Origin of the sequence: Vibrio owensii CAIM 1854 = LMG 25443 (genome assembly GCF_000817815.1) — a bacterium.
Classification (GTDB): Bacteria; Pseudomonadota; Gammaproteobacteria; order Enterobacterales; family Vibrionaceae; genus Vibrio; species Vibrio owensii.
The window spans coordinates 1-57671 of sequence record NZ_JPRD01000056.1 but is presented as its reverse complement, the minus strand read 5'-3'; the positions used below and the strand labels follow the sequence as shown (position 1 = coordinate 57671).

General features: G+C 46.2%; 46 protein-coding genes (1 of these 46 running past the window's edge). 16 read left to right on the top strand and 30 right to left on the bottom strand.

The window, feature by feature from the left end; all coding sequences use genetic code 11:
• Positions 1-896, bottom strand: partial view of a biotin synthase BioB gene (gene bioB, locus H735_RS25285; protein WP_005378222.1) — the 5' portion only. The gene continues 157 nt to the left of window position 1, outside the view; only the first 896 of its 1053 coding nucleotides appear in the window; its start codon is at positions 894-896; its stop codon lies beyond the left edge, outside the window.
• Positions 897-1026: 130 nt separating this feature from the next.
• Here bioB and bioA point away from each other — a divergent pair, with 130 nt between their 5' ends.
• A complete protein-coding gene (gene bioA, locus H735_RS25280) occupies positions 1027-2307 on the top strand; it encodes an adenosylmethionine--8-amino-7-oxononanoate transaminase (protein WP_020196987.1) in 1281 nt (426 codons plus the stop codon).
• A gap of 69 nt (positions 2308-2376) precedes the next feature.
• Here the strand turns inward: bioA and H735_RS25275 are convergent, their stop codons facing one another.
• From H735_RS25275 to lrp, 8 genes are all read right to left on the bottom strand, one after another.
• A complete protein-coding gene (locus tag H735_RS25275) occupies positions 2377-2643 on the bottom strand; it encodes a DksA/TraR family C4-type zinc finger protein (RefSeq protein ID WP_005437185.1) in 267 nt (88 codons plus the stop codon).
• 137 nt (positions 2644-2780) lie between these two features.
• Entirely contained in the window at positions 2781-3221 is a 441-nt protein-coding gene (locus tag H735_RS25270; RefSeq protein ID WP_020196988.1) for a hypothetical protein, read from the bottom strand.
• Positions 3215-3787: an ATPase gene (locus H735_RS25265; RefSeq protein ID WP_238320693.1), complete on the bottom strand. Its 573-nt coding sequence runs from the start codon at positions 3785-3787 to the stop codon at positions 3215-3217. Before H735_RS25265 ends, H735_RS25270 begins: the two co-directional genes overlap by 7 nt.
• 365 nt (positions 3788-4152) lie before the next feature.
• Positions 4153-5460, bottom strand: a complete 1308-nt coding sequence (gene serS / locus H735_RS25260) for a serine--tRNA ligase (RefSeq protein WP_005437179.1) — start codon at positions 5458-5460, stop codon at positions 4153-4155.
• Between the two features lie 91 nt (positions 5461-5551).
• Positions 5552-6907 (bottom strand): replication-associated recombination protein A, encoded by a 1356-nt coding sequence (locus H735_RS25255; RefSeq protein WP_020196990.1) that lies wholly within the window; start codon positions 6905-6907, stop codon positions 5552-5554.
• Complete coding sequence (gene lolA / locus H735_RS25250; RefSeq protein WP_009705737.1) at positions 6908-7534, bottom strand: outer membrane lipoprotein periplasmic chaperone LolA; 627 nt, start codon at positions 7532-7534, stop codon at positions 6908-6910.
• Between the two features lie 61 nt (positions 7535-7595).
• Positions 7596-10865 carry a DNA translocase FtsK gene (locus H735_RS25245; protein ID WP_020196991.1) on the bottom strand — a complete coding sequence of 1090 codons (3270 nt, stop codon included), beginning with the start codon at positions 10863-10865 and terminating at the stop codon, positions 7596-7598.
• A gap of 152 nt (positions 10866-11017) precedes the next feature.
• Positions 11018-11512 carry a leucine-responsive transcriptional regulator Lrp gene (lrp, locus tag H735_RS25240; protein WP_005437169.1) on the bottom strand — a complete coding sequence of 165 codons (495 nt, stop codon included), beginning with the start codon at positions 11510-11512 and terminating at the stop codon, positions 11018-11020.
• A gap of 156 nt (positions 11513-11668) precedes the next feature.
• Between lrp and ald the strand changes: the two genes are divergently transcribed.
• Positions 11669-12793: an alanine dehydrogenase gene (ald, locus tag H735_RS25235; RefSeq protein WP_005437167.1), complete on the top strand. Its 1125-nt coding sequence runs from the start codon at positions 11669-11671 to the stop codon at positions 12791-12793.
• A 93-nt stretch (positions 12794-12886) separates the two neighbouring features.
• Here the strand turns inward: ald and H735_RS25230 are convergent, their stop codons facing one another.
• Entirely contained in the window at positions 12887-14083 is a 1197-nt protein-coding gene (locus H735_RS25230; RefSeq protein ID WP_020196992.1) for a methyltransferase, read from the bottom strand.
• Between the two features lie 53 nt (positions 14084-14136).
• Positions 14137-15111, bottom strand: coding sequence for an HTH-type transcriptional regulator CysB (gene cysB, locus H735_RS25225; protein ID WP_005437164.1), 975 nt, complete (start codon positions 15109-15111; stop codon positions 14137-14139).
• Between the two features lie 341 nt (positions 15112-15452).
• Here cysB and H735_RS25220 point away from each other — a divergent pair, with 341 nt between their 5' ends.
• The gene (locus H735_RS25220; protein ID WP_005437162.1) at positions 15453-16217 is read left to right on the top strand and encodes a hypothetical protein; all 765 of its coding nucleotides are present in this window, start codon (positions 15453-15455) and stop codon (positions 16215-16217) included.
• A 125-nt stretch (positions 16218-16342) separates the two neighbouring features.
• The gene (gene miaE / locus H735_RS25215; protein ID WP_020196993.1) at positions 16343-17128 is read left to right on the top strand and encodes a tRNA isopentenyl-2-thiomethyl-A-37 hydroxylase MiaE; all 786 of its coding nucleotides are present in this window, start codon (positions 16343-16345) and stop codon (positions 17126-17128) included.
• A 129-nt stretch (positions 17129-17257) separates the two neighbouring features.
• On the opposite strand, the gene H735_RS25210 is transcribed toward miaE, so the two are convergent.
• The 4 genes from H735_RS25210 to H735_RS25195 form a co-directional block, all read right to left on the bottom strand.
• Positions 17258-19015: a sodium:solute symporter family protein gene (locus H735_RS25210; RefSeq protein ID WP_005437156.1), complete on the bottom strand. Its 1758-nt coding sequence runs from the start codon at positions 19013-19015 to the stop codon at positions 17258-17260.
• 585 nt (positions 19016-19600) lie between these two features.
• Positions 19601-20224, bottom strand: coding sequence for a bifunctional 4-hydroxy-2-oxoglutarate aldolase/2-dehydro-3-deoxy-phosphogluconate aldolase (locus tag H735_RS25205; protein WP_005388506.1), 624 nt, complete (start codon positions 20222-20224; stop codon positions 19601-19603).
• A 78-nt stretch (positions 20225-20302) separates the two neighbouring features.
• A complete protein-coding gene (gene kdgK / locus H735_RS25200; RefSeq protein WP_005437155.1) occupies positions 20303-21235 on the bottom strand; it encodes a 2-dehydro-3-deoxygluconokinase in 933 nt (310 codons plus the stop codon).
• Positions 21236-21269: 34 nt separating this feature from the next.
• Entirely contained in the window at positions 21270-21605 is a 336-nt protein-coding gene (locus tag H735_RS25195) for a cupin domain-containing protein (protein ID WP_005450851.1), read from the bottom strand.
• A gap of 420 nt (positions 21606-22025) precedes the next feature.
• On the opposite strand from H735_RS25195, the gene H735_RS25190 reads away from it, so the two are divergent.
• The 3 genes from H735_RS25190 (at position 22026) to H735_RS25180 (ending at position 28105) form a co-directional block, all read left to right on the top strand.
• On the top strand, positions 22026-24191 hold the full coding sequence (locus tag H735_RS25190) for a heparinase II/III domain-containing protein (protein WP_020196994.1): 2166 nt from the start codon (positions 22026-22028) through the stop codon (positions 24189-24191).
• A gap of 2 nt (positions 24192-24193) precedes the next feature.
• Positions 24194-26359, top strand: a complete 2166-nt coding sequence (locus H735_RS25185) for a heparinase II/III domain-containing protein (protein ID WP_020196995.1) — start codon at positions 24194-24196, stop codon at positions 26357-26359.
• A gap of 402 nt (positions 26360-26761) precedes the next feature.
• A complete protein-coding gene (locus H735_RS25180) occupies positions 26762-28105 on the top strand; it encodes a polysaccharide lyase family 7 protein (protein ID WP_020196996.1) in 1344 nt (447 codons plus the stop codon).
• A gap of 167 nt (positions 28106-28272) precedes the next feature.
• Here the strand turns inward: H735_RS25180 and H735_RS25175 are convergent, their stop codons facing one another.
• Both H735_RS25175 and H735_RS25170 read right to left on the bottom strand, forming a co-directional pair.
• Positions 28273-29301, bottom strand: a complete 1029-nt coding sequence (locus H735_RS25175; protein WP_020196997.1) for a metal-dependent hydrolase — start codon at positions 29299-29301, stop codon at positions 28273-28275.
• A 158-nt stretch (positions 29302-29459) separates the two neighbouring features.
• Positions 29460-29717, bottom strand: a complete 258-nt coding sequence (locus tag H735_RS25170; protein ID WP_005437145.1) for a hypothetical protein — start codon at positions 29715-29717, stop codon at positions 29460-29462.
• Between the two features lie 404 nt (positions 29718-30121).
• On the opposite strand from H735_RS25170, the gene guaD reads away from it, so the two are divergent.
• Complete coding sequence (gene guaD / locus H735_RS25165; protein WP_020196998.1) at positions 30122-31522, top strand: guanine deaminase; 1401 nt, start codon at positions 30122-30124, stop codon at positions 31520-31522.
• An 88-nt stretch (positions 31523-31610) separates the two neighbouring features.
• On the opposite strand, the gene H735_RS25160 is transcribed toward guaD, so the two are convergent.
• The 3 genes from H735_RS25160 to H735_RS25150 all read right to left on the bottom strand — a co-directional run bounded on the left by H735_RS25160 (position 31611) and on the right by H735_RS25150 (position 36468).
• Positions 31611-34049 (bottom strand): M9 family metallopeptidase, encoded by a 2439-nt coding sequence (locus H735_RS25160; protein WP_020196999.1) that lies wholly within the window; start codon positions 34047-34049, stop codon positions 31611-31613.
• Positions 34050-34296: 247 nt separating this feature from the next.
• Positions 34297-34635, bottom strand: a complete 339-nt coding sequence (locus tag H735_RS25155; RefSeq protein ID WP_020197000.1) for a GFA family protein — start codon at positions 34633-34635, stop codon at positions 34297-34299.
• A 246-nt stretch (positions 34636-34881) separates the two neighbouring features.
• Positions 34882-36468 (bottom strand): DNA cytosine methyltransferase, encoded by a 1587-nt coding sequence (locus tag H735_RS25150; protein ID WP_027726776.1) that lies wholly within the window; start codon positions 36466-36468, stop codon positions 34882-34884.
• Positions 36469-36782: 314 nt separating this feature from the next.
• Between H735_RS25150 and H735_RS25145 the strand changes: the two genes are divergently transcribed.
• The 3 genes from H735_RS25145 to H735_RS25135 all read left to right on the top strand — a co-directional run bounded on the left by H735_RS25145 (position 36783) and on the right by H735_RS25135 (position 40750).
• Positions 36783-38294, top strand: coding sequence for an MvaI/BcnI family restriction endonuclease (locus tag H735_RS25145; protein ID WP_227741551.1), 1512 nt, complete (start codon positions 36783-36785; stop codon positions 38292-38294).
• Between the two features lie 171 nt (positions 38295-38465).
• The gene (locus tag H735_RS25140; protein ID WP_020197003.1) at positions 38466-39794 is read left to right on the top strand and encodes a sphingomyelin phosphodiesterase; all 1329 of its coding nucleotides are present in this window, start codon (positions 38466-38468) and stop codon (positions 39792-39794) included.
• Positions 39791-40750, top strand: coding sequence for a hypothetical protein (locus H735_RS25135; protein ID WP_020197004.1), 960 nt, complete (start codon positions 39791-39793; stop codon positions 40748-40750). The genes H735_RS25140 and H735_RS25135 overlap by 4 nt, the downstream gene beginning before the upstream one ends.
• Before the next feature lie 253 nt (positions 40751-41003).
• Here the strand turns inward: H735_RS25135 and H735_RS25130 are convergent, their stop codons facing one another.
• The 6 genes from H735_RS25130 to H735_RS25105 form a co-directional block, all read right to left on the bottom strand.
• Positions 41004-41558 (bottom strand): hypothetical protein, encoded by a 555-nt coding sequence (locus tag H735_RS25130; RefSeq protein ID WP_020197005.1) that lies wholly within the window; start codon positions 41556-41558, stop codon positions 41004-41006.
• A gap of 148 nt (positions 41559-41706) precedes the next feature.
• Entirely contained in the window at positions 41707-42174 is a 468-nt protein-coding gene (locus H735_RS25125) for an RNA polymerase sigma factor (protein ID WP_020197006.1), read from the bottom strand.
• A gap of 83 nt (positions 42175-42257) precedes the next feature.
• On the bottom strand, positions 42258-42506 hold the full coding sequence (locus H735_RS25120; protein WP_020197007.1) for a thioredoxin family protein: 249 nt from the start codon (positions 42504-42506) through the stop codon (positions 42258-42260).
• A 33-nt stretch (positions 42507-42539) separates the two neighbouring features.
• A complete protein-coding gene (locus H735_RS25115) occupies positions 42540-43526 on the bottom strand; it encodes a permease (RefSeq protein ID WP_020197008.1) in 987 nt (328 codons plus the stop codon).
• A 100-nt stretch (positions 43527-43626) separates the two neighbouring features.
• Positions 43627-44649, bottom strand: coding sequence for a tryptophan--tRNA ligase (gene trpS / locus H735_RS25110; RefSeq protein WP_020197009.1), 1023 nt, complete (start codon positions 44647-44649; stop codon positions 43627-43629).
• 625 nt (positions 44650-45274) lie between these two features.
• Complete coding sequence (locus H735_RS25105) at positions 45275-45772, bottom strand: prepilin-type N-terminal cleavage/methylation domain-containing protein (RefSeq protein ID WP_020197010.1); 498 nt, start codon at positions 45770-45772, stop codon at positions 45275-45277.
• A gap of 377 nt (positions 45773-46149) precedes the next feature.
• Between H735_RS25105 and katG the strand changes: the two genes are divergently transcribed.
• On the top strand, positions 46150-48330 hold the full coding sequence (katG, locus tag H735_RS25100) for a catalase/peroxidase HPI (protein ID WP_020197011.1): 2181 nt from the start codon (positions 46150-46152) through the stop codon (positions 48328-48330).
• Positions 48331-48452: 122 nt separating this feature from the next.
• Here the strand turns inward: katG and H735_RS25095 are convergent, their stop codons facing one another.
• The 4 genes from H735_RS25095 to H735_RS25080 form a co-directional block, all read right to left on the bottom strand.
• Positions 48453-49523 carry a polysaccharide lyase family 7 protein gene (locus tag H735_RS25095; protein WP_020197012.1) on the bottom strand — a complete coding sequence of 357 codons (1071 nt, stop codon included), beginning with the start codon at positions 49521-49523 and terminating at the stop codon, positions 48453-48455.
• A gap of 260 nt (positions 49524-49783) precedes the next feature.
• On the bottom strand, positions 49784-51073 hold the full coding sequence (locus tag H735_RS25090; RefSeq protein ID WP_020197013.1) for an MATE family efflux transporter: 1290 nt from the start codon (positions 51071-51073) through the stop codon (positions 49784-49786).
• Positions 51074-51256: 183 nt separating this feature from the next.
• On the bottom strand, positions 51257-51973 hold the full coding sequence (locus H735_RS25085) for a FadR/GntR family transcriptional regulator (protein WP_005437108.1): 717 nt from the start codon (positions 51971-51973) through the stop codon (positions 51257-51259).
• A gap of 119 nt (positions 51974-52092) precedes the next feature.
• The gene (locus H735_RS25080) at positions 52093-52869 is read right to left on the bottom strand and encodes an SDR family NAD(P)-dependent oxidoreductase (RefSeq protein WP_005437107.1); all 777 of its coding nucleotides are present in this window, start codon (positions 52867-52869) and stop codon (positions 52093-52095) included.
• Between the two features lie 368 nt (positions 52870-53237).
• Between H735_RS25080 and H735_RS25075 the strand changes: the two genes are divergently transcribed.
• From H735_RS25075 to H735_RS25060, 4 genes are all read left to right on the top strand, one after another.
• The gene (locus H735_RS25075; protein WP_020197014.1) at positions 53238-53957 is read left to right on the top strand and encodes a FadR/GntR family transcriptional regulator; all 720 of its coding nucleotides are present in this window, start codon (positions 53238-53240) and stop codon (positions 53955-53957) included.
• Between the two features lie 173 nt (positions 53958-54130).
• On the top strand, positions 54131-55993 hold the full coding sequence (locus H735_RS25070) for a putative nucleotidyltransferase substrate binding domain-containing protein (RefSeq protein ID WP_020197015.1): 1863 nt from the start codon (positions 54131-54133) through the stop codon (positions 55991-55993).
• Entirely contained in the window at positions 55993-56709 is a 717-nt protein-coding gene (locus H735_RS25065) for a 3'-5' exonuclease (protein ID WP_009705696.1), read from the top strand. The genes H735_RS25070 and H735_RS25065 overlap by 1 nt, the downstream gene beginning before the upstream one ends.
• Positions 56710-56727: 18 nt before the next feature.
• The gene (locus H735_RS25060) at positions 56728-57612 is read left to right on the top strand and encodes a DMT family transporter (RefSeq protein WP_020197016.1); all 885 of its coding nucleotides are present in this window, start codon (positions 56728-56730) and stop codon (positions 57610-57612) included.
• Positions 57613-57671: the final 59 nt, after the last annotated feature.

Below are 57671 nucleotides of genomic sequence, written 5' to 3'. Positions count from 1 at the left end.
TCTTCAGAAGGGTTTGGCGTGGTCAGCAGTTTGCAGCCATAGAAGACGGAGTTTGCACCCGCCATAAAACACAGCGCTTGCATTTGTTCGTTCATGTTTTCACGGCCAGCGGATAAACGAACGGCTGATTGAGGCATCATGATTCGTGCAATCGCAATCAGGCGAATGAAATCGAATGGCTCAACATCATCCACTTCTTCCAGTGGTGTGCCCTTCACCTTCACGAGCATGTTGATTGGAACGCTTTCAGGGTGTACCGGTAAGTTCGCCAATTCAACCAATAAACCAGCTCGGTCGTTAGCACTTTCACCCATGCCGATGATGCCACCAGAACAGATCTTCATGCCAGCATCACGCACGTGAGACAAAGTATCTAAACGGTCTTGGTAAGTACGTGTGGTAATGATGTTGCCGTAGAACTCAGGTGAGGTATCTAGGTTGTGGTTGTAGTAATCCAGACCTGCGGTTGCCAATTGCTTTGCTTGATCTGGCGTCAACATGCCTAATGTCATACACGTTTCTAAACCCATGCCCTTCACGCCTTTGATCATGTCGGTCAAATGCGGCATGTCACGCTCTTTCGGGTTTTTCCATGCTGCGCCCATACAGAATCGAGTAGAACCAGCATTTTTGGCTTTTTGCGCAGCATCGAGTACGCGTTCTACTTCCATCAGACGCTCTTTCTCGATGTCTGTGGTGTAACGAGCACTCTGAGGACAGTATTTACAATCTTCTGGACAAGCACCTGTCTTAATCGACAGAAGCGTGCTTACTTGAACATGGTTGGTTTGTTGATATTGACGATGTACAAGCTGCGCTTCGAATAGGAGATCCATGAATGGTTTTTCCATGAGATCGCGCACTTCAGCATGCGTCCAGTTATGACGAACTTCCACGTGTATTCCTTTAGTCACTTTTGTTGTTGTGTTGACAGTCTACTGAGTCTCGATAAACTGTCAACACAACACAAAAGACCAAAGTTTACATCTGTTTATTTTTTAATCTCAATTATTATTGGAATCACACATGGATCTCGCCTTCGACCGCCAGCATATCTGGCATCCTTACACTTCGACATTGACACCTCTGACCTGCTACCCAGTGGCATCGGCAAATGGTGTTCACATTAAATTGGAAGACGGTACTGAGCTTGTCGATGGCATGTCTTCTTGGTGGTCGACGATCCACGGCTACAACCATCCACACTTAAATCAAGCCGCGCACAAACAAATCGATCAGGTCTCTCACGTGATGTTTGGCGGGATTACCCACCAGCCAGCAATCAGTTTGTGTAAGAAGTTGCTATCCCTAGCACCAAGTAATCTTGAACATGTATTCCTTGCCGATTCAGGCTCCGTTGCCGTAGAAGTCAGCTTAAAAATGGCGCTGCAATATTGGCATGCAAAAGGCGAACGTCGACCGAAGTTTCTTACTTTGCGACACGGTTATCACGGCGACACCTTTGCGGCCATGTCGGTTACCGATCCTGATAACTCAATGCACTCTCTTTACAAAGGCTTTTTGCCTGAGCATATCTTTGCGGAGTCACCAACTTGTGGTTATTGGGATGAATGGGATCCAGAAGATCTTACTGACTTCGAGCACAAGATTGAGACGCACCATAAAGAACTTGCTGCGGTGATCCTAGAGCCTATCGTTCAAGGCGCAGGCGGCATGCGTATCTACCATCCAGAGTTTCTCAAAGGCGTGCGTAGGCTTTGCGACAAATTCGGCTTGTTATTGATTGCAGATGAGATCGCTACCGGTTTTGGACGCACAGGTAAATTGTTTGCCTGCGAACATGCAGATATTCAACCAGACATTCTGTGTGTCGGGAAAGCACTTACTGGCGGCTACATGACCCTCTCTGCAACCCTCGCGAGCAAACACGTAGCAGACACTGTTTGTGGTGGTGATGCTGGTTGTTTTATGCACGGTCCAACCTTTATGGGGAATCCACTCGCTTGTGCTGTAGCTACTGCAAGTTTGGAATTGATCGAGCAAGGTGATTGGAAGCAACAAACCCAACAAATTGAAACGCTGTTTTCTGAGTTACTACCAAAACTTGAAGAATACGAGTTGGTGAAGAACACCCGTTGGTTAGGTGCCATTGGCGTAGTGGAGACGCATCGCCCTGTGAATATGGAAACCATCCAAGCCTTGTTTGTTGAACACGGAGTGTGGATTCGCCCATTTGGCAAACTGATTTATATGATGCCGCCGTTCATCAGCAAGCCGGAAGATATTGAGAAGCTAGTTAACGCGATTGATGCGGCGTTGCAACGTAGAGACAGCTTCGCTTCATAGTTCAATTAAATACGAAAACGGTTTGAGTATGAGACTCAAACCGTCTCGTTATTTATTTGAGCAGTAAAGCTATCGAAGTTGACTGTCTTTACTCGCTCGTCGATTGAACAATGCTTGGCGTTGAGATACCAATTCGATTGTTGACTGACATTCGATACACAAACGAACGCCTTTCATTGCAAGACGACGCGCTTCCGGAATCTCATCACCACACTCATCGCAGTAATGGGCGCTCTCACCCTTTGTGATACTGCCACGAACACGGGAAATCTCGTCGTCTATTGTGTTTTGAATTTGTTGGCTGACGCTATCGTCGTTTGCCCACCCTACGGCCATAAGCCCTCCTCGTTACTTGAATGAGAAAATCTACTTACCGTGGTAAGGTGGATGATTATATCGATTACAAATAACAAGATAATTAGGGTAAATTCGAAAACACTATTACGTTTTGGTAATAATTAATCTGCAATCGATTATTTGGCACTCTCATGGAAAAGCAATGCAAGGTTACTCATACTCCCTTCCTCACATTCAAAGTACAGCGTTTGCTCAAGCTCTCTCAAAGTAACACTGAGTATCTTCTCTGCCTCACCAAACTCCTCGCTAAAGTACTCACTGACTAATATGACGAGCTCACCAATACTAAATTCCAGTGACTTCTCATCTACCAACGCTCGATGGTAATGTTTGATACGATAATCTTGAGGTTTAATGCGCAGTAAAACTGGGCTTTGATTCACAATGAACTTATTAAAGATAAGCCCACCTTTGCCTTGCTTTATCGAAATACTAAAATTCATAGTTTGGTTTACTGAACATTCAAAGACTTTTCTAGGCGAGGTGCTAGCAACGGCAAACGTGCTCATCATGGCAACACTTAACCCCCAAGTGGCCACCAATCGTTTCATTACCATTCAGCCAACACTTTAAATAGCGCTTGTTCAGACATACGGGTTAATACATAACCGTGTGAAGAAGAATACGAGCCACTGAGTACACTATTCTCTTTCTCAATAACGATATCCTCGATGCCGTCAGCGTTGTAATCACCTTTTGCTACAATCGTAATGACTTGAAAGCCATCGGTCGCGTCGAAGTACTCTGCTCTCACTTCACTGGAGACAAGAGTTCTTTGGATATGGTCTGCTTCATCCCACGTTGATAGTGTCTTTGCTTTCTCAGCACTTTCGTTAGAAATAACAAAAGCAATCGCACTTGGAGCCAAACTAGGAAAGCTATCATCTAACTTAAATTTCGATATATATGAGCGCTTAGAGGCGGTTAACTTTGCCATCTCACTCCATGTTTGGCACTGAGTTAAATACGCCTTATACGCGCCGTATTCATACGCTTTAGCAGCAGTAAAGCCCGCAGAGCTTGCAGTAGCTAAGTCTTTGCAATTAAACACCGATTCCGTGTCACCAGACGCACTTGCCAACTCAAGCCCGTATCCCCAGCCGAGTGAATTACGAAGCTGCATATTTTCTTTGGAAGGTTGCGCTACTTGGCGTGCAAAAAAGCGGTCGGTTCGCTCACTATCTAAGTATTGAGGCTGGATAAATTTACTTGCGATAGCACTCTCACTAACAAGTAAGGTAAGCGCAAAAGTTACGAGAAATGAAAGATGATTTACTGGCATAACGTTTAACAACAAGGGCAAATGAAGCCATTAGCTTGTCACGTGAGAAACTGCTTAGAAAAATATCATTTGTCTCGTACTGCCAGATTCTGGGCGAGCTCTTCACTATTGCGTGTGCTAATTACATAACAACGTATTTTCACTCGACGCAGATAACAAAAAACCCAGCACTAAGGCTGGGTTTTGGTGTTCTAGTGGCTAATGAATTAACCGATGTGCGTTGCGCCCGCCATGTACTTCTGAAGTACTGTAGGGATTGCAATGCGGCCGTCTGCTTCTTGGTTGTTTTCTAGGATAGCAACCATTGTACGACCTACAGCAAGACCAGAACCGTTTAGCGTGTGTACAAGCTCAGGTTTCTTCTCGCCTTTACGACGGAAACGCGCTTGCATACGACGAGCTTGGAAATCCCACATGTTAGAACATGAAGAGATTTCACGGTAAGTTTCTTGAGCAGGAACCCAAACTTCTAGGTCGTAAGTCTTACGAGCGCCAAAGCCCATGTCACCTGTACATAGAACCACTTTACGGTAAGGAAGCTCTAGAAGTTGTAGAACTTTCTCAGCGTGACCAGTTAGCTCTTCTAGTGCGTTCATTGAATCTTCTGGCTTAGTGATTTGTACTAGCTCAACTTTGTCGAACTGGTGCATACGAATCAAACCACGAGTATCACGACCGTAAGAACCTGCTTCTGAACGGAAACATGGCGTGTGAGCTGTCATCTTAATTGGTAGATCCGCTTCGTCAGAAATCGTGTCACGAACTAGGTTCGTTACAGGTACTTCTGCAGTAGGGATTAGAGACAGTTTACGTGGCTCTTCGTCGTTTACTTTTTCTACTAGCGGCTCAGTGTGGAAAAGATCTTTACCAAACTTAGGAAGCTGACCAGTACCGAATAGGCTGTCAGAGTTTACTAGGTAAGGTACGTACATTTCTGTGTAGCCGTGCTCTTCAGTGTGAAGATCCAGCATGAACTGAGCGATTGCGCGGTGTAGACGAGCAAATTGGCCTTTCATCACGATGAAACGTGCGCCGGTGATCTTAACTGCGCTTGCGAAGTCTAGACCGTCGCCCATTTCGCCTAGGTCAACGTGATCTTTCAGCTCGAAGTCGTAAGACTTTGGCTCACCCCAACGAGAGATTTCAACGTTGTCGTTTTCATCTTTGCCATCTGGCACTTCATCTGCTGGGATGTTTGGTACAGAAAGCGTGAATTCGTCTAGTTGAGCCATTACTTGCTCAAGTTCAACTTTCTTCGCATCAAGATCGCTACCTAGAGTACCGATTTGTTTCTTGATCTCTTCTGCGCCTTCTTTGTCGCCAGCCGCCATTTTTTGGCCGATTTGCTTGGAGATGGAGTTACGCGTGGATTGTAAATTTTCTACTTCTACTTGAATGGACTTACGTTGTTCTTCAAGTTTACGAATAGTATCTACGTCTAGCTTAAAGCCACGACGCGCCAGTTTAGCAGCTGTTTCATCCAGCTCTGTACGAAGTAATTTAGAATCCAGCATTGTTAATCCTATGCTTTTTGTTGTGAAATCACGCGCACTTTCCAAGCGTACGCGTTAAAAAAATTTACTGAACAAATGTATCCAAAAACGCCTACTTTTCATAGCGCTTTTGTGGGCTATTTGCGTCTAAAGTAGCCAAGTAATCTAACTTTTCGCCGATTTTGGTCTCTAGACCACGATTTGTCGGCTGATAGTACCTACGATCGCCCATTTCAGGTGGCAAATATTGCTCACCTGCAGCGTAAGCGCCAGGCTCATCGTGAGCATAACGATACTCTGCCCCATAACCCATGTCTTTCATCAAGCTGGTTGGCGCATTTCGAAGGTGATGCGGCACTTCATATTCAGGTAAGTTATGAGCGTCTGTGAGCGCTTGTTTCCACGCCACGTAAACAGCATTACTTTTCGGCGCACACGCTAAGTACACGATCGCTTGTGCAATCGCACGTTCACCTTCTGCTGGACCAACTCTGGTAAAGCAATCCCAAGCAGACAGTGCCACTTGCATTGCGCGAGGGTCAGCATTACCTACATCTTCAGAAGCGATCGCCAATAAGCGTCGAGCAATATACAAAGGGTCACAACCAGCAGCAATCATACGCGCAGACCAATACAGCGCAGCATCCGGGTTTGAGCCACGAATTGATTTGTGAACCGCAGAGATTAAGTCGTACCAAATGTCACCTTTGTTATCGAAGCGAGAGACCTTCTCCCCTGCTACTTCCGCAAGCAACTTAAGCGTGATCTCTTTTTCACCTTGCGCATTGTCTTCTGCCATGTCGTAAAGCAGCTCAAGATAATTGAGAGACATACGAGCATCACCGTTTACCAGTTCTGCTAGGCGGTCTAATACGTTATCAGCGAAGTGTGCTGGCGTATTACCCAGCCCACGTTCTTTATCGCTAATGGCTTGGTTCAACGCCAACGAGATTTCATCTTTGTCGAGAGACGTTAGCTTGTACACGCGTGCACGTGACAGCAATGCGTTGTTTAGCTCAAACGATGGGTTTTCTGTCGTCGCTCCAATAAAGGTAACTGTGCCATCTTCAATATGCGGCAAAAACGCGTCTTGCTGAGATTTGTTGAAGCGATGCACCTCATCCACAAATAAGATGGTGCGGCGACCCGCCATTTTGTTCTCACGTGCTTTCTCGATTGCTGCACGGATTTCTTTCACACCAGACGTCACGGCAGACACGCGCTCAACTTCAGCATTGGCATAGTTTGCAGCCACTTCTGCTAGTGTCGTTTTGCCTGTGCCCGGTGGTCCCCAAAGGATCATCGAGTGAATGTGACCCGCCTCTAGCGCACGGCGCAGTGGCTTACCGGGACCTAAAATGTGCTGCTGTCCGATGTATTGTTCGATCGTTTCCGGTCTCATACGAGCAGCAAGGGGACGAAAATCTTCGTCCCCCGAGAAATCTAATGTGTAATTGCTCACTACCAATTAATTCCTTTGGTCATCCACTTCCACACCTTTTGGAATTGTGAATGTGAATCTGTCTGCTTTTGGTTTACCCAGCTTCACGTTATTAAAGGTGAACAAACCTTTTTGACCGTCTTGCTCAACCACATTGAAGCCTTTCACCACACCTTTAGCATCAATATTAATCTGGAATTGACCTTGTGTGGAGTCTACTGCAGTAGGAATGAGGATGAACTCATCACCTTTTTGGGAAATCTTGTAGTTATCCCAATCACTTGCACGATTACGCGTTAGCAAAACAAATGGCGTTTGCTCTGTTGCTTGTTCTTGCCAGTAGATACTCACTTGCTCGATGAATGGGCTGTAGTACCACAATGTTTTACCGTCAGAAACCAGAAGGTTTTCATCTGGGAATGTTGTGCTCCAACGGAACAGGCTTGGGCGAGCGATTTCGACCGTACCTTCTCCTTCCATCACCGTTTCGCCTTCTGGGCTGATAACTTGCTGAGAGAAATCCGCACTGAAGCCATCATTCATAGAAAGGCGTTTGTTTAGTTCATCTTTAGGAGACGCGGCGTGTGCAGTAGAGAAGAGAGAAAAGCTTAAAACAAGCGCAGAGAAAAGTTTCGCTGAAAATAGTTTTTTCATTCAGATACCTATTGTTAGAACCACTCACCTCAGTTGGACTGAGGTGAGTAACACAAGTTCATTAATCTTTTGGTGGCGCAGGAGCCAGTACTTCACGGTTACCGTTATGGCCCGGAGCACTTACGATGCCTTGCGCTTCAAGCTGCTCAACAATACGAGCCGCTCGGTTATAGCCAATCTTGAATCGACGCTGTACACCAGAAACCGAACCACGACGCGATTGCACTACGTGCTCTACGACTTGATCGAACAGTGGATCCACTTCTTCATCCGATTCCATCTGTTCACCCGGAAGCAAACTTTCTGGGCCTTGATCACCGCTGATAATCTCATCGATGTAGTTTGGCTTACCACGTGCTTTCCAGTTGTTCACAACAGCGTGAACATCATCATCCGATGCAAACGCACCGTGAACACGGGTCGTATGGCTTGAACCTGGTGGTAAGTAAAGCATATCACCCATGCCCAACAGCGATTCTGCACCGCCTTGGTCAAGGATAGTACGTGAGTCAGTCTTAGTTGATACGGTGAACGCCACACGTGTTGGGATGTTCGCTTTGATCAGACCGGTAATAACGTCAACCGATGGGCGCTGTGTCGCAAGGATCAAGTGAATACCTGCCGCACGCGCTTTTTGCGCCAAGCGAGCAATCAGTTCTTCAACCTTCTTACCTACCACCATCATCAGGTCGGCAAATTCATCGACAACCACAACGATGTAAGGCAGTTTCTCTAGCAACGGCGGCTCAGTGTCCATGCTGTCGCCTTCTTGCCAGAATGGGTCGTGAATTGGGTGACCGGCATCTGCTGCCATCTTCAACTTCTCGTTAAAGCCTTTCACGTTACGTACGCCCAATGCAGACATCAGTTTGTAACGACGTTCCATCTCGCCCACACACCAACGCAGTGCGTTAGACGCGTCTTTCATATCTGTTACTACTTCAGAAAGTAGATGAGGAATACCTTCGTAGATTGAAAGCTCCAACATTTTCGGGTCGATCATGATGAAACGCAGATCTTCTGGTGATGCTTTGTAAAGCATACTCAAGATCATCACGTTCACACCTACAGACTTACCAGAACCGGTTGTACCTGCTACCAGTACGTGAGGCATTTTCGCGATATCTGCAATCACCGCTTCACCCGCGATATCTTGACCAAGAACAACGGTCGTTGGTGACGTTGCTTGTTCAAACTGAGGGCTACTGATTACATCAGATAAGAATACCGTCTGGCGGCTCATGTTAGGCAGCTCTAAACCCACATAAGGTTTGCCCGGAATCACTTCGACTACACGTACCGCCATTGCAGAAAGTGCGCGTGCCAAGTCCATAGACAGACCAGAAATGCGGCTTACTTTAACGCCCGGCGCCAAATCAAGCTCGAATCGAGTGATAACAGGACCTGGGTAAATACCGACTACGTCTGCTTTGATCTTGTAATCCGCAAGTTTGGTTTCAACTAAACGTGCCACCTCTTCCAGTGCATCACGGTCGATAAAGTTATCGCGCTTCTCTGGGTGGTAAAGCAATTCTAGTGTTGGCAATGGCTCTTCTGGCACTGGCAAGTTTTGCTCTTGTTGTACCAAGAATGGGTTCTGCTGAGCAGCCACTTTCGCTTGAGCGTTCGATACCAAGTTTTGGAATGCAGCCACATCTTGATCGTCGTCTTGAACCTCTTCTACCTCGACTTCTTGAGGTGCAGGCGTTACCGGTTGAGGTTTAACTGCAACAGGCTGATGAACAGGTTGCTCTTGAACAGGCGATTGCTGAACTGGCTCTTGTGGCTGAATCGCTTGTTGCTGCGGCTCAGCATAAGCCGGTTGAGCTTGTTGAACTGGCTGCTGCGCCGGGTAATCATCTTCGTCATCCAATACATCGAAGTTCGAAATCGTTGGCTCGATGTGTTGGCTTGGCTCTGTTTGTTCAGCAATGCTATCCAATGCAGAAGAACTAATCACTGGTTCTTCGTGTGAAGGTTGCTCTGTGGTTGGCTGTTCGATTGGCGCGTGAACAGGCGCTGGTTCTTGTGCAACTTGGGCTTGTTGAGCCTGCTCTGCTTCAAACTGAGCATACTCATCGTAGATTGGTGCGTTATCGAACGGTTCAGAGACGGTTGGTTCAGGTGTCACAAACGGCTCTTGTGGCGCTTGTTGATGCTCGGCTTGCTGTGGAGCAAATTCCTGAGAAACAGATTGTGGAACTTCAGGCTGAGTTTGAACAGGAGCAACTTGCGCTTCTTGAACCTGTGGTTCTTCATCTGCCCAATCGTCAGCTTGTTGTGCAGCCGCTTCTAGCTCTTCAATCGTTACGTTCAATTGTTTAGTACGTTCAACGAATGGATCCACATTATCTGTGCTCACCGCACGCACTGGCTCAACAGTTTTAGCTTGATCTTCAACCTGAGACTGCATTTGAGTCTGCACAGGCGCGGCATTTACAACTGCAGGCTGTGGCGTTGGCTGAACGTTAGTTTGCGCTGCTTGCTGCTGTCTCGGTTTATCTGCAGCCGATTGTGGCATGTAGATTGGGTATTCGTGTGTTGGTGTTTCTTGTTTCGGCTCTTCGACATCATAAGCAGTAAGATGAGGCATAGGCTCGTCTTCCATGTCATCTGAACCACGTTTGCTCATGACACGATCTTCAGCAAACTCGTCTAACTGCGGCTCTAGAGTTTCATGCTCGGTACCACGTGCTTTATTTGTTAACGCTGCAACGACGCCAAGTGCACGATCACCCAACCACTCAACAATGTTAAGCCAAGAAATACCAGTAAATAGTGTGAAGCCAGCACCCCATAGGAAAAGAAGTACAAGCGTTGTGCCCAATACATTTAATGTAGGCAGAGACAAGCTCGTCAGTACGTCACCAACAACGCCACCAGACGAGAAATACCAAATGTCGTCAAAGTTGATATCAGCAAGACCACAACTGGTAAGAATAAGGATAACTAAACCAAGTAGACGAGTGCCCCACAACATAAGGTCGATAGGGTCGTCTTCAGAACGCTTGCGGCAAATTACCCATGCACCTGCGGTTAACAGGAAGGGTAATGGATACGCGAGGGAACCAAAGGTAAAGAATAACGTGTCGGCTAACCAAGCGCCGAACAGGCCACCAGCGTTATCGATCTCACCGCCCCAAGCAGTTTGGGACCAAGACGGATCGGCTGGGCTAAAGGTAAATAATGCAACGGCTAGCAATATCGAGCTAAGAACGCCAACGATAAAGCAGCACTCTTTTAAGCGTTGGAAGCCATTTAATCGTGAAGACTGAGGCTCTTCACTGGTTTTGATGATGGTTTCGACTTTCTTTGCGTTCTCTTTGAACATAAATCAACTTGAATATGGAAATGAATTAGGAATAAGCAAAACATTCCGAGCGGCACAAAGCCGCTCGGTAAATTGATTTAACCATATCAAAGAGAAAAACCCAATTACTCTATCGAGAAAGCGGAAGCATTTACCGCTTTCTTTGCAAGAATTTAACGAGTTTTAATCACAAGCTGGTTAGTTTGCTTCACTTCTTCCATAACTACGTAGGTGCGAGTGTCGTTCACGCCTGGAAGACGCAGTAACGTATCGCCTAGTAGTCGACGGTAAGCACCCATGTCTGATACACGAGTCTTTAGAAGATAGTCGAAATCACCTGATACTAGATGACACTCTTGGATGTCGTCTAGTTTTTGAACAGCCGCATTGAACTGTTCGAATACATCAGGCGCACCACGGTTAAGCGTAATTTCTACGAATACCAACAGTGATGCATCTAGGAACTGCGGGTTTAATAACGCAGTGTACCCAGTGATATAACCTTGACGCTCTAAGCGACGCACACGCTCCAAACACGGCGTTGGAGAAAGTCCTACACGTTTTGAAAGTTCAACGTTCGAAATACGACCGTCTTTCTGCAGTTCATTAAGAATGTTGCGGTCGATACGGTCTAGTTCCTTGGACGGCTTCTTATAGTTGTCTGCCATTTTTTATTCCACCTTATTACTTCCTTGCAAAAAAATATACTACAACTTTTTAATATTTGGTGCCAAATATTACAAATCAACATCTATACTAGATATTAATTCGACAATAACACCCTACAAACAGTTAATACAACCATTTTAGAAAGAGGACACAGGATGATCATTGGCGTACCTAAGGAAATCAAAAACCACGAATACCGTGTGGGTATGATCCCAGCTAGCGTGAGAGAACTTATCTCACATGGTCACCAAGTTTTGGTTGAGACCAATGCAGGTGCCGGCATTGGTTTTTCAGACGATGATTACATCGCTGTAGGCGCATCCATTCTTCCTACTGCTACAGACGTTTTTGCGAAAGCAGATATGATTGTAAAAGTAAAAGAACCCCAAGCTGTCGAGAGAGCAATGCTCCGCGAAGGGCAGATTTTATTTACTTATTTACACCTAGCACCAGATTTTCCACAAACTGAAGAGCTAATCAAGAGCAAAGCTGTCTGTATAGCGTATGAGACTGTAACAGATAATATGGGTCGTTTGCCACTGTTAGCACCAATGTCAGAAGTGGCAGGTCGGATGTCTATTCAAGCAGGTGCGCAAACGTTGGAAAAATCACACGGCGGTCGCGGTCTACTACTAGGTGGCGTACCTGGTGTTGAGCCAGCGAAAGTTGTTGTAGTCGGCGGTGGTGTCGTTGGCGCGAACGCAGCTCGTATGGCTGTAGGTCTTCGTGCGGACGTAACAATCCTTGACCGTAACGTAGATACACTGCGTAAACTAGACGAAGAATTCCAAGGTCGCGCTAAAGTGGTTTATTCTACTGAAGACGCTATCGAGAAGCATGTTCTAGAAGCAGATCTAGTGATCGGTGCGGTTCTAATCCCTGGTGCTGCAGCACCTAAATTGGTAACAAAAGAGCACATCGCTAAGATGAAGCCAGGCGCGGCGGTGGTTGACGTTGCTATCGACCAAGGTGGTTGTTTCGAAACTTCTCACGCGACAACGCACGCAGAACCAACATACATCGTTGACGAAGTGGTTCACTACTGTGTTGCCAACATGCCTGGTGCTGTTGCTCGTACTTCAACATTTGCACTGAACAACGCAACGCTTCCATACATCGTGAAGCTTGCAAACAAAGGCTACCGTGAAGCACTTCTAGAAGACAATGGCTTCCTTGAAGGTCTAAACGTTATCCACGGCAAAGTGACTTGCAAAGAAGTTGCTGAGAGCTTTGACCTAGAATACGTTGAACCTGCGCAAGCAATCGCAATGTTCAACTAATGACAAAATAACGCATAAATTGTCACGTTTTGTTTACAAAAGCCCACTCTAAAGTGGGCTTTTTTGTATAGAGCATTTAATTATAAAACAGATCTAAATCTTATAAGCACAAATTAAAATGTTTCGAGGTGTGACTGATTTAGCGCAAAACTCTGCCAATCTAACACGATATCCACGTTCTTCAAGATAAAGTGCTTTGTCTAAAGCAAGCCAAATCTCCAACGGTCGTTGAAATACCAATTGAACCAGACTCAAACGCTCCATTTGCCAAAAGCGTTCTTCGCTTAACTTTTCAAAATGGTCGAAGTCGATTTCTTGTGGAAGATCGATGCCCTTCTGCTCCGCTGCCCAGCGACATAACGATTCAAAACCATCACTCAATTGCGACTTACGGATACTCGGCACAGGCTGATACTCTGCCATCCCCAAAACTTGTCGCGTGATCAAATCAAACCCAAGACGGAACACCATTTCCTGCTGACGATGGCGTCGCACACGTTCACCACCAGTGACGGTTTGCTGCAGCGGAATACGCAGTTCTTGCTTAGACAATGAGAGAGAAGAAGCCCTGCCCTGCACCGACATCGGCTGATATTGCTCAGACTGAATCAAGTGGTAACAACAAGGCGAGATTGTCATCGCAGCAATACCGTTTTCACTGCCGTACTGCATCAAGCGAACATGAAGATCACCACAAGCATGAAGTGCAACTGCGTGTTGCGTTGGCTTAAACACGGCTTTCGCTTTGCTATCGAACGCGTCGCCTTGAATAAACGTCATCTTCCAATGATGCTCATTGGCTGCTTGTTGCCCCGAATCGCACAGTGCTTGTTGGTATTCAAAACTGGTGACAGGCAGATCGGTTTGCGTGGTCAGAATTCGCCCCAAATAACCTTTGCCTGAGCACCACTCTAACCATTCGTCACCATGATGAAGCTGAATCGCCGCTTCACCCATCGAACTAATTTGCTCTAACTTACGACCGGGAATGCCGTTATCTAAACCACGAGCGAGTTCCAAGCCTTTTAAAGCTAGCGGTTCTAAGCGAGTGAGTTCTGAAAGTTGTTCAAGTTCAGGCAAAAACGGACTAAGTGCTTTTAAGGCAAGTTCCGGTTCCGCTTTGTATTCTTCAATCTGAGAGGGAGAAAGAGACGCCAACCACTGGCACAGCTGAGGATGTTGCTCTTGCCAAGGTAATGATGCGTGAATGCTGCTTTTAAAAGGCTCGAATCGCCACAAAGATTGGTTTTCGATTAAGCAGTCATTAATAAATTGAAATTGCGTTTTCATAGCTCCCCCTACAACGAGCGCATTGTAGAGGGAATCGAAACATCAATGAAGTGTTATCTGACCGGAAGCTCGATGTCTTTAAACATCTCTTCAATTTCGGTGTTTGATTTAAGCGAGATCGCTTGCTCCACAACCGGACGAGTTAAATGCGGTGCAAAACGCTCCATAAAGTCGAACATGTAAGAGCGAAGGAAAGTACCACGACGGAAGCCAATGCTCGTTGTACTCGCGCCAAACAAGTGGCTTGCATCAATCGCAACCAAATCGCTGTCTTGGTCTTCATCAACTGCCATGCTCGCAATCACACCAACACCAATACCCATACGAACGTAAGTTTTAATCACGTCGGCATCCGTTGCAGTAAACACAACGCGCGGTGTTAAGCCTTCACGATTAAATGCGGTATCCAACTCAGAACGGCCTGTAAAGCCGAATACATAAGTCACTAGCGGGTAAGCCGCCAAATCGTGGATAGTTACGCGGTCTTTCTTCGCTAATGGGTGATCTTTTGGTACCACGATAGAACGATTCCAGTGGTAACAAGGCAGCATGATGGCATCTTGGTATAAATGCAGTGCTTCTGTCGCAATCGCGAAGTTTGCCGTACCTTTGGCAATCGCTTCAGACATTTGCGAAGGCGTCCCTTGATGCATGTGCAGCGATACTTTCGGGTAACGTGCCGTAAAGCCTTTGATCACATCAGGAAGCGCATAGCGTGCCTGGGTATGAGTGGTGGAAATGTTAAGTGTGCCCATTTCAGGGTGAGTATGTTCCCCTGCCACGGCTTTGATGCTTTCAACACGCGCTAGAATCTCTTGAGAAATTCGCACGATCTCTTCACCGGCGGGTGTCACCTGCGTTAAGTGCTTACCACTTCGTTCGAAGATCTGAATACCCAACTCATCTTCCAATAGACGGACTTGTTTACTGATGCCCGGCTGAGAAGTGTATAGGCTTTCTGCTGTCGCAGACACATTCAGATTATGGTTCACAACCTCAACAATGTACTTCAGTTGTTGCAGTTTCATCGTAATCCCTTACTCATTGATTGAGATAATAACGTCATACTTATCTAGTCTACTCGCCCGAGTAGATATAATGATTAGTTATAACGTGTTAGCAACTAAATGAACAGTAATTTCTAACTTATAGCTCAAGCTCATAGCGAATTACTCAACTTCTCTAAATATGCATGGAGTTGAACCTTCAAAATTCGCTTTTTTAAACGGCTCACCGCATTCTGTGCTTAAATCCACAGGAAAACGTGTTTGGAGCAAAATAATCAAATAAATAGGGTGCCGAGAAAGATAAGATTCATGTATTCTTGAACGCTGGATACAGAAAAGTAACAAGTAGTAGAAGCAAAGATATGAATACTGGTTTAATAATCGCTTTGGTAGTCATCCTACTGGTACTGATCCTTGGCTATAACATCATGTTGCAGTACAAGGTCAAAGTAGAGACAGCGAAAAGACAAGAGTCTGCTCGCTACGTGGCACTGATTGACGGTACAGAAGAGCTGATTGGACACGCTCATCATATTCCTTTCAGCAAGGACTTACTGCTGTGTCTTAACAATCGTATTCTTGATGCACTTGAAAGCATGCGCGACCTTGATCCAAAGAACAAGCAGCTTGTGCAGCGCATCGAAAACATGAAACAGCAAATTGCTCAATTGAATGAGAGCAGTGCAAACGGTGAAAGCACCACATTCAAGATGCCAAGCAGCGATAAACAAGCCATTGTAATGTTAAAGCTCGTGAAACGTCTTCGTGATGCGGTTCGTAACGAGCACAACAAAGGCCGTTTAGACACGCAAACTTACGTAACTGAAAACGCACGTCTTGAAACGATGCAAATTCGCATCAACATCGAGAACGTGATTAAGCGTGCGAATGACTCTATTGCTCGTGGGCAACCGGGAACGGCTCTGCAACTGCTTCGTAAAGGCATTGATGCGCTAAGCACCAAAAATGATGCTTACTCTATTCAAGCGAAACAAAAGCTCGAAGAAATGCTTGGTGACTTGGATAAGAAGCGCCAAGACAAGAATGAAGCAGAAATGCAGCAGATTGCCGACAAAGAACGCGACAGTGACATGGATGCGCTCTTCGGCGAGAAGAAAAAGTGGTAAACTCCGCTTAAGCTTTCCGCCCTATCCGATTAAAGGCTGCGTTTGCAGCCTTTTTTGTGTCTTCTTGATTTGAATAGACATTAGCCGGATAAACCAAAATTGAATGTAAAGTACTAAAAATTAAAATGATTAATCTCGACGCCTATCAGGATCTTCTTGCTCCAATTAACCAATTCTTGCAATGCAGCACCCCAGATGAATGGGTTGAGGAAGCAAAGAAGCCTGAAAACCTTCCAACCATTTTATTAGACCATCTACTGTGCGAACTCAAAGCGGGTCAGTCGGCAATGTTCCTGATCCGTAAATACGCAGTAGACCAAGCAAGCTCACATGCCCTGCTCGATTGGTTCAAACCATATGAAGACTTTGCCTACCGTAAGACAGGCTCACTAGAGACGCTTAAAGGCAAGAGCAACATTTCAAAAGCCATCATCGCTAAATCAGATTCGCCGTACAGCCAAGATCTGATCGACAAGATGGTTCTGCTGATCAAAGAAGAGTTGCACCACTTCTACCAAGTGCTAGAAATCATGGAAAGCCGTGGCGTGGAATACAAAAACATTCCTGCAAGCCGCTATGCAAAAACGCTGATTTCAAACATGAAAACACATGAGCCAGAAACCTTGATTGATAAGCTCATCATCGGTGCCTATATAGAAGCTCGCTCATGTGAACGTTTTGCGAAACTGGCTCCACACATGGACGAAGACATCGCGAAGTTCTATGTTTCTCTACTTCGCTCAGAGGCTCGTCATTACCAAGACTACCTAGTCCTTGCAGAACAAATCGCAGGTAAAGATATTAGTGAGCGCATTGCAGAGTTTGGACGCATCGAAGCTGAACTGATTTCAACACCAGATGAAGACTTCAAATTCCACAGTGGTATTCCTGCTCAAATCGAATTGCCTTAAGCAAGAAGCAAGAAGCAAGAAGCAAGACAACCTAATCACTCGTTTTTCTCTTAGTGCTTAAAGTCGAAAATAAAAAAATCCCACAGTAGCGATACTGTGGGATTTTTCATAGAGAGTCGTTAATTGTGGTTAGCTTTTCGCGTTAGCTAACTTTGGGCTTTTAGGCCCTCGTGCTGCGTTCACCAATAGAACACCCACCGAGAGAACAATCGCACCACACAAGATAAACAGTAGTCGACCTGATGGTTCGTTTGGAATCAGAGCCATCGCTAGGATACCGAAGCCCGCTACGCTAATAAGCTTACCAAGCATGCCACGCTGTTTTGTATCTAGGTTCTGCTGCTCTTCGCTGTCAGCCACAAGTGGCGTGTTCCAGTTCTCGAACAATTGAGCCACCTCTTTCTCACGTTCAGGTGATAGACCTTTGTAGAAACGTGTTGTCAGTAGGAAGAAGCCACCAGTGAAGACAACGTGTGCCGCTAAGCTCAAGCCAACTTTCAGGTCAGCCCACTCACGTCCTGTAAACGCTTGTTCTAGACCGAATAGGCGCTCTACATCTTCTGCTTGTAGTGAGATACCGAAGATGTAAGAAACAAAGCCACCAACAACCAGTGTTGCCCAACCAGCCCAATCCGGCGTCTTACGAATCCACATACCAAGTAGTACAGGAATCAACATTGGGAAGCCAATCAATGCGCCCACGTTCAGTACGATATCGAACAGGCTCAAGTGACGTAGCGAGTTAATGAATAGACCGATACCAATGATGATGAAGCCCATCACGATAGTCGTTGCTTTACTCACGATAACCAGCTCTTTTTGTGACGCTTGTGGACGTACAATCGGGCTGTAGAAGTTCATCACAAAGATACCCGCGTTGCGGTTAAGACCAGAGTCCATTGAAGACATGGTCGCCGCAAACATTGCTGACATCAGAAGACCCACCATACCTGCTGGCATTACGTTTTGTACGAATGCTAGGTAAGCTGCATCACCACCTACTGAGCCGTATTGCTCTGCGAAATCAGGCATAAATGCCGCCACGTACCAAGGTGGTAGGAACCAAATGATAGGACCAACAATCATCAGCACACATGCAAGGCCAGCAGCTTTACGTGCGTTTTCACTGTCTTTTGCACATAGGTAGCGGTAAGCATTGATGCTGTTGTTCATTACACCGAACTGTTTAACAAAGATGAACACTACCCAAAGGATAAAGATACTGACGTAGTTCAGGTTGTTACCCAGCATGAAGTCGCCGTGGAAGTTCGATACGATGTTGCCAATACCGCCACCGTGGAAGTATGCAGCCACCGCACAAGTGATCGTCACTGCCATGATAACCAACATCTGCATAAAGTCAGATGCAACAACTGCCCAAGAGCCGCCCGTTACCGCCATTAGCATTAGCACTAAACCAGTAACGATGATGGTCGCTTCCATAGGAATGTTAAAGACCGCTGCCACGAAAATCGCAAGACCATTCAACCAAATACCGGCTGAGATCAAGCTGTCTGGCATACCAGCCCAAGTGAAGAACTGCTCTGAAGTCTTACCGAAACGTTGACGAATTGCTTCAATCGCCGTCACTACACGTAACTGACGGAACTTTGGAGCAAAGTAGAGGTAGTTCATGAAGTAGCCAAATGCGTTGGCTAAGAATAGGATTACAACAACGAAACCGTCATTGAACGCGCGTCCTGCGGCACCTGTAAACGTCCATGCTGAAAATTGCGTCATGAAGGCGGTAGCACCTACCATCCACCATAACATCTTACCGCCCCCTCGGAAGTAGTCACTGGTTGAGGTAGTGAACTTACGGAACATCCAACCAATTGCAACTAAGAAGAAGAAGTAGGCAAGAACAACAAGAGTATCAATAGTCATTTTTTCAGCCTTTCAAGTTTGATCATTTTCTAACGCCTAGACTACTCTGTTCATTATTTTATTTGTACTACAATAAGCTTTAATTGTGATCTGGAACATAAGTTATTTCATTGAAAAATTGGCGAGAAATCCTTTGTTTTATTGGGCTAATGACATTCTAAGTCAGAATATCCGCCACTCAACAAGTAATTATATTGTAATACAAATAATCTATTGCAAATTCATTAAAGTATGGAATATTTTTCTTCTTCACGCTTTGTCTGAAGATCAAAAATGCGTGGTATTTCTTTGAGCGAAACGTAATGAGATGTTTCGAAGGAATTGGATAGAAAGTGGGATTTAGATGAATATAACAAGCAAGATCCCCGACTCGCTCCTTCGTCACTCTCGAGAATGACGCAGGAAAAGTCCGGCGCTTTCCACTTCCACCTCCCAAATCTCGTTTCTCGATTCTAATCTCTCGTTTGTTTTTCTCGTATCTCAACTCTCCAATCTCGCTTCTTTCAAACTTTCAAACACAAAAAAAGCGAACCCAGAGGCTCGCTTTTCATTCTTTTCGCTAGTTTTATCGGGGTGTTACGACACTTATGCTACGTGAGCTACTGCGTCGCGAACCAGTGTACCTAGTTCATCCCACTTACCTTCATCGATAAGCTTTGTTGGCACCATCCAAGTACCGCCACATGCCAGTACTGAAGGGATAGACAAATACTCGTCTACATTACCTAGGCTCACGCCACCTGTTGGCATGAATTTCACTGGGTAAACCGCCGTTAGTGCTTTAAGCATACCAACACCGCCAGATGGCTCAGCAGGGAAGAACTTAAGTGTACGCAGACCCATTTCCATCGCTTGCTCAACTAAGCTTGGGTTGTTTACACCAGGTACGATAGCCACACCTTTATCTAGGCAGTATTGAACCGTGCGAGGGTTAAAACCTGGGCTTACGATAAAGTCCACACCAGCTTCGATCGCTTGGTCAACTTGCTCGTTAGTTAGGATCGTACCTGCACCGATCAGCATTTCTGGGAACTCAGCGCGCATAGCACGAATCGCTTCTGCAGCACACTCTGTGCGGAACGTGATTTCTGCGCAAGGCATACCGTTTTCAACCAAAGTGCGACCTAGAGGGATCGCATCTTCTGCTTTGTTGATGGCAATAACAGGAATTACTTTTAGGTTTGCTAGTTGTTCGTTTAATGTCGTCATAAGAGTGTACTCGTCGTCGTTAACTTGAGTTCAATAAATCACTGCGGAGCGCCGATTACTCAACGCTCCGCAAAAGAATTACAAAGGAAGGTCTGGCATCACTTCACGTGGAATGATGGCACCTTTATGTTGAATTACCGCGCCAGCCATACAGTGGCCAGAGTAAGCCGATTCCGCTGCATTGCCGCCAGTCAAACGTTTCGCCAAGAAGCCTGCACTGAAAGAATCACCAGCCGCTGTTGTATCAATCACGTTGTCGACTTTGTTTGGCGCCACGTATTGCGCTTCGCCATTCGCCACAACCAAGCAATCTTTGCTACCACGTTTGATGATGATTTCATCCACGCCCAGTGCAGAGGTTCTCTCGATGCACTGTTCTAGATGCTCGTCACCGTAAAGCATTTGCTCATCTTCAAATGTGAGCAGTGCAATATCTGTGTGCTTAAGGATCTTAAGGTACCAAGACATGGCATTCTCGCGGCTTTCCCACAATTTAGGGCGGTAGTTGTTATCAAAAATAACCTTACCACCTTGTGCCTTGAAGCGCTCAAGGAAGCCAAACAATTGCGTCTTACCTTCTTCAGTAAGGATCGCTAATGTAATACCGCTCAAGTAAACCGCATCATACGAGTAAAGTTTGTCGACTAATAGCGGAGACTCGTTTTGTTCGAATAGGAACTTAGCGGCCGCTTCGTTACGCCAGTAGTGGAAGTAACGTTCGCCAGTTTCATCGGTTTCGATGTAGTAGATACCTGGTTGCTTTTCTTTAACGGAAAGAACCAGACTAGTATCGATGCCCTCTTCTTGCCATGCTGATAGCATTTCTTGGCTAAAAGGATCGTTACCTAGAGCCGTTACATAGCTGGTTTTGATATCGTGAGCTTTGGTCAAACGAGATAAATACAGTGCGGTATTCAACGTATCACCACCGAATGACTGCTTTAGCTGACCTTCCTTTTTCTGTAGCTCAACCATACATTCGCCAATGACCGCGATGTTTAATGATTTCATGTTGTCACCTTAGCAACTGAGGTTGCGCTATAGATTATTTTAAGAAGTCTTCACGAGCTGGGTTGAAGATGTCTAGAAGAATGCTGTCTTGCTCTAGTGCAACCGCACCGTGCATCATGTGCTTACGAGCAAAGTATGCATCGCCTTCTTTCAGTACTTTCTTCTCGCCTTCGATTTCTGCTTCAAAGCTGCCACGTACTACGTAACCGATTTGATCGTGAATTTCGTGAGTATGTGGAGCACCAATCGCGCCTTTATCAAAACATAGGTGAACCGCCATTAGGTCATCTGTGTAAGCAACAATTTTACGCTTGATACCGCCGCCTAGCTCTTCCCACGGGTTCTCATCTAATACAAAGAAAGAATTCATCGTCATACTCCTAAAAAGTCTCTATTAAAGCGAACCCTACGGCACTTCATTCTTAACCATGCTTTATTAAAAAGTCCTCTTAAAAAAGCGTCGTATTGATAAAAGTGAAACGCGCAGCGAAAGGGTCTGCTGTCGAATTGGTAACGAGCATATCCGATCTATTTTAATTGTCATACAATATATCTAAAAATATGTGATATTCATCAAACGGCGCTCGTTAAAGCATTCCACTTAACGATTGATAACGCCGAAACATCAGTCACAATAAGGATTAGCACAACAATACAAATCAATGAGTTAGCTAAATTCGCGTGATTTCACTCTCCCTTTTTGCCACAAAAACTACACCTAAACCTAATATTGTATTACTTTATAGAAAGTTTAAGAAAACAACACACTTCATCTGAGGGTGGTAAAGAAATGACTACACAACCGATTTTGTTGACTGAAGCAGAAGTCGAACTACTAAGAAAGGAAGTCGGAAAGCCGAGCTTAATGGGCAAATCCATTGAAGCGAATCGCAAGGAACTTGAAGCCTTCATGCGTCTGCCTCTAGACGTACCAGGTCACGGCGAAGCGGGTGGCTACGAGCACAACCGCCACAAACAAAACTATACCTACATGAACCTAGCGGGTCGTTTGTTCTTGATCACTCAAGAAGAAAAGTACGCGCAGTTCGTTAAAGATCTTCTCGCTATTTACGCAGAGAAGTACCTCACTTTTGATTTCCACGTACAGAAAAACACTAACCCAACAGGTCGTCTTTTCCACCAGATCCTTAATGAACACTGTTGGTTAATGTTTACTAGCCTTGCTTACTCTTGCGTGGCATCAGTGATGACAGAAGAAGAGCGCACAGCCGTTGTTGAGCGCATTTTCGAACCAATGCTAGACATGTTCACCGTGAAATACGCGCACGATTTCGACCGTATTCACAACCACGGTATCTGGGCAGTTGCGGCTGTTGGTATTTGTGGTCTAGCTATTGGTAAACCTGAATATCTAGAGATGTCGGTGTACGGTCAAGACCGAGATGATACCGGTGGCTTCCTAGCGCAAATCTCGCAACTGTTCGCCCCTTCTGGTTACTACATGGAAGGTCCGTACTACCATCGTTATGCGATTCGTCCAACTTGTGTATTTGCAGAAGTAGTACACCGTCACATGCCTGAAGTAGACATCTACAACTACAAAGACAAAGTGATTGGCAACACAGTACAAGCGATGCTGGCAACGGCTTACCCGAATGGTGAGTTCCCTGCCCTAAACGACGCATCTCGTACCATGAGCATTACCGACATGGGCGTTCAAGTTGCAGTGAGCGTTTACAGCAAACACTACGGTATGGATGACAACATCCTAGGCATGGCGAAGATTCAAAACGCCGTTTGGATGCACCCATGTGGTCTTGAGCTTTCTCAAGCTTACGATAAAGCCATCGCAGACCGTGAAATCGGCATGCCTTTCTGGCCAAGTGTGGAGCTCAACGAAGGTCCAACTGGTAACAACGGTGCACAAGGCTTTATCCGTATGCAGGATAAAACCGGTGATGTTTCACAGCTTGTGATGAACTACGGTCAACACGGCATGGGACATGGTAACTTCGATACGCTTGGCATTACCTTCTTCAACCGTGGTCAAGAAGTGCTGCGTGAATACGGCTTCTGTCGCTGGGTAAACGTAGAGCCTAAATTCGGCGGTCGTTACCTAGACGAAAACAAATCGTACGCACGTCAAACTATCGCGCATAACGCGGTAACGATTGATGAGCAATGTCAGAATGGTTTCGATGTAGACCGCGCTGATTCAGTACACGGTTTGCCTCACTTCTTCAAAGTAGAAGGCACTGAAATCAACGGTATGAGTGCGTTTGCGAACGACCATTACCCGAATACAGACATGCAGCGCAGTGTGTTCATGCTTAGCCTAGACGAGCTTGAAGCACCACTACTGCTAGACCTTTACCGCATCGAAGGTAAAGGCGAGCATCAGTACGACTACTCTCATCAATACGATGGTCAAATCGTACGCACTAACTTTGATTACCAAAGCTTTGGTGAACTGAGCACGCTTGGCGATGGCTTCGGTTACCAACACCTTTGGAAAGTAGCAAGCGGCAAAGTGCAAGATACGGCGCTGGTTAGCTGGCTACAAAACAACACCTACTACACTTGGTTAGGCACAAGCAGCAGCGCGAAACAGAACGGCGATAATGAAGTGATCTTCACTCGCACTGGCGCCAATGACCCAAGCTTTAACCTACGTAGCGAACCAGCATTCATTCTGCGCAGCAAGGGCGAATCGACGCTATTTGCTTCTGTGCTAGAAACACACGGCTACTTCAACGAAGAGTTTGAGCAATCGGTGAATGCACGTGGCCAGGTGAAAGATATCCGCGTCGTGGGTTACAACGCCGTTGGCAGCATCGTAGAAATCACAACTGAAAAATCACTGGTTACTGTGATGATCAGCAATGTGCTAGGCGCTGACGACCAAACCCCACACCAAGTAGAATTGAACGGTAAAACCTACAGCTGGAATGGCTTCTACTCTCTAGAAGTGAACGCATTCGGGCAGGAGAAATAATAATGAGCTACCAAACCCAGTCTTACCAACCGCTATTAATGAACTTTGAAGAAGCGGTAGAACTAAGCAAAGCACTTGGCACGGATAGCCTATTAGGAAATGCATTAGCACGTGACATCAAACAAACTGACGCTTACATGGCAGAGGTGGGTATTGAAGTACCAGGTCACGGCGAAGGTGGTGGTTACGAGCACAACCGCCACAAGCAAAACTACATCCACATTGATCTAGCGGGTCGCCTATTCCTTATCACTGGCGAACAGAAATACCGCGATTACATCGTGGACATGCTAACGGCTTACGCGAAGGTATACCCGACGCTAGAAAGCAACACCAGCCGTGACTCTAACCCTCCGGGTAAGATCTTCCACCAAACTCTGAACGAGAACATGTGGATGCTATACGCGTCTTGTGCGTATAGCTGCATTTACCACACGTTGGAAGAAGAGCAAAAAACACTGATTGAAAACGACCTGTTCAAACAAATGATTGAGCTGTTCGTAGTCACTTACGGTCACGACTTCGACATCGTACACAATCACGGTCTGTGGGCGGTAGCAGCAGTAGGTATCTGTGGCTACGCAATTAACGACCAAGAAGCGGTGGACAAAGCGCTTTACGGCTTGAAACTGGACAAAGTGAGCGGCGGCTTCCTAGCTCAGCTAGACCAACTGTTCTCGCCAGACGGCTACTACATGGAAGGTCCTTACTACCACCGTTTCTCGCTACGTCCAATCTACCTATTCGCAGAAGCGATTGAACGTCGTCAGCCTGAGCTTGGTATCTACGAGTTCAACGATTCAGTCATCAAGACCACGTCTTACGCAGTATTTAAGACGGCATTCCCAGATGGTACTTTGCCAGCATTGAACGATTCATCGAAGACGATTTCGATTAACGATGAAGGCGTAATCATGGCAACGTCAGTATGTTTCCACCGTTACGAGCAGTCTGAAACGCTACTTGGCATGGCAGACCACCAACAAGACGTTTGGGTTCATATCTCAGGCAAAACATTGTCTGATGCGGTTGCAGCTGCAGACAACATCAAGCCATTCAACTGGGGTAGCCTATTCGTTACTGACGGCCCTGAAGGCGAAAAAGGTGGCGTAAGCATTCTTCGTCACCGTGACGAACAAGATGACGACACAATGGCGCTTATCTGGTTTGGTCAACACGGCAGCGATCACCAGTACCACTCAGCGCTAGACCACGGTCACTACGATGGCTTACACCTGAGCGTATTTAACCGCGGTCATGAAGTGCTGCACGATTACGGCTTTGGTCGCTGGGTGAACGTTGAGCCTAAGTTTGGCGGTCGGTACATTCCAGAGAACAAGTCTTACTGTAAGCAGACGGTCGCGCACAACACAGTAACGGTTGACCAAAAGACACAAAACAACTTCGACACAGCGCTAGCAGAAACCAAGTTCGGTTCTAAGCACTTCTTCAAAGCTGATGACGAAAAACTGCAAGGCATGAGCGGTCGTATTTCTGGTTACTACAACGGCGTAGACATGCAGCGCAGCATCATTCTTGCTGAATTGCCAGAATTCGAAAAACCACTTGTGATTGATGTTTACCGCATCGAAGCAGATCAAGAGCACCAATACGACCTGCCAGTGCACTACTCTGGTCAAATCATCCGTACGGATTTTGAATACGATGTAGAAAGCACGCTGCGTCCAATGGGCGAAGACAACGGTTACCAACACTTATGGAATGTGGGTTCAGGCCAAGTTCAAGGCAGCTCGCTTGTAAGCTGGTTGCACGACAACAGCTACTACTCGCTAATCACAAGCGCAACAAACGGCGGCAAAGTGTTCTTCACTCGCACAGGCGCAAATGATCCAGACTTCAACTTGAAGAGCGAACCAGCACTGATCCTACGTCAATCTGGTCAGAACCACGTGTTTGCCTCTGTGCTAGAGACACACGGTTACTTCAACGAGTCTATCGAAGCATCAGTTGGCGCTCGTGGCCTAGTAGAGTCAGTAACCGTCGTTGGCAACAACGAAGTGGGTACCGTGATTCGTCTGCAAACTACCACAGGCAACGCTTACCACTTCGCTATCTGCAACCTAGAAGAAGACAAGCAAAACGCGGCACATCGCGTTGAGTTCGACGGTGTGACTTACACTTGGGAAGGCGCATTCGCACAAATTTAATCTTTAGCTAGTCACTAAAAATTAATGTAAAAATCGGGAACTAATTCAAAGCCGGACGTCATGTTCGGCTTTTTTTCGTCTTCATAAAATCGATCTTCGCTCACAATTATTCATATTGTATAGCTTGTAACCCTCTATTCCTGAAAGACTTTTCTTTGCTTTGACGCCTACAAAGTGCCATCGCGCTTCCAGATCAACGCAGCATGCTAAAGAATTACGTTGCAAATAGTTGCGTAAGATCGCTAGTTAGCCGCAACCAAAATACAGAAGTTCGCTTTTCATCTTCATCTTTGTTCTCCAGAGAAAGAGCTAACACTTATTTGTGTTATTAAAATACATGAAGCACAACTTACTTCTACAGGATTAGAAGATAAGCCATCGTTGAAAACCGTGGAGAACAACATGAAAAGCAAGTTAGTCAATATTGTCGGCAGTGCCGTTTTACTGAGCTCTTTTGCCGCACACAGTGCCGAAGTCAATCTCGTTAACCCAAGTTTTGAACAAGATTTTTCTGGATGGACAGAGGTGGATCCAACCGCTGTCTCCGGTGTTGCCTATGACGGCGCAAAGTCAGCAAAATTCTCTGGCAGTGGTGCACGTCTAGAACAGTTGGTTCCGGTCACAAGCAATACAGAATACACATTGAGCGCGTACGTGCTAGCAGATGCAAACATCGGCGTGAATGTTGGCAGCGACACCTTTAGCAAAACGGCCTCAAACTCAGATTGGGCGCAAACCACCATTACCTTCAACTCAGGAGATGCAACGGAAATCACTGTCTTTGGTGAATACAGTGGCGCTGAGGGTCGTGTAGATCTCTTCAAACTCACATCTTCTGAAATCATTGACCCGCCGACCACTTCATTGCCTGTCTTCGATCTCGACCCTGCCCTGCCACCATCAGGCAACTTCGACTTATTAGATTGGAAACTCGACCTGCCAGTTGATGATAACGGTAACGCGTCTGGCGATGCTCAAGAAGTGAAAGAAGGCGAACTCTCTAGCGGCTTTGAGAACAGCGAGTTCTTCTACACTGGTGATGACGGCGGTTTGGTGTTTATCTCACCCGTCGAAGGCGCAACCACATCTGCAAATACCAAATACACACGTTCAGAAATGCGTGAAATGCTCCGTCGTGGCGACGCCAGCATCTCCACCACAGGCATCACCAAAAACAACTGGGTATTTGCGAGCGCACCAAGCGATGATCAAAACAATTCTGGCGGTGTGGATGGCGTCCTAGAAGCGACATTGGCCGTCAACGCAGTAACGACAACGGGTGATTCCAGCCAAGTGGGCCGCGTGATCGTCGGCCAAATCCACGCAAATAACGATGAACCAATCCGCCTCTACTATCGTTTATTACCTGGTCACACCAAAGGTTCGCTTTACTTTGCGCATGAACCTAACGAAGACGCGTCATCAGATCCAGAGCAGTTCATTAATCTTATTGGTAGTTCAGCATCCAACGCTTCAGAACCTGAAGATGGCATCGCACTAAACGAGTTGTTCTTCTACCGAATCGAAGTGCAAGGCAACCAACTTATCGTCACCATCAAACGTGATGACCACGAAGACGTCACTGAAACGGTAGATATGACCACCAGCGGCTATGATGTTGGCGGCCAATACATGTACTTCAAAGCGGGCGTGTACAACCAAAACAACTCAGGTGATCCAACTGACTATGTTCAAGCTACGTTCTACTACCTGACCAACTCGCACGACGGGTATGAATTCCCGTAGTGAGTTCGACCGATAGTTGATTAAAGCAAATACGAAAAAGCCGGACATCACGTCCGGCTTTCTTTATTCAGTTTGGTGTCAGTATTCATTTTGATGAAGAGATTCCCGACAACACGCTCTCGTCTCATCATCTTCAAGAGCGAGGTGGGGATCACTATACACCTAAACTAGGAACGCGCGCTTAACTCCACACGTTCCAAATTCGCATCAATACTCTGGTCGCCTTTCAACCTTTCCCAAAGTTGGCCTAACAAATCCAAGCTACGCTCACTTGGGTAGCGTTGTGTTGATTCCAACAACTGCCAATCGCCATCTTTGCCCTTCTCCGCAAAGATAAATTCAAAGGAAAGGTTGTTCGACATTCCCAAACGCAAGTCAGACACAATCAGTGCATCATCTTCCACTCGATAGTTCAGATAGTCATGGGAGAAAGCCTTGAGCCCTTTCAAAGTCTCCGGCTTGTCTGCCAAAGGCCAACTGCCTAGCGGGTGTGAGACAAAATCAATACGCTCATCGCTATCGAGTACCGATGCCAAGCCCTCGTAATATTGACCATCATCCATCACCACCACTCGCCACAGGAAGGTATTAAACGGTGTTGGCGTGATCAGCACTTGTTGATTCGGTAAGTTCTGCGCTGCTAAGTTTTGCTCCACGCGAGACGCGATCATTTGCTGCGATGCGTATCCCCAACCGAGATAAAGCGTGGAGACAAGCACTACACTCTGACACCAACGTCCGCCGTGAGTTTTGGAAAACAGAGCAACACCAATCGCAAGTAACAAAGGCAGAGTATAAAGCGGATCGATAATGAACACGTTCCGCAGCTCAAAATAGCCCTCAAATGGCCAAATCAACTGCGTGCCATACGTTGTCATCGCATCCAACAAAGTGTGGGTGACGAACACGCTCACGGTTAAAAAGAACACACGAGAAAGCGTCCAAAACGCATCTGGTCGCCAGCGGCAATAAAGCCAAGAAATCAGCAAAGCAAAAGGAGGTAACACCAAGAGAGAATGCGTAAAGCCACGATGCTTGATTGTGTTTTGTACTGCGTCACCATAATCCAGAATCACATCCAGATCCGGCAAAGTGCCGAGCGCAGCACCCATCAGTAATACCTTCGCGTTACAGCGCTTACCGGCAATCGCACCGGCGACGGTCGCGCCTAATGCAGCTTGTGTGATTGAATCCATATCCTGCTATCTAAACCCATTCATGACAAAGATTGATTGAATCGAAAACTAAAACGCATTTCCATAAGTGTCAAACCACTCACTAACTTTGACTCTCTTCTTTACTTACTTTTACACATTAAGGGTCGATCAAATGTCTTGGATAGTTTGAGGACAAGTTACTTAAAAACAGCAGTCTCTGGGCGGGATATTTTCTTGATCAATGCTTCACGTCTAAGCTCTAAAATCTCATCAATCAATTTCTCTTTTGCATTGATGCCAAAGTGTTGATCGTAGTTTTTCACTTTTTCGATTTCGTGTGGGTGTAAACGGTACACTTCTTCTTTCAAGCGGGCCTCAGCTTCGCTTTTAATAAAGCCTTGGTTTTGTAGCAACTTAATGATCACTTCATCGGCTGCGTTTACTACTCTTGCCATGATTCTCCAATCTACTGGTTACGTTGTTCGCCACATGGTTTACGTGTTTCATCTGGCTTGGGCTTCTCATCTGGCATAGCCATTTAAGTCGCACAACTTATAACCCAAACATGACAGCTTTATTGCAGCCCGAGGTCATTTATTAGCAAAACATGAAATGCACCACATCGGTTCAACTGTCTGTTTTTCCTCACCATCATGGTTAGCGAATATCTACTTATTGTCTCGTGGATTCGCCCTCAAGCCTTGTCCTGCTTACTATTAACCGCTCTGTCGTTGATTGGCATACATCTCGCAACGGTCAGTTCGCTTTTAATGGTTTTCGGTTGTTACACTCTATTGACAAGGGCTTGCTCGAATAAGTCAAAAACCATGGATTTTCGAACGATTCAATGGAGTGACTTATGAACAAAAACGCGATCCTTCTATCTTTACTCGGTACGGCTTTCTTCTCATCTCATGCGGCGGCAGACGTCACCGCCATCCGCTCTAGCCTATTACATTTCATCAATGATCCAGCCAAGGTTGAACACCTGCCTGACGCCTACCAGTACTTCGAAGACGGTTTATTAGTGATTGAAGATGGACGCATCAAAGCCATCAAAGCGTTCAGTGAAAGCGATTCGACACAGTACCAAGAGATTGTCGATCACAGGGGAAAACTCATCGTGCCGGGCTTTATTGACACGCACATCCACTACCCACAAACACAAATGATCGCCGCCTATGGTGAGCAGCTGTTGGAATGGCTAGAAACCTACACCTTCCCTACAGAAAAGCAGTTTGAAGACAAAGCCCACGCCAAAGCCATCTCTCAGTTCTTTATCAATGAACTGCTGAAGAACGGCACCACCAGCGCGTTAGTGTTTGGCACGGTGCACCCTCAATCCGTAGAAGCGCTATTTGAAGAAGCGCTGGACAAGAACATGCGCATCATCGCGGGGAAAGTCATGATGGATCGCAACGCGCCAGACTACCTACTCGACACGCCTGAGACGGGTTATCAAGAAAGCAAAAACCTGATCAACAAGTGGCACAACCAAGGGCGATTGCAATACGCCATTACGCCTCGCTTTGCGCCAACCTCAACGCCCGAACAGTTAGCGGCGGCCGGTAAGCTCAAAGCCGAGTATCCCGATGTGTATGTGCACACACACTTGTCAGAAAACAAAAACGAAATCGAATGGGTGAAATCACTCTTCCCGGATCGTGAGGGCTACTTCGATGTTTACGAGCACTACGGCTTGGCTGGCAAGCGTTCCATCTTCGCCCACGCGGTTCACCTTACAGATAAAGAGTGGAATGCATTTCAGCGTACCGATTCCGTGATTTCATTTTGCCCTACCTCCAACCTATTTCTCGGTAGTGGTCTGTTTGATTTAGAAAAAGCAGAACAAAAAGATGTACGTGTCGGTTTGGGGACAGATGTTGGCGCAGGCACCAGTTTTTCTCAGTTAGAATCTTTAAATGAGGCGTATAAAATCATGCAGTTACAAGGAAAGAAACTCTCTGCGTTTAAAGGCTTGTACTTAGCGACATTGGGCGGCGCGAAATCGCTGAGTCTCGATGACAAAATAGGTAATTTCGAAGCAGGTAAAGAGGCCGATTTTGTTGTCCTTAACTGGGCGGCAACAGATTTGCAGAAGTTGCGTTACCAGCATTCCAAGAGCTTAGAAGACAAGTTGTTTGCCTTGATGATGTTGGGTGACGAAAGAAACGTCGAAGCCACTTACATTGCAGGTGAGCTTGCGTATTCTACCGATGGCAAAGTCGCGACAAAGAGTAAAGTGAACGAGCCAATCTAAGCAGGTTCAGTCCTGCGCACAAATAGCAAAAAGCCGGACTCTGATGTCCGGCTTTGGTTTTATGAGGGTTTGATTTCGATACAGCGAGTTAGTAGAAGTAAACCAACATCTCGACCTCATCCCCTTGCTGATCAGCATTCAATGAGAAGTGGACATAGCCTTCTTCTGTCACTGGGATTTGCAGGTATTCATTGCTGCCCCAGTAGTTTGATGCGTATTCGTGTTGCCCTGCTGTTGGCCAATAAGCTTTGCTCGCAAACAGATCAACGTTGCCATTGTCTGCATTACCATTTTTGTCGGTTAGCCACACTCGCACCTCTTGTACGCCTTGCGGAACATAAACCGCTGCGTAACGCTGTTGGTGCACCGTTAAGGTTTGCGCTTGGCCAGATTCCAATACCACTGGGGTTAAGTCATCTTGCTCTTGTGCTGGCGGTGTTGGGGTTTCAGTCACTAATGACGCCTGCAACGTCACGTCATTAAAGTCCGAACGGCCTGCAATGCTGATGTAGTAACGACCCGGCTTGATGTAACCCGATTGCTCCGGCTCAAACGTCACCATCTCGTTGCTGCCATCACCATATTGGCTGAACTCAAAGTCATAGTAATGGGCTTCTTTCTCAAAGCTCATGTACAAATCGGCATCGCCTTGGCTATTGCCATGAATCGCTACGTCAAAGTGAGTTGTGTTCTCTGGCACATCCACATAGAACAGTTGTTCGCTGTATGCTGCGCCACTGAGCACCACACTTTGATTTGCTACAAGCTGCGTTACTTGATCAGAAGGCTCAGTCGGCTCACCCGGATTTGGGTCTGGGTTTGGATCAGGTTGCTGAGGTTCACTAGAGACTGAATCTAACCAACGGTCAAACTCGCCATTGTATTGTTCACCCAATAATTGAACCTGTTTTGCCCACTCAGCAAACTGACCAGAACGAGAAAGCGCCAGTAAGCTATCTACCTCTTGCGGATGCTCTTCCAACATAAAGCGAACCGCTAAGTAGCCCCAACGATAAACTCGATTGGTATCGTGAAAGTAAGTGGTCGCCAACACGTCCGATAGGCTCATCTTGCCGTCAGCAATCAGCCCAATCGCCGCATCGTAACCTTGCTTGTAATGCATGTACTCAGCAAAGCCCTCTAGCCACCAAACAATGTAACCATGTGCCAAGTTATCGCTGAATGAGCCATATTGGTTGAATCGCGCATCTAGGTAATGGGTGTATTCATGCTCTAGGTTGAGAATAGAAAGCGCCTCACCATTGTCGTAACGGTAAGCGACAAAGCGCGCCACGTTGCCTGCTTGTGCTGGATTACCCTCAAGGTACTGACCGCCGTTATCCGTCGTGTTACCAAACAAGAAAGACGAGTAATCCACGTAGCTGCCGTTGTTCGCAAACACTGCGACTTCCACTCGCTCGTTGTTGTCGTCCGCAACAGGTTGATGCCCTGTGTTCGCCACTTGGTGGAAGTCGGCCTCTTTTGCGGCTAAAACCTCGCAAGCTTCAACAGATTGGGCTTGGGTTAAATCTTGAGAACGAATGATAGCCGGACCATCACACTCATGACGATTCGTTAGCACGCGAGCCGCCAAATCACGCTTCGCTTGGTCTAAATCCAAACCATTCAGACCCTCTGGCGCGAAGTAGCTCATCATCTCGACTGCCGCTAACCAAAGCTTATCGTGTTCACTACCAAGCGGGTTTTGCTCCATCACTTGTTGCATCACACGCAGCGATTTCTCTTTGGTTGCTTGGTTTGGGCTCGCTAATAAACGTCCGGTTTCGCGAACGGCGTTGTAAACCAAGAAGCTCGCATCCGTATCCAATGCCCAAGCATTATCACGAGCAAATGCTGCTAACGTATCGATGTGTTGAGTATGGTTCGCCATGTACTGGTAAAAATCATCTCGCGAAGCATGGCCAGCCATTGCACGGAAAAGGTTATTCAACCCATCGACCCACTGTGTGTCTTGCGCCGTTTCGCGATCGAAGTGACGCAGTGCCGCAAGTTGTGCTTCCATCGTTAGAGGAAGTTGCTTCACATTGTCGACCATCAACGTCAGGCTTTTCATCGCCCCTACTTGCTCGCGTCCTTGGTCTAACGCGTGTGGATTCGCTAAAAACGCATTAATCGACTGAGCAAAACGTTGGCCTAATGCCTGAGAAAAGTCCGGCTGTTGCGCGTTGTAACGAACGTAATAAGCCGCGCGGACAAACTCACCAAGGTTTTCGAGTTTGCGCGCTTGTTCTGTCTCACCGCGGTAACTTGCAATGGCTTGGTTTAACGCGATTTGAATACGGCTTAAGCTCGCTTCACTGTAGATATCGTTCAGTGAATCAGCAGGTGCAGAGAACCAAGCACCATAACAATGATGAGTCGCTTCAGAAACGGCTAAAGCAAGATCAGGCGCCTGTTGAAGATCAGGAATATCACACTGTTCTTGAGCGAATGAGAAACTGGAAACACTGGCAAGCATACAAGCTAGCGCCAAGCGATGACGTGGGAATAGACGGGTATGAGACATAACAACACTCATTAATTAGTTATATGTTTGAGGGCGCTGTTATATTCCTTACAACAAACAATGTGAATTGAGTTGCATAGTATTTATGAAGTTAGTTCAGAAATTAGACATTTAACTCTAATTTATAAACCAATTGCCAGATTTGCAGATTGTCTCTCGCCGAAAACGTTACACAACTGATTGAAATATCAAAGATAAAGTCCGTTAATTAGAAAGATAAAAGCCAGACATGTGTCTGGCTTTTTGGTTAGTAGCGCTTACCATCTATGAGTCTCAACGGGATATCTTTCAAGACTTCCTCTTCTGCCATTCTCATATTGATGGCGACGATATCAGCGTCGCATTTCTCTGTCGTTACGTAGTGTGTCAAACACCCACACAGATTGCAGCGGTGAAACTCGACTTCTTTATCACCCCAGATATAAAAGACAGAAGGCTCTTTCAAATAGCGAACTGATACTTGCTCTGGTGGGTAGTAAGCCCAATAAGCTGCATACCGACGGCAGATAGAGCAATTACATGACGCTATCTCTTTCGGTACGTCAGCTTGAACAACGATGTTCCCGCAATGGCATGTGATTTCCATATCTTCCACCTATTAAATAATTTTATTTGCTTACGCCTTTATGAGCTAAAGCGGTTGCAACTATCTTATCCACCAATACTGAGCTACGAATATTAGAAACTCTTTCTATTAAGAAGAATGCTACCACTGGTGTTACATTTTTCTTATTTCTCCCCAATAGAAATCCATTGCCAGATTATCTCTCCGAAAGCATAACACTACGGATTGAATAATTAAAAAAGCCGACAATAAAGTCGGCTTCTTCTGTTAACTCAAAAGCTTGGAGATACATAGACCAAGCTTTAGGCCTAGTATTGGAGGTACTGCATTACCAACCTGAGTATACTGTGGCACTTCGAATTTTCTCATCTGTCCCCCAGTTGTAATCTTTGATCTGAAAACAAAGTTATCCGGGAAAGATTGTATACGAGCCATTTCTCTGACAGTCAAAACTCTAAGTTCTTTCTTATCGTAATGGCATGCATCATCAGGTATAGACAACGCCGCTGGGGCTGGACTATCTGACACTAAGGCCTTTTGAGTTTGTTTTTTAGTAGGGTGAGCTTTCAGGTACAGCTCAAACTGCTCTTTGGTATCAAACTGATACAACTCGCCATTTTCATGAAGATATTCAAAAGGCTTTAACGCTTCCCATGAAGTCATAGTCAATGAATCAGTCTCACCTTTTAGAACGGCGAACACACTCTTAGTAACTGAGCGGTCATCAACTTGCTGCAACACCTGATAAAGTCGAAAGCGACGCTGCACCAACGGACTGTTATTTCTTAACGCATGATTTAGACCTTTAGGGTGCTTCTTAAGAATCTTAAATGTTGCATTTAGTGCATTAACAAATTCAGATGGCTCAGAAGGATCGTTGATTTTTAGATCGTCTAAGGCTTCTTTTACTGATACTTCCTTTTCACAATCAACCAACGATTGTAGAAAACTATTTTTGAAAAGGGTCATTCCGCTAGTTTTTGTAGCATCAACATAATCTAGTCGACCAAACGGCATCTTACTCAGTTCAGCCTCTTCTAGACCTCGAACTTCATTATAAAACGCTAAAGGTTGCTCAAACAGAGATAGAGAAACACTATCAAGAGACGCTTGAATACTCTCAAAGTGCTCTAAATGTACTGCGATAAGAATAAAGCGAGGTCGATTTTGAGCAACTCCAGCCAATCGGGCATTCACGTGCAAACACAATGGAACATAACCAATTGATGCAAAAACCTTTGCAACCTCATACCAAGCATGAAACTGTTGCCCTTCAGAGTCCTTAAATGGTCGCAATATGCCTGTGACGTTTTCAAGCAATGCAATCTTGGGTTTTGTTAATTTCACAAATTTAGCAAACTCCCAAGGAAGCGTATTCTTGTCATTATCCTTTTCTCGCTTACCTGCCATACTAAAGCTTTGGCAAGGGGGACCTCCTGAAACTAAATCTAACCCGCCACTGCGACCAAAAGCAGTCTGCAACATTTTAGTGAACTTATCATTACTCTCTAGCAGGCGGTTTAGCTCGACAATGCTTCCAACAACCAGCTTGCCATCTAGAGGCAAGTTTTTTGCGCCCAAATCTGTAGTTCCCTCTTCTCCATAAGGAGGAAACTCAAAAGGGTTTTCACGTAAACGAGGCTTTAATTCGTCGTATTTGCTATTCAACCAAAAGGTATGAGACGGCATTTTTTCTTGATTTGCTAGCTCGTGCAAATCTTCATTAAAGAAATTATATGCAAATGTTTCTGCCGCCATCGGAGACAACTCATTAGCTAAAACCAATTCAAACCCGGCTTGATCTAGGCCTAGAGACAACCCTCCACACCCAGCAAACAACTCAATATGATTCACGAAAAAACCCATCAATAAAAAACGAATGCTGGGGATTCTAAGCAAAGCTAGACAGAATGTCCAGGCTTAATTTTGCCTAAGCCTTTCGTTGATTCTCACTTTTATTGTAATATGCTGTTATCAAAGGCTTATTAGAGCAGCCTCACCTCACATAAAGACCCCTCTTGGTCAGCTCTGTAAATCTATCGGCGGATGTCGGTGTTTGCAGATCTGGTTATCACAAGCACCACAACTTTACGCACATAGATAGCTTAAAAGGTTGTGAGTCATGCTACGTATCACCACCTTTTGGCCCTTCAGGTTTAGGGGAACCTTTGAAAAAAGCGCCAACGCGCTCCCAGTTACTTCAATATTACGTAGCGCCAAAAGGCAATCAAACCATGTCAAAAGACAAAAAATCTCTACCTACGATCTCCAGATTAAAACAAAGAGCGAAAGCCCTTAAGAAAGCACAAAACATCTCTCACTCAGAGGCGCTAAATAAGCTGAGTCATGAATACGGATTTCAATCTTGGAGTGACCTGAATGAGTTCTTGATAAAACAAGAACAAACGTCAATTCCTACACCTACTCCATCAACAACATTTGTTGAATATGAAGATGTTTCGATGAGTGAAAAAGACTTTGCAGTTCTGGAGAAAGAGCGCTCAACCGAGTTAGAGCTGTCACACAAAAAAAAGGTAAACGAGAATAAAAAAGTTTTAACTCGACTCGGCTTAGAATTTTCTATTTTTGAGCCCACAATAACGGGGTTAAAGAAATCAATTCTCGATGCTACGCAAACAGTTCGATCTCACTTTGAACTTGAGAATTTCCATTTTTATTGGGAGCAAAAACAAGGGCCTGATTACAAGGTAGTCAAAGAGGCAATTCTTGTTAGTGAGTTTTCTCAAGTTAAATCAAAAGTCAGCCTTTATCGACCGATGACAAAACAAGGCGATCCAAGGATGTGGTTCCGCGGATTAACAAAATTCGCAAACGCCGGAGATCAAATTGCAATTGTTATCGATGAGCAACGAGCTCTTCTATTTAATTTGTCTGATGTTTGTCTAGAAGAACAATTAAAACGAGAAAGTTCAGAAATAGGTAAAGTCCTAACACTTCAAGTGAAAGAGAGCAATGAAGTTGCAACTGAACTTCTTGATAAGCTCAGAGCCTTAGCAGCTTCTCAATTCTCTGCTCTTAGAAAAGGGGATACAGCTATCGGCTATACGCTTGAGACGATGCTTGGTATAGAAGCTAACTCTAGCAAAAAGCCTGATTACAAAGGAATAGAACTAAAGTCCGGTCGAGGCTCAACTAATAGAACAACTCTGTTTGCTCAAGTCGCTGATTGGTCACTCAGCCCTTGTAAGAAAAGTGCTGAAATTCTCAATAAGTATGGATATCAAAGAGAAGAAGACTTTAAGCTCTATTGTACTGTGAGCACTCAAAAGGAAAACTCACAAGGGCTAAGCTTTATTTATAACCAATCAAAAGATCAGTTGGAAGAGTGGTCAAATAAGAGCGAATTGGTCGCTGTCTGGCCTGGTGATTTGCTTAGGAATCGACTGAAGGAAAAGCACGCAGAAACATTCTGGGTGGAAGCCAAGAGCGAGATGGTAGAAGGTGTTGAGCAATTTCAGTTGCTTAGCGTTACACACACAAAAGCACCAATTGTTAGCCAACTACTTCCCTTAATAGAAGCAGGTGTGATCACAATGGACCATTTGATTAAGAGAAGCGGGAAAACTGGCCGCGTCAGTGAAAAAGGCCCACTTTTCAAAATGGATAAGAAAAACCTTAGCTTACTATTCCCTGAACCATCCAAATACGATCTTATCTAAACTCACGAAAGGCTTACACATTGTAAGCCTTTTTGTTCCTTTCCAAATCCGAACAAAGATCACAACTCGCTAACTATTTCTGCTGAGTGCCTTTCTGTCATCCATATTTAACGTGCTAGTCATATTTATAAATAAGAATTATTGCTCTAACACAACTTATGGATAAACAAGATGAGATTTTCGCAGTGGAGTCTTTTGCTAAGCGGTTTAGTGGCATTACCGAGCTTGGCAGATACGGACGTATACCTCACCAATAACTCAGACCAACCGTTAACCATTCAGGTGAAACACGAAGGCAGTGATTTACTGAAATACGGAGAAGAATGGCAGCAGCATGTACAAGTGCTTGGCCCTTGGGAAACCAAATCCGTATTGAGCTTTAATCGCTGGGAAGGCGTGAAATCTGGTCAGAACTATCGCTTTGAAACCGTGGTGTCTAACCCACAAGGTGAGAGCATCACGCTTAACCAAGTGATGGAAGGCCATTGGTATAACTCTACGATTGAATATGGCTTGTCTGCGGCGGATGTGGGCTTAGCACTCAAAGACGATCGTAATATTCACCGCTCTAGTACCGATGCATTTGGCGACCGCACGTCAGAACTGGCGTTTAAATCTGCTAGCACAGCTCGTTATGATGATTTGTATTACACCATCACACCGAACAAGGTGGATGAAGTCGTCGATACCGATGAGCAGAACCTGAAGCTGATGACTTATAACATCTGGGCACTGCCAGCGATTGCTTCTCACATTGGCGATCGTTATGAGCTCATTCCTGATTACGTCAAAGGTTACGATGTGCTGGCACTTCAAGAGGTGTTTGCCAGCGGCCGTGATGCTTTCTTGCGTGAGCTTGCAAAAGAGTACCCTTACCAGACTAAGATGTTGGATAAAGATGGCTTCAATATTTACGACGGTGGCGTGATCATTGTGAGCCGTTATCCTATCGTCAATCAGGCTCAATACGTCTTCCCAGATTGCTCGGGCACGGATTGCTTTGCCGATAAAGGCGTGAATTATGCGGAGATCATCAAAGGCGGTCAGGCTTATCATGTGTTCGCGACTCATACTGCGTCTTTTGATACGGATACGGCGCGCGAATATCGTCAGCGCCAGTTCAAGCAGATGCGCACAATGGCTCAATCTCTAAATATCCCTACCAACGAGACTGTGGTTTACAGCGGCGACTTTAACGTGAACAAGTTGAAGTTCCCTGGTGACTACCAGCAGATGATTGCGAACTTAAGTGCGATCGAGCCGCAGTACTCAGGTTATACCGCTTCGACTTTCGATCCTCGAATCAATAACTTTGCCGGAGAGGCTTTATCTGGTGGCGAGAATGTGGAGTACCTCGACTACGTGATGGTGAGTAATGAATATGGCGTGAAGTCATTTAACGATAACCGTGTCGACGTTCCGCGCTCTACCGCAGAGAGTTTGTGGAAGCATTACAATCTGTCGGATCACTTCCCTGTTAGCGCTGTGATCAAACCATGAAGCGTATTGCGTTAGTTACTGTGTCCGCCGTTGTGGCGGGCACGATTTGGTTCTCAATGGCGGGTGATAAGCATGAAAGCTTGTTGCCGTTTTCTTCTGTTATTGAAGGACGTGCTGAGCAAGATACTAGTGGCAATTCTTCTTCATCAGCCAATCAAACTGCCAGTAAAAAAGTCGTACCGAAAGCCAAAGACACCCCTTCTCCAATTAAAGTCATTGCTGGACGTTTGAATGACGTCAAAGGTCGTGCATTAAAAGCCGAAATAGAGACGTTCTGGCATACGTGTATGTCTGATCATAATTGCGAAGCTAAGCTGGCCGAGCTGGAAAGTTATATGTCGGGTGAGCGCTTTGCTTTACTGGCGAATTACCATCAGCTCAATAGTTTGTGGCAGCAAAGTGTGGGTGATTTGTTGTTTAATGAGCAGCAACCGCTCGCCTCTCGTGTTGCCCTTCTCAAAACGGAAGCGAGAAAGATATGGGGTGAGCTGGCCGAAGTGATTTTTGCTGATGAATTTGCCCTTTACGATTTTAGTTTGCAGGCAGAGCAGTTGGATTCGACTCCCGCTCAAGACTACGTACAAGCCTTTGAGGATTTAGTTCAAGAGTGGCAAGGCAATGAGGAAACGTTGGGATTAGCCAGCGAGCAAGCAAAGTACGAGCGTGCGGTGGCGTTAATTCCGGATAACGTAAGCCAAACAGAGCGCGAGGCTTTGATTGAAGAGCTTCAATACACTTACCTTTCTGAGCAAGAGAGTGAAGAGATACACGCTCGCGAACAACAAGTCGCCGAGCAAAAGCAGCAAGTACGCGATTATCAGAGTGAGTTGCAGCAGCTTGAATCCAAACTGGCCACACAAAGAGCGACCAGCCACGCGAGTTTATCGGACTCGGAATGGCAGCGTTATTACGAGCAAGAGGTGGCAGATTTTCGTCGCGAGTTCTTTGCGGGTTGATGGTACGTTTGTCTGAGCAATTGGAAGTGAGAGATTCCCTACTCGCTCATTCTTCGCTCTAGGGAATGACGCTGTTTGGGGTCGTGATCGTAGGCAACAAATACGGCTTCCACTAACTCAAAGCTTAAACTGGGTCATTCCAGCAAGCCCAGGCGCGACTAGGAATCTGATTCCCGCGAATACTTGATACAAGAATGTCGCTCAATTGAAAGCGAGCGACCTTCTGAAATTCGTTCCGTTAAGAACTCAAGGGTTACAACACGCGTAAGCACTCTTCCGGAGGCAAGCTCAAGAGCGTGTTAGCGAAGTTGATCTTCTCATCACGCCATTTCAATGCGGCTTCTCGGCTGTCTTGCGAATGTCGGTCAGCCTCAAAGTAGCTTTTTCTTGGTAGTCCATTTGCCGGTGTCATCACCATAGACTGTTCATTCAAACGAATCGTAAATAGGAACTGGCCACGTTGCCCGGTTTGCGCTGCTGGGTGGTGCAATGTGGTATCGCAGCAGTAGCGTTTATCACGTAGTGCGCGGCATGTGTATTCAAAAGCATCTTGAGCACCACGACCAGGGAACGCGGTATAAATACTGATGCCATCTCGTTGCAAAGACTGATCACCCGCCGCCAGTTGCACCGCGTATTGGATCATCCTAAAGCCTAGAATCACGCCACCAATGCTGTTCAATCCACTGTATTGAATTGCGCCTTCTAAGCTCAGACGAAGTTTGTCTTCCCCTTCATAAAGAAAAAGATCAGGCGATGCCCAATCACTCTTTGGAATAAGCAGTTGAGTAATATCCGAGTGTTCCATGTTGGTCTCCGCAACAATGAGTATATTTGAGACCACAAACATAACGTAATGAGAATTATTATCAATAAATTTAACTCAAAAATGTTACTGTCAGAAAGATTTAAGGTTCAGCTTGAAAGGACTTAAAGCAGCAGACGCCCGTTTGGTCTTAGGTCACTTTGCACTCGCTCACCAAAATGCTTTTGAGCTCTATTCGGGCTCGACGTAAACGCGCCTTCACAGCAGGCAGGCTGAGCTGGTTTTTCTCTGCGTAGTCTTTTTGTGCCATGCCGTTGAGGTCACATTGCTCTATCACATCTCGCTCTTGCTCGGTAAGTTTCACTAATACTTTTGGAAGACAACGTTGAAGTTGAACCATCGCGGGAGAGATTTCTGTTGGCGTGACAAACTCTTCGATTTCTACCGATTGGATTTTCCGTCTTAGTTGGTCAACGAATTGGTTTCTGGTCATCTTAAACAACCATGATTTGCCGTCCTGCAATGTACAGAAACGCTCGCTGTTCTCCATGGCTTTCAGAAACACTTCTTGCATGATGTCTTCCGCTTCATGCGGATTTTGGGTTTGCTTTAGTAGCCAACCATAAAGGCTCGGTTCTGCATGGTTCCACGCATTCATCAAACATTTCATTCTTGAATCTCGATTGGTCGTCGCGCGTGCTCATTAAAACAATCCGCACGCGCTACGCGCTTTCCTTACCTTTACGCTACAACATCTTCTTTGAGCAAATCACGAACCAGATCAACAGATGGCACCGAACCCGTGTGTTTCAACTCGCCATTAATCGCGACACCGGGTGTGCTCATAATGCCTGCTTTCATGATGGCTTCTAAACTGGTGACTTTTTCAATGCTGATTTGCTGCCCTAGCTCTTGCGCAACCTCGGCAATACGTTCTGCGGTGACGATGCAGTTCTTACAACCTGAACCATAAACTTGAATGCTTTTCATATCAGACTCCTGTGAGCATTTGCTCTGCTGTGATTAATAGAAGAAGTTAAACAACCAACCCGTGATGGAAATTGCCACCAGCAAGTAACCCGCGATGGCGCCAAGTAATCGGTATTGCATGACTTGTTTGAGCATCATGAACTCTGGCAAGCTCACGGCGACCGCTCCCATGCAAAACGCAAGCGTGGTTCCCAGTGGCATGCCTTTGTCTATCAACGACGCCATGATTGGCACGATGCCCGTAGCGTTGGTGTAAATTGGAATAGCGCTGAGCGTGGCAAGTGGCACCGTCCACCATTGTCCATGTGCGAGGTTTTGCTCGAACCAATCAGCCGGAACAAAACCATAAATAAACGCACCGATCCCTACCCCAACAAATACCCAAATCCAAATGCGCTTGAAGATGGTGCTGGTCTCGTTCACAGCAAATTCGTGGCGCTGTTTCAACGTCATTGGCGGAGACTCAATCGCCGTTTGAGGCAGCGCATCTAGCTCATTGGCTTTTTGATACGCCTCGGCGAGGAAAGGTTGTAACCAACGGTGAGCTTTAAAAGCATCCAAGACAAAGCCTGCAAAAATGCCCAGTAGCATACCGATAACGACGTACATAATGGTGAATTTCAGACCGAGGACACTGCCGAGCATGATGACCACCACCTCGTTGATCAAAGGCGAGGTAATAAGAAATGCGATGGTCACACCAATAGGAATGCGCGCGGAGACAAACCCCATGAACAAAGGAATAGAACTGCACGAGCAAAATGGGGTAATCGCACCAAATAGAGAACCAAGAAAGTAACCCACACCACGGTGCTTGCCTTGCAGATATTGGCGAACTTTGTCCACACTCAGGCTGGCTCTCAGTGCGGAGATAACGTAAATCAACACAACCAGTAAGACTAGGATCTTACTTGTGTCTTCAATAAAGAAATGAACACCTTTTGCCATTGAAGTGCTGGCTTCCAAGTTGAGAATGGAATACGTCAGCCAGTCGGCAAAATGGGTAAAAATGTCCAACATAGTGGCACCCTCTAAACGATTTACCTCTAACACGTTTGAGGTCGCAAAAGGATGCACACTTTTTTGAATTATTTTTTGGTCGTAATTTGCAGACCCGATTTCAGAACAGATTCAAACCAAACACACCTTTCACATCAAATAGCACTTGCTCAGTTTTCTCACATGAACGTTGGCTACCTTGTTTTAAGAACTCGATCAGTTGTGCTTTGTCATCTAGGAACATGGCGCGTTTTTCTCGGATTGGACGAAGCATCTCTTGCAGACACTCTTCCAATATTTTCTTGGTTGTTCCGTCACCCAGCCCGCCACGGCGATAATGCGCTTTTAACTCTTCCACATAAGCTTTATCAGCATGGAACGCATCAAGGTAAGTGAACACGATGTTACCTTCCACTTGGCCTGGATCTTCAATACGTAAGTGGTTTGGGTCGGTGTACATGGATTTCACCGCTGCGCTGATTTCTTTCTCTGTCGCGCCTAAGTTAATTGCGTTACCCATGCTTTTCGACATTTTGTTTTTGCCATCTGTGCTTGGCAAACGCGGTGCATCACTGAGCAGTGGACGACACTCTTTCAAAATAGCTTTCCCGCCAAGATGGTTTATCTTTCTCACGATTTCATTGGTTTGCTCTAGCATTGGCAATTGGTCATCACCAACGGGAACAAGTGTCGCGTGAAAGCCGGTAATGTCAGCCGCTTGAGAGATTGGATAAGTCAAAAATCCAGCCGGAATGGAACGCTCAAACCCTTTGCTTTGAATTTCGTTTTTCACCGTCGGGTTGCGCTCCAAGCGTGCGATAGAAACCAAGTTGCTGTAGTACATGGTTAGCTCAGCAAGCGCCGGAACTTGAGACTGCAAACAGATGGTGGTTTGAATTGGGTCGATGCCAACAGCAAGGTAATCAGCAACGACGTTCAAGATATTGGAAGAGACCTTGGAAGGATTGTGCGCGTTATCGGTTAAGCCCTGCATATCGGCAACGAGAATGGTTTGATCGTGCTGAGTTTGTAGCGCAACACGCTGTTGTAGTGAACCGACGTAATGACCTAAATGCAGAGGGCCAGTGGCTCGGTCGCCAGTGAGAATGACTTCGCGTTGTTGAGTGTTTTGTGTGGTGTTCATAACTTATCTCCGAATAAAAATAGATCGCTACTGGAGATAAAAAGGCATGACACTCTTAGCTACCGTCCAGCAGCGTAAGAATGTAAGGATTCCGCGCCGCTCTAATTAGAGCGCCACCAGAAGAAGTTTGATGAAGGTGTGAATGTCGTTTTCATGCTTTTAAAACTAACAAGGAGCAGAGCTGAAAACAACCCTACTCCTTGTACAATTTGATTTTTCAGTTTTGGCACGCTTTGCCAGCACGGCATCAAATCTGGATATACATGGCGATGACCAGTGCTGCGCCAAATAGGCTACCCGATACAAACGCACACAATACCGCTTTATTCTGTTTGCTTCTCATCCTTTACTTCTCGACTTTAGAGCTCGTAGAGCAACGCTGATTGCTCCGCTCTGATACTAAGTTGAACAGTGATAAATCCTTTCCGGTGAATCGATACGCCAAACAATCTTCGGTTCACTCTGTTGCACACAGCGTTACGATTTTTGGCGAAAACTTAAACCACTTAGTCCAAGAAGTGTGATGACGTTAGAACAAGTTCAATGAAAGCCGACAAGGTTTACAGAGACGTGTCTATTAAAAACGGCCAGATTTGTTGTGCAAAACTGTCGAGGTTCAAAAGAACTAGCAACCGGATGTCACCGTTTCAAAGCTCGGTTCTGAGCCCTCTCCCGATGCTTGGGTGTAAAGGAAATAGCATTGACTGTTCTCTAATGCATCGGCACTTTGAGCAAAACCAATGTAGAGTTTGTTCTTGCCCGGCGCTTCTGGATCAGACACCACCAAATCCCCATCGAGGTTCACCATTTCTTCAACCGAAACGTTGTCTAAATGTCCCCAAACCATCAGAGGTTCGCCATCGTCCTGCGCACCATTTTTGTTCAAATCTAAAAAGGTATTGTCTGTTGCCGTAGAGCCAATCGATACGCCATAACCAAGCTGATACTTAGCATTGGCAATTTGGTTCGCGTTCACCACAGCGCCTCTCACGCCCTCGATCACTGCTGCTCTCGCATCGCCTTGAATATTCAAAAAACGTGGTGCGGCCGTCACGGCTAAAATCCCAAGAATCACGATAACCACGACTAATTCAATTAAGGTGAAACCCTTTGCTGTTCTCATTTAAAAGCCCTGTATTTGTTGCTTAGGGCACATGTTAGAGCGGTGAAATGAGATTACTATTGGCCAACATTGGATTGGGAAATCTTACGTCGGGTTCGAGAACAATCTGACAAAGTGACGAGGGATTAGCGACACTTTGAGGTTCATTTTCTCGCACGAGACTAAGCTTGCGAAAACCATCCTCTTCATCCTTTATCTTCGAAAAGAATTACTGAGATCCAACGTCAATATTGAGCATTAAATACGGTTAAGTTATTGAAGAATGACACTGATCATCTTTTGAACAAAATCCCGAAATATAACGTAAAACCGCAAGGGCGAAATACGCAACCTGTAACTAAACTTTGGGAACACTAACCCCAGTTAGGGAGCAAGAGATGAGCGACAAAAACAATCACTCCAAATGTCCTGTCATGCATGGAGCGAACACCAACCAACAGGCAGCTGAATTCAATTGGTGGCCGAAAACCCTCAACCTCGACATTCTTCATCAACACGACCAAAAAACCGACCCAATGGGCGCGGATTTTAATTATGCCGATGCTTTTAACTCTCTCGATTTAGAGGAAGTAAAAAAAGACCTAAAAGATCTGATGACCGACAGCCAAGATTGGTGGCCAGCAGACTGGGGCCATTACGGTGGCTTGATGATTCGTATGGCGTGGCACTCTGCGGGAACTTATAGAATTGCAGATGGTCGTGGTGGCGCAAGCCGAGGTAATCAACGTTTTGCTCCACTCAACAGTTGGCCAGATAACGGCAACCTAGACAAAGCACGTCGTCTACTTTGGCCAATCAAAAGAAAATACGGCAACAAGTTGTCTTGGGCTGATTTGATGATTCTTGCTGGTAACATGGCTTATGAATCCATGGGCTTTAAAACGTTTGGTTTTGCTGGCGGTCGTGAAGACATTTGGCATCCTGAAAAAGACATTTACTGGGGCGCAGAAAAAGAGTGGTTGCAACCAAGTGGCGGAGAGAACAATCGTTACTCTGGTGAACGCGATCTAGAAAACCCACTTGCAGCCGTAATGATGGGTTTGATTTACGTAAATCCTGAAGGGGTCGATGGCAAACCTGACCCAATCAAAACTGCACACGATATGCGTGTCACCTTTGCGCGCATGGCAATGAACGATGAAGAAACCGTTGCGCTCACCGCGGGTGGTCACACTGTGGGTAAAGCACACGGTAATGGTGATGCTTCCCTACTCGGCCCTGAACCCGAAGGCGCAGAAATTGAAGACCAAGGCTTTGGTTGGCTCAACAAAACCTCTCGCGGCATAGGACGTGATACCGTCACCAGTGGCGTAGAAGGTGCGTGGACCACTAACCCAACCAAATGGGATAACGGCTACTTCCACTTGTTATTCACTTACGACTGGTGGGTTACTAAGAGCCCAGCGGGTGCTGCTCAATGGGAGCCAGTAAACATCAAAGAAGAAGATATGCCGGTGGATGTGGAAGACCCAAGCATTCGTCGCAACCCAATGATGACCGATGCGGATATGGCGCTTAAGTTTGATCCGGAATACCGCAAGATTGCAGAGCGTTTCCGTGATGATCCTAAGTACTTCGAAGATTGTTTCGCCCGCGCTTGGTTTAAACTGACTCACCGCGATCTAGGCCCTAAATCTCGTTACCTCGGCCCTGATGTGCCAGCAGAAGACTTGATTTGGCAAGATCCCGTACCACCTGTCTCTTACCACCTATCTGAAGAGAACATCGATGCGCTCAAGATGGCGATTCTCAATAGTGAATTGAGCATTGCCGAGTTGGTTTCTACCGCTTGGGACAGCGCTCGTACTTACCGTGGTTCTGACCGTCGCGGCGGTGCCAATGGCGCACGTATTCGTCTTGCTCCGCAAAAAGATTGGGTGGGCAACGAGCCAGAAAGATTGCAGAAAGTGTTGAGCGTGCTCGACGATATTCGCACCACACACAACTCGCCAATTAGCATGGCAGACTTGATTGTGCTGGCGGGTGGCGTGGGTATCGAGAAAGCGGCATCCAACGCAGGTATGAATATCTCTGTCCCATTTAGCCAAGGACGTGGAGATGCGACGGACGCCATGACCGATGCCGATTCGTTCGATGTGCTTGAACCAATTCACGATGGCTTCCGCAACTGGCTGAAATCCGATTACGTCGTAACGGCAGAAGAGCTGTTATTGGAAAGAAGCCAATTGATGCAACTGACCGCTGTCGAGATGACGGTGCTCATTGGTGGTATGCGTGTTCTTGGCACCAATTATGGTGGTACAAGCCAAGGTGTATTTACCGATAACGTCGGCGCACTGACCAACGATTTCTTCGTTAACCTCACTGATATGAGCTACACATGGCATCCGACCGGTGATAACGAGTACGAAATCCGCGAACGCGCTTCTGGCCAAACCAAATGGACAGCGTCACGTGTCGACTTAGTATTCGGCTCTAACTCGGTACTGCGCTCTTACGCTGAGGTTTACGCTCAGGACGATAACAAAGAGAAGTTTGTCCAAGACTTTGTCGCAGCTTGGGTGAAAGTGATGAACAACGATCGCTTCGATCTATAACACTTTCCCAGACGCAGACAAACATAGATACCGATAGACATAGATACCCAAAAACTTAGTAATCAACTAAAAATCCCTACCACGTGGTAGGGATTTTTTTAGCAAGAAGTCTAATTTCGGGCTTATTTGCCGTTTAACTTCAGGACAGAGAAGGTCGCACTGCTGTAATCGCCGTTCTTCTTATCCGTCTCGAAATCTCCCGTTCCTTCACAGCCTGTCGCCCAGAAGTTATCGCCAGTTTTCACGCTACATTGTCCGTAAGCGCCCGCTTTAAAGTAGAACCACTCGTTCGCATAACCTTTCGCGAAGTCTTTCTTATCCACTTTTCCATAGGCGTCGACGTTATTGCTCAAGTCGAGTTCATACTTCACGGTTGGGTGGCCTTCGGCTTCGAACGCAAGCTGCATCATGTTGCCTTCGACTTTTACGCTGTAGCTGAACTCTTCACCAAGTGCGATGCCTTTGTCTCCCGGCTCGGCGTTGCTTTCCCATGTATTACCCCATACCGGATAAGCGATGTCCGTACGGTCAGGATCTGCTTTCGCTAGGTTGCGTTCGTATGTCCAGAACACCGATCCCATCTTATGGTTAGGCCATTTCTTGTAGAAGATTTTTAGTGGTTCGTTGCCGTGTCCAAACCCTGTGTTCGCCTCTAATTGAGCCGGATCTTTGCCTGCATGAATCTGCCCTACCACGACGGAATACGCTGGGTATTTTTCTGGATTCTTAGAGCGCGTAGCAACGTGGTTTACTTTTAACGTCGCTTCTATTGTTCCTCCTACTGCGCTGAATGATTCCGCTTGAGGGTGCGCAGCAATCACCCAGTTGTTTTCTGGCGCTTTCACGCTGATATCGACATCAGTGCCTCGCCCCATTTGGCGCAGCTCAGAACGCGCGTTTGTAGAGCCCTTTGTTGTCACCGCCATGTTCGGCACTTCAAAGACCATATTGTCGTTTTCATCTAAGAAGAAAAATTGGTGATGTGAGTAACTGAGCATCGCCACCCCTTCGATTTCATCCGCTCGACCGTTGTTGTCTTTGTCCATTGGCAAGGTGATTTTCCAGTTCATCATGTCGAACTTATCCGCAGGCACTGGATGAGGTGTCTGATTGTGGGCCAAAGCGGTCATTGGTAGCGTAGTAAGTAACGCGGCAGCGAGGAGATTCTTGTTCAGTCTTTTGTTATTACACATGGATTTGGATTTCCTTATTTATGTATTATTGTCGTACATATTAATCATTAATCCAGAGATTAAACCGAACGGAAAATCGGGTGTGTAAAATCGCTCACAGTTTGATCATTGCAAGTTCTACTTGGATCATACTTTAAGAAAAAGTGATAGATAAAAGCAGGTTATTTAAACCAAACACTCAGCAGTAAACTATAGAGACAAAAAAGCCCTCATCGTTAAGGGCTCATTACTAGACGAAAAATCAAAATAAAAACGACAAATTAATCATACATAAGCTTCTCAGCTTTCTTCAGATCAAACTCGTTGAGTGATTTACGCGCCAAGTGCCTAAATGGCAGTGCTTTCACTATTTCTTCAAATGGCATAACGGCGAACGCCCAAAAGAAAGAGAGATCCCAGTGCAGAATGATCAACGCACACAATGGGATGGACACAATCCACTGGCCAGTGAAGTTGATCTTGAAGACTTCTGTGGTCTTACCCAGCGCACGTAACACGTGACCGTGTACCGTGTTATAGCCACGAACAATCGGCAGAAAGACGTATAACGGCGCGATAGAAGCAAGGGCTACATAGGTACTTGGATCTAGGTCTGGGTATAAATCCGGTAGAACAAAACTCAAGGCTAAGAAGAACGCCGCCGAGACAAATGAGATCATCACAGCCATGTCGATGCTGATATCAACATTCTTACGTAGCTCATCCATTTGACGTGAACCAATCGCTTGGCTGATCGTGATCGCCGACGAGTGCGCCCAAGCCGTGATGAACTGTGTCCCTGCTTTGATCCAAGGCATTACGATGGTCATCGCTACGTAGGCGTTCAATGTCAGCTGTGAGTACAACAACATGTAGATAGTCGCGCCGGTTTGCAACATAGTCACGTTTGCTGCAACGGGAAAAATCTCTTTAAAGTGATTTAGCGTGTTGGCCTTCAGTGACGCATCTAGGTTCTTAATCGACAAGACGATGGAATCATCCCATCGAATACAAAGCGTTAAGTACAGCAATCGAATGGTGATGGCGATTAAGCTGCCTGCTGCCGCGCCTTGCACACCAATGCCCTCAAAACCAGCAAAGCCATGAATCAACACGTACGACATTGCCATGTTGACTGGCAGCTCAATCAAGTAACCTTTGAACGGCACTTTGGTTCGGCCAAGTGCATTAAACAAGGCGATCATGACTTGGGTAATCGCGTTAAAGATGATGATGAACTTGGCGACAGCGAGGTAGCGTTCGGTTTCAGCATACAGAGCAACGTTGTCGGTCAACTTACTGATCAACGCTTTGTCGAAGGCGGTAATCAGTGTCCAAAACACAACCGCGACCAAAACGTTGATAATTAAGCCCGCCCAGAAACCTTTGTTCAGCGACAGGTGTTGCCCAGATCCAACTGCACGACTGAGTACCAACTGTGAGCCGTTCGCCAACGCCATTTGGATACCTAAAACAAAGGAGACGATGGTGGTAGCAATACCCATGGCAGCAAGGGAAACTTCACCGAGTGGTGAGACAAGGAAGGTGTCGATCATTAACATCGACTGCATTAATAATGCGTTCAAGGCCAACGGCCAAGCAAGGGAGAGATTTTTTCTTATATAGGGTTGGGAAGACATGGTAGACCTTTCGGAGTTGTCACAAGCGCGACTAGCAAGGAAGCTGTTGCCGCTAAACGTTGGCCTTGCCCTATCCTTTCACCGTTAGAGCAAAGCCAAATACACGTTGATTCATCAACCGTTGACGACCTGAGCCAGTTTTTGGTTTTCGTCGTTAAGCAATGTATGCGACGCGATGCGAGCTTGGTCTCCATTCCCCGCCATAATCGCATCGTAAATCGCGCGATGCTCTTCAATACAGAATCGACCGCCTTCAGCTGAATGATCGATAAACTGCTTGAAGATGGTCGACAAAATATTGCTAAACGGAATGTAGAATTGATTGCCTGTTGCAAGGAATATTGTCTGGTGGAACAGGTGGTCGTTGACCGTCCAATCGTCATAATCGAAACGATTGGCTGCCATGGTCATACGCTGAAAAATGACCGACAATTCTTTGCGTTGCTCTGCTGTTGCGTTATTCGCCGCTAAGGCACAAGCCTCTGGTTCAATCGCTTTACGCAGCCCCAAAAACTGAGCCAGAAACGGCTCGGTATCTTCTAAATCTTGAATCCATTCCAAGAGTTGAGGGTCGAGAAAATGCCAGTGGTTGCGCGCACGAATGGTCGTCCCCACCTTCGGCTTTGACTCGATTAGCCCTTTTGCTGATAGCAGTTTGGTTGACTCGCGTAATGCTGTGCGACTCACGCCAAACGCGTCACAGAGATCCATCTCATTGGGTAGCTTTTCATTTTGGTTTAGCTCACCTGACAGTATTTTGCGGGCGATTTGTCTGGCAACTTGCACATGGATCTTGCGGTGTGAATCCTCCACAAGAGAAAACTTTGCCATTTGACGCTCCTTATAATTATGCTTCCAGTGCCGTAGCACTTGATAAATGATCAAAAAAAGCCAGACGAAGCTGGCTTTTTGAGGTCAGTGTATTCGTCTGAAACGAAATAGGTCAGCGCTTATGGCGCCATTTGTCCGCCGTTTACATCCAGCACTTGGCCAGTGATGTAACCAGAACATGCATGTGAAGCGAAGAAAGCAAACGTTGGTGCTACTTCTTCGATTCGACCGAAGCGACCCATAGGGATACCGCTTGCGATTGCTGCTTTCAACTCATCAGATTTACCATCGTGGAATGCGGTGTCGATAGTACCTGGAGAAACGATGTTGAAACGGATGTTGTCTTTAGTGAACTCTTTCACCCAGTTACGGTGAATGTCGTGTAACCACGCTTTTGATGCCGCGTAGATACCAGCACCAACACCGCCACCTTCACGAGCTGCGATAGAGCCAGTGCTGATCACGCATGCTGTCTCACCAGACTCCGCTGCGGATGCACGTAGATGCGGGATTGAATATTTGGTTGTCATCAACGCAGAACGAGCGTTCAGATCCATCACGCGGTTGTAGAACTCATCATCGATGTTTTCTAGGTTTTCACGACCGCCAAGACCACCAGCGTTGTTGATTAGCACGTCCATGCCACCGAAATGATCGGTAAATTCCTTAACCAGTTTTTCGCAATCTGCAGTCACCATAAGGTTCGCTTGGAAAAACTTAACATCGCCACCAAGTGCGGTTAGCTCAGTCACTGCTGCATCTGCGTCAGGACCGGTTTGATGACTGTTAATGCCGATTTTAGCGCCGTATTTTGCGAACACGCGTGCCGCCGCTAGGCCCATACCTGATGTAGAACCTGTGATAAGTACGCGCTTACCTTTCAAATCGTTAAACATGACAGTTTACCTATGTTAGTTATTCGTGCCTTCGAAATAAATCATACAATAAGATCTATGAGTCGCAAGCGTATTTGCGCCCAATTGAGCGAGATCCGGCAAAATTCGTCAGTTTTGCGTTGCATTTGTGGTTTGGGTCACAACAAGTAGGATTTTACAGCTATTATTTGTATGAATAATTTAACAACTTGATAGCGATAAAAACGATATTGAAGAAGCGGTCAAGTCAACGCAATCATTGATTGTGTCTAGTGAAAACACGCGTTATGTGAACCTTCTTATATTACGTTCACATCTGCTTGGTGGGTGGGGGCAAGAGTGCTATAGTACGGCTTAAATAATACATATTTAGTAATTAAGTGAAGATTATGTCTGGCGAATTTCATTCTATCTCAGGCTCTAAGCGAAGCCTTCATGTGCAAGTAGCGCGTGAAATCGCACGTGGTATTTTGTCTGGTAAGCTTCCTCAGGGCTCTATCCTACCTGGCGAAATGGTTCTTTGTGAGCAATTTGGCATCAGCCGTACTGCACTACGTGAAGCAGTGAAATTGCTAACGTCGAAAGGTCTACTTGAGTCGCGCCCTAAAGTTGGTACTCGCGTCATCAACCGTGCTTACTGGAACTTCTTAGATCCTCAACTGATTGAATGGATGGACGGTCTTGCTGATACTGACCAGTTCTGTGGTCAATTCCTTGGTTTACGCCGTGCGATCGAGCCAGAGGCATGTGCACTTGCTGCTATCCACGCGACTGCGGAACAACGTATTGAATTATCTGAAACTTTCCAACAGATGGTCGACGTTGCAGAAGCGGAAGAGTTTGATCACGAAAAATGGATGGAAGTGGACACTCGCTTCCACAGCCTGATCTTCAATGCAACAGGTAACGACTTCTACCTACCGTTCGGCAATATCCTAACGACGATGTTCGTTAACTTTATTGCGCACTCTTCGGAAGAAGGCAGCACTTGTATCAAAGAACACCGTCAGATTTACGATGCAATCATGGCAGGCAACGCTGACAAAGCGCGCCAAGCATCAGCGAATCACTTATTAGACTCTAAGCACCGCTTAGCGCCAGTAAAATAAGTTCAGCGACGAACCATTGAAAGCACGCGTCCTTCGCGTGCTTTTTTGTATCTACTCCCCTATTGCTTCAGCAAGAACCCTCTCTTTCCTCACAAAAAACTTCTTAATCAGTGATACTTTGATTAAATTTAGATATATAATAATACAAATTAAATTTATTAAAGTGCTGTGTTATGACTGAATCTTTGCTGCCAAACATCCTGCAATTTATCGGGCAAATCGACCCATTCGACAAGATCCCAAAACCCGCCTTGCGTGAACTCGCATCGCACGTGCAGATTACCTACCTTGGCAAAGGTGAAGTCATTGACCAATGCGCGACAGGCCAAGAAAAGTCACTCTACATCATACGTACAGGCTCTATGGAGCAAAGAAAGTCCGATGGTGTGCTACGAGCGAAACTGGGGCCAGAAGACATCTTCGGCTTCACCTTTCTTGGCAACCAAATCGACAGCACGAAAGGCTACCGTGCCATCGCGATTGAGAACTCACTGGTTTATGTAATTCCCAACTCGGCGCTTAAAAAACTGTTCGAAACCCACCCTGAATGTGCAGAGCACTTTGCTTCTCAAGCGCAAGTTCGTTTGAAATCAGCGCTGGATGTGGTGTGGTCAAACAAAGAGAAAGGCTTGTTCATTCGCCGCGTTGGTGAGGTTGCCAGCGGTCGCGTTGCGGTGGTGACTGCCGACCAGTCGATTCAAACCGTTGCAAACGAGATGCTAACCAAATGCTCCCCTTGCGCCGTGGTTTACGAAAACGACAAAATCGTTGGCTTGATTACCGACCGCGATATGACCAAGCGTGTTATCGCACAAGGGGTAAGTACAGACCGCCCTATTTCTGAAGTGATGACCCACGATCCGCAAACCATCAAACCAGATGATCTCGTCTTGCATGCCGCATCGATGATGATGCAGCACAATATTCGCAACCTGCCATTGGTAGAAAACAACAAGGTCGTCGGCGTACTGACTACGACACACCTTGTGCAAAACCACCGTGTGCAAGCCATCTTCTTGATCGAGAAAATCAAATACGCAGGCAGCGTAAAGTCCCTTTCGAGCTTTACCCCAGAGCGCCAAGCGATCTTTGAAGCCTTGGTGGATGGGCACGTTTCACCAGAAGTCATCGGTAAAGTGATGACGATGATCATGGATGCCTACACGCGCCGTTTGATTCAAATTGCGATTGATAAGCTTGGTCCGCCGCCATGTAAGTTCTCATGGATTGTGGCAGGCTCCCACGCTCGTAACGAAGTCCACATGTTGTCGGATCAAGACAGCGCGATTGTCCTTGCTGACCACGCGACAGAGAACGACCGAATTTACTTCAAGCATCTTGCTATGATCGTCAGTAACGGCCTTGCGAGCTGTGATTACCCTTTGTGTCCTGGCAAGTTTATGGCCGCGACGCCAAAGTGGTGCCAACCTCTGAGCGTCTGGAAGAAATACTACAAGAAATGGGTTGCCAACCCAGAATACGAGCGCTTACTAAACATCAGCGTGTTCTTGGAAATTCGTACCCTTTACGGCAATAAAGATTACGAGAGCATCTTGCGAGATGAGCTGCACACCAACATCCGCAGCAATCGTGAGTTCCTCTCCATGCTTGTGAACGATGCGGTGAATACCAACCCACCGTTGGGCATCTTCAACAGTTTGGTTTTGGAGAAGTCAGGTGAGAACAAGAAGACGCTCGATGTGAAGAAATACGCCATCAATCTGATCATTGATTTGGCGCGCATTTACGGTTTGGCGGTTGAATGTGATTTAACGGCAACCGACGAGCGTTTCAAAGCCGCGAATGAAGCGGGCGTATTAAGTGAAGATGCGTACAAGAACATCCTTAACGCGTACCAGTTCATCTTGTCGTTCCGTTTTGCTCATCAGTTAGAAGCGCTGAAACGCGGTGAAGAGCCAAATAACCACATCGACCCAAATACGTTCGGTAGCTTTGAACGCCAACACCTGAAAGACGCCTTCCGAATTATTGCTGACTTGCAAGAAGCGGCGAAAGTGCGCTTTGGGAGCCGTTAATGAAGCGAATCTTAGAACACTTTCATCCTTGCTCGCGCCTGAATCGAAAGCGCGAGCAATACGTTAAACAGACAACCATGCCAGAGCACATTAAAGCGCTGGTTCAAACGCCACGTCTGGAAGCGGCGCAATTTGCACAAGACGCCAATTACATTGTGCTAGATTTGGAAACGACCGGCTTAGACAGCGAAGAAGATCTGATTTTGTCGATCGGTTGGGTAGACATAGCGAATGGCAAAGTGGATCTGGCCACCAGCCAGCACATGTACATCAATAGCGATTCGCAAATCAAACCAGAAACCGCGGTGATCAACCATATTACGCCGCAAATGCTGTCCGAGGGCGTTTCAATCCATGATGCCATGCGAGCGTTTTTCCATGCTGCCAAAGGCAAGATCTTGGTCGCTCACGCTTGTGTGGTCGAAACCCAGTTCATCAATCAATATCTACATCGGGTGTTTAAACTCAGCGAACCGCCTTTGGTTTGGCTCGACACCATGTGCATTGAAAAGCATCTACAGAAAGCGATTAATCCTCGTGACGAAATTGATGTCACTCTCTCTGGTACTCGCGCTCGCTATGGGCTGCCTGAGTACAACGGACACAATGCGTTAGCGGATGCGGTCGCGACGGCAGAGCTGTTGTTGGCACAAAAAACTCGCATTACTCCTCAAGGAAAAACCACCATCGGTACCCTTTATCGATTGAGTCTCTAACTCTCTAACCATTCCAATATGAAAAAATCTGATGTCTCTAGCGCCATCTTCCTTTTGGTGGCGGCGAACTTGGTCGCGTCTCTTTCCGACGTGTCCCTCAAAATGCTTAATGGCGAGGTGCCCACTTTTCAATACGTCTTTATTCGCCAATTAATCAGTCTGGTGTTGCTCTTACCTCTTTGGCTTCGTTTGGATAAACGAGAACGTCAAATGGGATGCGATTGGATCACCTTCTGGCGTGCGCAATTGATTCTGATAGGCAGTGCCAGCGCTATGGTAGCAATCACCCATCTGCCATTGGCGACAGCGAATGCGATTTTCTATGTCGGTCCATTATTGGTGCTGCCGCTCTCGATTATCTTCCTTAAAGAAAAACCCTCCAAAGGCAAGATTTTCGGTACTTTTATTGGTTTTGGTGGCGTCTTAATTGTGCTTCGTCCCGAACATTTCCATTGGGCTGCAATCATTGCTCTCGGCAGTGCGCTTGCCATCGGTGTGGGCAACATCCTTATTCGCCGTATGCCACAAGAGCAGCCTTTGGTGTGCACCTTGTTTTGGACAACGTTAATGACATTACCAGTCGCTTTGTTGCTCGCCTACCCTCAATGGCAAGCCATTACGTGGCAACACCTGATGTGGATTGTGGCAATTAACTTGCTTGTACTTGCTTATCATGCCTTGGTGGTCAAAGCGTTTAAGCGTGCTCCTGCGAGCCAGATTGCACTGGCTGAATATTCTGGACTGGCGTTTGTGACATTGTTTGGTGTGATGTGGTTTGATGAAATACCCGACCTGTTTACCGCACTCGGGATCATTCTGATTGTGCTGCCGATGATGCCGCTTAATTGGCAGCGTTTATTGGGTAACAAGCGTCGAGTAGAGACTGCGCAAGAAGTGTCTTAATCACTTTAAGCAATAAGATAAATACTTAAGAGGAGCACAACGCTCTAATGCCGTTCACT

Coding starts and splice junctions, on each gene's coding strand:
- bioA (WP_020196987.1), top strand. CDS start 1,027: ATGGATCTCGCCTTCGACCGCCAGCATATCTGGCATCCTTACACTTCG.
- H735_RS25275 (WP_005437185.1), bottom strand. CDS start 2,643: ATGGCCGTAGGGTGGGCAAACGACGATAGCGTCAGCCAACAAATTCAA.
- H735_RS25270 (WP_020196988.1), bottom strand. CDS start 3,221: ATGGTAATGAAACGATTGGTGGCCACTTGGGGGTTAAGTGTTGCCATG.
- H735_RS25265 (WP_238320693.1), bottom strand. CDS start 3,787: ATGCAGCTTCGTAATTCACTCGGCTGGGGATACGGGCTTGAGTTGGCA.
- serS (WP_005437179.1), bottom strand. CDS start 5,460: ATGCTGGATTCTAAATTACTTCGTACAGAGCTGGATGAAACAGCTGCT.
- lolA (WP_009705737.1), bottom strand. CDS start 7,534: ATGAAAAAACTATTTTCAGCGAAACTTTTCTCTGCGCTTGTTTTAAGC.
- H735_RS25245 (WP_020196991.1), bottom strand. CDS start 10,865: ATGTTCAAAGAGAACGCAAAGAAAGTCGAAACCATCATCAAAACCAGT.
- lrp (WP_005437169.1), bottom strand. CDS start 11,512: ATGGCAGACAACTATAAGAAGCCGTCCAAGGAACTAGACCGTATCGAC.
- ald (WP_005437167.1), top strand. CDS start 11,669: ATGATCATTGGCGTACCTAAGGAAATCAAAAACCACGAATACCGTGTG.
- H735_RS25230 (WP_020196992.1), bottom strand. CDS start 14,083: ATGAAAACGCAATTTCAATTTATTAATGACTGCTTAATCGAAAACCAA.
- cysB (WP_005437164.1), bottom strand. CDS start 15,111: ATGAAACTGCAACAACTGAAGTACATTGTTGAGGTTGTGAACCATAAT.
- H735_RS25220 (WP_005437162.1), top strand. CDS start 15,453: ATGAATACTGGTTTAATAATCGCTTTGGTAGTCATCCTACTGGTACTG.
- miaE (WP_020196993.1), top strand. CDS start 16,343: ATGATTAATCTCGACGCCTATCAGGATCTTCTTGCTCCAATTAACCAA.
- H735_RS25210 (WP_005437156.1), bottom strand. CDS start 19,015: ATGACTATTGATACTCTTGTTGTTCTTGCCTACTTCTTCTTCTTAGTT.
- H735_RS25205 (WP_005388506.1), bottom strand. CDS start 20,224: ATGACGACATTAAACGAACAACTAGCAAACCTAAAAGTAATTCCTGTT.
- kdgK (WP_005437155.1), bottom strand. CDS start 21,235: ATGAAATCATTAAACATCGCGGTCATTGGCGAATGTATGGTTGAGCTA.
- H735_RS25195 (WP_005450851.1), bottom strand. CDS start 21,605: ATGAATTCTTTCTTTGTATTAGATGAGAACCCGTGGGAAGAGCTAGGC.
- H735_RS25190 (WP_020196994.1), top strand. CDS start 22,026: ATGACTACACAACCGATTTTGTTGACTGAAGCAGAAGTCGAACTACTA.
- H735_RS25185 (WP_020196995.1), top strand. CDS start 24,194: ATGAGCTACCAAACCCAGTCTTACCAACCGCTATTAATGAACTTTGAA.
- H735_RS25180 (WP_020196996.1), top strand. CDS start 26,762: ATGAAAAGCAAGTTAGTCAATATTGTCGGCAGTGCCGTTTTACTGAGC.
- H735_RS25175 (WP_020196997.1), bottom strand. CDS start 29,301: ATGGATTCAATCACACAAGCTGCATTAGGCGCGACCGTCGCCGGTGCG.
- H735_RS25170 (WP_005437145.1), bottom strand. CDS start 29,717: ATGGCAAGAGTAGTAAACGCAGCCGATGAAGTGATCATTAAGTTGCTA.
- guaD (WP_020196998.1), top strand. CDS start 30,122: ATGAACAAAAACGCGATCCTTCTATCTTTACTCGGTACGGCTTTCTTC.
- H735_RS25160 (WP_020196999.1), bottom strand. CDS start 34,049: ATGTCTCATACCCGTCTATTCCCACGTCATCGCTTGGCGCTAGCTTGT.
- H735_RS25155 (WP_020197000.1), bottom strand. CDS start 34,635: ATGGAAATCACATGCCATTGCGGGAACATCGTTGTTCAAGCTGACGTA.
- H735_RS25140 (WP_020197003.1), top strand. CDS start 38,466: ATGAGATTTTCGCAGTGGAGTCTTTTGCTAAGCGGTTTAGTGGCATTA.
- H735_RS25135 (WP_020197004.1), top strand. CDS start 39,791: ATGAAGCGTATTGCGTTAGTTACTGTGTCCGCCGTTGTGGCGGGCACG.
- H735_RS25130 (WP_020197005.1), bottom strand. CDS start 41,558: ATGGAACACTCGGATATTACTCAACTGCTTATTCCAAAGAGTGATTGG.
- H735_RS25125 (WP_020197006.1), bottom strand. CDS start 42,174: ATGAATGCGTGGAACCATGCAGAACCGAGCCTTTATGGTTGGCTACTA.
- H735_RS25120 (WP_020197007.1), bottom strand. CDS start 42,506: ATGAAAAGCATTCAAGTTTATGGTTCAGGTTGTAAGAACTGCATCGTC.
- H735_RS25115 (WP_020197008.1), bottom strand. CDS start 43,526: ATGTTGGACATTTTTACCCATTTTGCCGACTGGCTGACGTATTCCATT.
- trpS (WP_020197009.1), bottom strand. CDS start 44,649: ATGAACACCACACAAAACACTCAACAACGCGAAGTCATTCTCACTGGC.
- H735_RS25105 (WP_020197010.1), bottom strand. CDS start 45,772: ATGAGAACAGCAAAGGGTTTCACCTTAATTGAATTAGTCGTGGTTATC.
- katG (WP_020197011.1), top strand. CDS start 46,150: ATGAGCGACAAAAACAATCACTCCAAATGTCCTGTCATGCATGGAGCG.
- H735_RS25095 (WP_020197012.1), bottom strand. CDS start 49,523: ATGTGTAATAACAAAAGACTGAACAAGAATCTCCTCGCTGCCGCGTTA.
- H735_RS25090 (WP_020197013.1), bottom strand. CDS start 51,073: ATGCAGTCGATGTTAATGATCGACACCTTCCTTGTCTCACCACTCGGT.
- H735_RS25085 (WP_005437108.1), bottom strand. CDS start 51,973: ATGGCAAAGTTTTCTCTTGTGGAGGATTCACACCGCAAGATCCATGTG.
- H735_RS25080 (WP_005437107.1), bottom strand. CDS start 52,869: ATGTTTAACGATTTGAAAGGTAAGCGCGTACTTATCACAGGTTCTACA.
- H735_RS25075 (WP_020197014.1), top strand. CDS start 53,238: ATGTCTGGCGAATTTCATTCTATCTCAGGCTCTAAGCGAAGCCTTCAT.
- H735_RS25070 (WP_020197015.1), top strand. CDS start 54,131: ATGACTGAATCTTTGCTGCCAAACATCCTGCAATTTATCGGGCAAATC.
- H735_RS25065 (WP_009705696.1), top strand. CDS start 55,993: ATGAAGCGAATCTTAGAACACTTTCATCCTTGCTCGCGCCTGAATCGA.
- H735_RS25060 (WP_020197016.1), top strand. CDS start 56,728: ATGAAAAAATCTGATGTCTCTAGCGCCATCTTCCTTTTGGTGGCGGCG.